Raw genomic sequence first — 57,671 nt, 5'->3', positions numbered from 1 at the left:
CATACAAAGAAACTGCCAGCAAGTAACCAAAACTCTTTGTAGGAAAAAGCATTAAATAATACGGATATTGCTAATCGAAACGGGTTTCTATCAATCTTATTATTTTCTGGTTCCGAAGAGTGAATGCTCTCTCCACCATATGGAGATATACCCATACTCTTTGGTGATTCTTTCATAAAAAATATCATTAATAGGATTGTAACAATACTTAAAATCAATATAAGGACAATAGAAGCACGCCAACTGCTTTTTTCTACAAGATAAGCAATAACTGGAAGTAGTACTAATTGTCCCGTTGCTGTACTTGCAGTGAGTACGCCTACGGCTAAACCTCTTCGTTTTACAAACCAACGATTAGCTATGATTGGACTAAGAACTGTTAAGAATAAGGAGGAGCCTCCACCAATCAGAATGCCCCAAATTATAACTAAATGCCACGTCTCTGTCATAAATAGGGAAGAAAATAAACCAACCATAAGCGTTCCCATAGATATTAAAATCATTTTCTTAAGACCAATAATTTGAACAAGTGCTCCCATAAAGGGCCCCGATAAACCATATATTAATAGACTCAGTCCAAATGCAAAAGATATCGTGCTTCGATTCCAACCAAAATCATTTTCGAAGGGAATAACAAAAACTCCGGCTGAAGAACGAATAATGCCAGCAACAATAATAGAAAAGAACATCAGACATAAAATAATCCAACTATAGTGAATTTTACGCATATAAGAAACTCCCTTCGAAAACGGGTATATACCCGTTTTATCGTTAAAAATGCTCACAGTGTTTTTAATAATTCTAATAAGCTATTAGCTTTTTCTTCTCCGCCTAATTTCTCTTCTATGTTTTTTTGTGCCTGTTTCCACATAATGTTTCCTTTTTCAAGAACATCAAGACCTTTAATGGACAAAGAGACTAACATTTCTCTTTTGTCTTTAGCAGAGCTGAATGTAACTAATTCCATTTTTTCCAAAACCTTCAGGTTACGTCCAGCTGTTGAGCGATCTAATTCGCACACTTCACCTACTTTAGTAATGGAGAGTTGATGATGTCGGTGAATCCTTCTCAACATACTAAATTGTGCAACATTAATGTTCAATGGTTTAAGAGCAGCATTATAATATCCACTCACTCTTCGAGCAGCAGTCCGTAAATTAACGCAATAGCATTCATTCATATTTGTCATTTTTAACCCTCTTTATAAAAGTGAATAATGCTAGTATATACCCGTAAATGGGAGTAAGCAATATTTTTCAAGGAGTCGCCGCGAACATAAAGGCTTGGCAAATCTACTTAAAAAATGTTTGCCAAGCCTATTTTAAGCACTAACTATGTGAATTTGGAATCATAAAGGATACAGTCGTTCCTTCATGGGGCTTGCTTATAATCGACAAGCCACTGCCGTATAATTGTGTTAGACGTCTGTTCGTATTGGAAAGTCCAATCCCACTAGTTCCCTTTATGGATGGGTTTAACAGTTGACTAACCTTTTCTTGTTCCATTCCTATGCCATCATCTTTTACTTCAATTAGCGTAAAATTTTCCTGACATCGAGCAATTCGAATATGGAGCGTTCCCCCTTGAATTTGGCTGAGGAGTCCATGTTTAACAGCATTTTCAATCAAAGGCTGTATGGAAAGGGGCGGAAGACGCAAGGTTATATCGGGCTCGACCTCCCATACAATAGACAATCTATTGCCGAAACGTTCCTTTTCAATATACAGATATGCTTCGGAAAGCTTTAATTCATGCTCAAGCTCAACCAATTCCCCTGTGTTGAGGAAGTTAAAACTAATCCGCAAATAGGATGCGAAGGCATCTCCAAGATCTCTCATCCTCTCTGGATCAATATCGCTGAGTGCCATAAGGGAATTAAGAGTGTTAAACAGAAAATGGGGGTGAATCTGGGCTTGTAAATAGGCAGCTTCCATCCGTAGCCGCTCATTTATGGATTGCTTTAGCGTAATTAAGTATCTGATTCGGAACCTTAGTTCCAGAGCGTCTACAGGCTTGGTAACATAGTCGTTTGCTCCTGAAGAAAATCCAGTATAGATATCGGTAACTTGACTTCTAGCAGTCAACAGTAAAATCGGAAGTTCGGATAAGGAGTATCGCTCCCTTATTCTATTTGTTAATTCGTATCCGGACATGTGCGGCATCATGACATCAGCAATCACCAGGTCCCACTGCTTTGTATCTAGTAACTCCAGTACTTCGTGGGGTGAGTGAACCGTGGTGATATGGTACGAATCTGTAGAAAGGATGCTTACAAGCACTTTCAAATTAATGGGATCATCATCCACTACAAGAATGTTCACTTTACTGTTAACTAATAATGGCGGTATAGCTTCAGTAACGGCTAGTTCATTGATGGCTGTGTCAGAGAAGAGGAACCCGGGAGACTCATCCTCAGGCCAATCTTCTATTGAATAAGGTTGCTTCGTTTGTTTTGATGACATAGTGTTCGATATGTCCGACACTTCCGCTAACGGAAGATCAAAACTGAAAACGGATCCTTTACCAAGTGTTGAGCTAACAGTTAAAGTACCGCCATGCAATTCTACCAATTGCTTGCTAATGCTTAAGCCCAGGCCAATCCCTCTACCATCATTAATGCCATATGCTCCTTGTTCATAAGGAAGAAATAACTTTTTCAAAGTCTCCTCATCCATGCCTACACCTGTATCAGAGATTTGTATCATTGCATGTCCATTTCTTATCTCGGCGGAAATAGAGATTGTTCCTTTTTCTGTAAACTTGAGGGCGTTATGCAATAAGTTATACAAAATTTGTACCAATCTTTTCTCATCTGCTAGAACTGCGGGCATTGAACCAGAAATATTTACATTTAGCTGGACTGACTTATCTTTAGCCATATATTCCAACATAGCTATAACACCAGGAACGATAGATTGAATTTGCAAAGGAGCTTGTTGCAGTACAATGCGATGTTCCCGAAGACGTGCAGCATCTAGAAGGTCATCCAGCATATAAGACATGCGGCTACTTACCGAAACAAGTAACTCCATATCCTTAACGCTACTTGTGTCCATCCTGCTTTTTTCCTTTGTAACAATGGTTTGTGCAATGTTCATAATACCATGCAGCGGCGTTCTCAGTTCATGCGATGTATTAGCAAGGAACTGGTCCTTTAGCTTGTTGGATCTCTGTAATTTTTCAGTCAGCTCAGCATTCTCATTTGCTTTGCGAAAGTATTGTTTGAACCAATACGATGAAAACCCTGTAATAGCCACAATAATATCAATTGGATAATAAACCGTGGTGATATTCATATGGTGATCCAATAGGCTCCAAATTAAGTTAGATAGGATGCCTGCTGCGGATAAGAGTAAAAATATAATATCCTTAGATGTTTGATTCTTAAAAATCATCGTTCCTATTGTATAAATAAACCAAGCAAGTGGAATTCCATAAAATATATTAAAAATGTTGTAATGGAATATTCCATTTACCCAAGAAGCAGGTGAGACGAATAAAAATCCTGTAAGTCCGATTAACGAATAGATGTATATCCTTATCCATCTATTTTGCTGCGAAACCGATGCAAACCTTCTGAAAATAAGAAGAGTTAAAAGGATCCCCCATAGAAGAGAGAGCAGTTTGATTTTAAGTGCCCACGAGTAATTTAAGGGCAGCCAGAGTAAAAGGATGTTGTCATGACCGACCATAATAGCTATTCCAGTTGTCAACATGAGTAGAAATACCATGAACAATGCTCGTTCATTCCGATTAAAAAAATAAAGAATACAAGCATATAAGCCGTGAAGCATTAGAATAAGAAATGTAGTGAGCTGAAAGCCGATGGAATACCAACGCACGTAATCAATCGAAGCCTGAGAGCCAAAACGGATGGAACTTAAGATACCCCCATTAAAAGGATTGTCGAAATTGGATACTTGGATCATCAGCTCGATTTCTTCTGTGCCTACCTGCGTATAAGTCGCAGTATAAGAGATATTACTTGGTATATATTCACTCACTTTCTTTGCAGGCTTGCCAATGTTGCTCTCAACTTGTCCGTTTAATTCGACTCGGGATGAGGCTTCTAATTGTTGAAACCAGAACCCAAGGGGGGCAACAACTGGATCAATTAGAATGCGCAAACGGTACGTCCCGTACCCGTATGAAGAATTGGAGTGACCATTCAACGTTTTTCCCCAGTCTCCAGGAACATGAATTTTACGGGAAGTATAATGTTTCGATTGGATATCCTCTCCAGAAATAAATGCTCCAGGGTAAAACTCCCATTCACCGTCCAAATAGAAGGAAGGGGAGTTTTCCAAATCAATGCCACGCAGGTCCATTACCCCATTAATGACTTGAGGCTGCTTCGATGTATAGAACAGATTGGACCATGCAAAACGCAAGGATAAGAGAATGATAAGAATCGATATAAAAATAAGTAAATATTGTAGTGAGCTTTTCTTTTTAATACGCATCATACCAAGAAATTTCGACATAACTTACAAAGATTCCTTTATTTAACAGTTTGAAATGAGGGTATAGACTCTCTAGCTATTCATTTAAAGACTTTGGAAAATTTAATTAATTTATGTGGATTATTAATGAAAAACGACTTAATTTTCATTAACAATAATACGAAAAACGTTATTATTAAGGTGTGGAAGTCCACTCTAAATTCTTAATTATAACGGATTTCTATCGTCTAATTTTAGCATAAAAAACTCATTCAGGAACACGTTCATCTATTAGATGCGAACGTCATTCAAAAATGGGCAATCATGGTTAATTGGCCCAGTTTTCGATACTATATAAGTTGAATTAAAGTTTCTCATGTAACTGTTACACAAGCTTAGATTCAGTTCCTTAATCAATCAAAGATTTTCCGTTCAAACTATATAGAATATGAAAATACCGTCCGAAGTTCGCAGGATACTGTCCAGAATAAACCGCAAATCTTTCGTTCACCTTATATAGACTCATGAAAATGTAATAGCTTCGATGAATATATTCACTTCATACATTTTATCACTCATTTAATCGCCTTTCTTTTTATCACCATTCTTTAAATAAACCATTTGTCTTCTATATATGTATTTAAACTGGCTACGTAATAATTTAGGAATAGTTGTTCTAAGTGTAACCATCAAGTAGCTTAGTATAGTAGTTACAATAGGAAAGCGTCTAGGAAAAGATAGCTTCCTTTTTCCCTAATACTCCACCAACTTCACCACCAAAAAAACTAGTTTAACTTCATTCAGCAGAAGTCTCCCACTTCAGTAAGTGGTGAGATGACTGCATATTGGTATTCATTCAGTGGAGGTTTAAACCCCGGCTGAATAAAGTTAAAGCTTCCGGCGGATGCCTCAGATTTTCAGAGGAAATTTATCGAGCAGAGCTCGAAAAAATCTGGGCGCAAATACGCCAAGGCGCATTTGATTTGGAAATGAAAGGGGGGATTCACCTTTAGAGTATAGAATGAAAAATCCGGTGGAAAGGGCTGTTACTCTCCACCAGATTTTAGGGAATTCTAGAAATCCAGAAAAAAGAGGTTCTTATTTAATTAGTAGTCTTCTATTTGATAGTTTGGCAAGGATCACTAAAATAATAAAAAGGCGATCGGAGTAATGATTAGTAATGTCAATACTACTCGTTCAAACCAAATAACTACTAATTTCGGTACGCTGATGGGTATATCCGTGGCCAAGATACATGGGATGATGGCTGAAAAAAATAAAATGGATGAAACAGATAAAACAGCAACAATAAATTTTGTGATCAATTGTGTTTCTACAACAAGCAGTGCAGGTAAAAAGATCTCCGAAATGGATATGGCGGCTGCTTTCGCTGTAATTAACGGTTCAGGGAGTTGCAAGCCCCATGTGATAGGATAGAAAATATAACCAACCCAATCAAATAAAGGTGTGTACGTAGCTAATACGAGACCGAGCAGACCAACAGACATAATATTAGGTAAGATGCTCATGGTCATCAAAAGACCATCTTTAAGATTAATAGAAATGTTTTTCAATAGTCCTGGAGTGGCGTCAGCCGTATTCATAGCATCTCTCCATGCATGTTTCAGACGATCCTTTTTTATAAGTTGTTCCGGCTGACCTTCTCCATTTATATACTCATTGCTCATTTTGTTTAAAGGCCAAATTCTGACCGTAATGGCAGTCACGGTAAACGTAACAATGAGGGAGATCCAAAAATATAAATTCCAGACAGGCATCAGGTCTAATGTATTGGCAATGACAACCATAAAAGTGACCGAAACGGTAGAAAATCCTGTCGCAGTGATAGCCGCTTCTCTAATTGTATACTTCCCTTCGTTGAATATTCTATTGGTTACTAACAGACCGATCGAGTAGCTACCGACAAACGAGGCTACTGCGTCGACGGCTGATCGTCCCGGTGTTTTGAAAATAGGTCTCATAACGGGCTGCATAAATACTCCGACAAATTCCAGGAGGCCGTAACTGACTAATAAAGCAAGAAAAACAGCACCGATGGGAACGAGGAGACTCACCGGTTTAATTAACTTTTCCATCAAGAATGGGCCCATGTCGGGGTCAAACAACCAAGCCGGGCCTATATTAAAAACTATCATGGAACCAAATACAAGACCCAATAACTTTAAAATAGAAAATATGATATTTGTGATATTTTGATTCCAAGACTTATTAATAAATGGATATAAAGCACCTGCAAGTAATATCAGCAGGGCATAAATCGTTACCATTTTGGAGCTTATACTTGAAATACTGGTAACGATATGGTCAAGCATAATAGATGATTTTCCGTTAATGGAGATTGGAATAAAGAACATAAAAATACCGATACTGCTATAACCGAAAAATTTAAATTTATTTGCTGGGGATGAAGCAGTTTTAATTGGATGAGCATCTTGTGGAACCTCTAACTCTCTTTTCATAGATGAATTTATCATATTTACAACTCCTTTTAAAAAAATTGACCGTGATCGAAGGGAAGACGAAGAAAAACCATTTTAAAGCGCTATCATTTTTGAATTTCCTCTTACTTGATGCCTATGTATTTTTAATATTCTAATTAAGTATAAAAATAGATATTGTGTAATGTAAGTTCATAAATTATCGAAATAAGTGAATATTCTACGTTTAGGACTTCGGTGTATTAAAGGTTCAGTTTCTTTTGTTTGAATCTTAAAAAAGTGCACTATTTCAAAGCAAATTAGCCTGTTTTTTCTGAAAGATTTCTTTTTATACTAGAGTTAGAGATTCCATCAAGTCGTTTTTTAGGTGGATGGTTGATTTTTTACATATCCAATCGAAGAATAATCCACTATTTCATAGAAAATACGACTGGTTCACAAATAATGCCCTTGCCATAATGTGGATACAGGGGAAAAGGAGGAGGAAACTCATTGAAACGGCCATTGGAAAATATAAAAGTATTAGATTTCAGCAGAGTACTGGCTGGCCCATACTGTACCATGTTATTTGCAGACCTGGGTGCTGATGTATTGAAGATTGAAAAACCCGGATCAGGGGATGATACAAGACATTTTGGCCCTTTTCAAAATGATGAAAGCGCTTATTTTGGTTTTTTGAATCGTGGGAAAAAAAGCATCGAGTTAAATTTGAAGGATGAAGTGGACAAAGAGCAACTACTTCAATTGGTCAAAGAGACAGATGTAATTGTGGAAAATTTTAGGCCTGGAGTAATGAAAAAGCTAGGCCTGGATTATGAGACATTAAAAGAGTTAAACCCTCAGTTGGTGTATACATCGATTTCTGGATTTGGCCAATTCGGTCCGTACAGTCAACGCCCGGCCTATGATCTGGTGGCTCAGGCTATGGGAGGAATGACTAGCATTACCGGTCATCCTGATAATCCACCGACCAGAACAGGATCCTCTTTAGGGGATATGAGTGCTGCGTTATATGCCGCGTTTGGAACCATGGTCGCTCTATATCACCGTGAGAGAACCGGAGAGGGTCAATTTTTGGATATAGCAATGATGGATAGCATCTTTGCTATGCTTGAAACAAATGTCCTAAGGTACACTGTGGACCGGATTGTTCCATCAAGAATTGGAAGTCGGCATCCAATTAGTACACCGTTTGATATTTATGGAGCAAAAGATGGCTATATAGTCATCGCCATTGCAAACGATCCACTCTTTGCTCGGCTTTGTCATGTAGTAGAGCGACCTGAACTGATTGATGATCCGAGATTCGTAACTGATAGCCTAAGAACTGAACATGAAAAAGAATTAAAAGAGATTATAGAAGAATGGCTCTCTTCTTACACGGTGGAAGAAGCAGAAAACTCAATGAACGAAGCAGGAGTTCCATGTTCACGAATCAACAGCATTAAAGACGTTGTGGAAGATGAGCATACAAAAATACGAGAAATGCTGGTAGAAGTAGATCATCCGATTGCAGGGCCAATGAAAGTTCCAGGAAATCCAGTGAAATTATCACTAACTCCTCCATCCATTGACAAAGCTCCCCCTCTGCTGGGTGAACACAATGATGAGATTAAAAAGAGATTGTTAAAAGTAGGAATAGATTAAAAAGCGAGGGATAAACATGGATTTTTGTTTAACAGAAGAAGAACAGAGCATAAGGAAAATGGTAAGCGATTTCAGTAGGGAAGTCTTAGCTCCAAAGGCAGCGGAACTGGATGAAAACAACCGTTTCCCTACTGAAACGATCAAACAATTAGCAGAACTAGGATTAATGGGGATTGCCTATCCAGAAGGATATGGAGGAGTTGGAGCTGGCTCTATTTCCGAAGCAATTGCGGTTGAAGAAATTACTGCTGCATGTGCTGCAACCGGTTCCATTTTAACCGCCCATTATTTAGGAACAGATAGTTTATATCTAGGTGCAAGTGAAGAGATGAAGCAAAAATATTTAGTTCCAGGATTTACGGGAGAGCACTTATTTGCCTTTTGCCTGACTGAGCCTGGCGGAGGAACAGATGTATCATCTATGAAAACTACGGCTCGCTTAGAGGGTGATGAGTATGTCCTCAATGGTACGAAAATATTTATAACAAACGCCGGGTATGCAGACACATACATTGTGTATGCCAAAACGGATACAGCTTTGGGAGCAAGGGGAATTAGCGCTTTTGTTGTTGAAAAAGATACACCCGGGTTAAGCTTTGGAGCCGGGGATAACAAGATGGGGATTCGAGGGGCCAGAACCGACGAGGTTATTTTTGATCAATGCCGGATCCCAAAAGAAAATATTGTCGGAGAAGAAGGTGACGGATTCAAGCTTGCGATGCAAGTAGTGGACCGCGGAAGAATCGGTATTGCCGCTATGGCTGTCGGTTTATCCCAAGCTGCATTGGATGAAGCCGTTTCCTATTCAAAAGAAAGGATTGCGTTTGATCAGCCTATTTCAAAATATCAGGGAATCCAATGGATGCTGGCTGAAATGGAAGCAGACATTGAAATAGGGCGTCTGTATACATACTATGCGGCCAGCCTGAAAGACAAGGAAGGATATCGTCTGTCGAAAGAAGCTTCAATTGCGAAATTATTTACCTCCGAGGCATCTAACCGTATTGTCCATAAAGCAGTTCAGATCCATGGAGGCTATGGGTACATGAAGGAATATACCATTGAGCGTCTCTACCGGGATCAGCGTATATTGGAAATTTTCGAAGGAACATCCCAAGTACAAAAAATGGTTGTTTCTCATCATTTGCTTGGAAAGTAACGCAAGAAAGTGTTGATAAACAAAAAAACATAATCAAAAAATAGAGGAGGAACTTTATCATGACAAACCAAACGAAGAGGGTTATCAGAGCAGCCCGCGGAAACGAGCTTATATGTAAAGGGTGGGAGCAGGAAGCAGCGCTTCGTATGCTAATGAACAATCTGGATCCGGAAGTGGCAGAAAAACCTGATGAGCTTGTTGTCTATGGTGGAATTGGAAAAGCGGCAAGGAATTGGGAGTGTTACGAGGCAATTGTTGAATCTCTAAAAAACCTTGAGAACGATGAAACACTGCTTGTACAATCCGGAAAGCCAGTAGGTGTATTTCGAACACATGAAACGGCTCCGAGAGTATTGATTGCCAACTCCAATCTGGTCCCTGCTTGGGCAAACTGGGATCACTTCTATGACTTGGAGGATAAAGGACTCATGATGTATGGACAGATGACAGCAGGCAGCTGGATTTATATTGGTGCCCAAGGAATCTTACAAGGAACCTATTTGAGTTTTGTAGAAGCAGCTAAAAAAGCATTTAGAACTCCTGATTTAACAGGAAGATTTATTCTAACTGGCGGTATGGGAGGAATGAGCGGTGCCCAGCCATTGGCAGGAAAAATGGCAAAAGGGGTTATTCTTGTCGTTGAAGTAGATCGCCTACGTATTGAAAGAAAGATTAGAGAAGGATACTGCGACTATTTTGCAGAAAATTTGGATGAGGCGCTTAAAATGGTTAAGAAGTTTACTGAAAAAGGTGAGCCGGCTTCCATCGGGCTAGTAGGGAACTGTGCGGATGTTTATCCAGAACTCCTTGAAAGAGGCATCATTCCGGATATTGTCACAGACCAGACGAGTGCCCATGACCCAATTAACGGTTACGTACCTCACGGCATGTCTTATGATGAAGCGCTTGAATTACGGACACGAGATTCAAAAGCATACGAGCAAAAATCCATGGAATCCATGGCAGTACATGTAGAAGCGATGCTTGGCTTCCAAAAAGCCGGAGCCGAAACATTTGATTATGGCAACAATATTCGGGCAAATGCTCAGAAGATGGGTGTTGAAAATGCATTTGATTTCCCCGGTTTTGTACCAGCATACATTCGCCCCTTGTTCTGTGAAGGGAAAGGACCTTTCCGATGGGCAGCCTTGTCCGGGGACCCTGAGGACATATATAAAACAGATGAATTGGCTAAACAGATGTTTAAAGAAGATGAATCTTTGGTCAACTGGATTGATATGGCCCAAAAAATGGTCAAGTGGCAAGGTTTACCGGCAAGAATATGCTGGCTTGGATATGGAGATCGTCACCGCTTTGCCCTAAAAGTAAACGAGATGGTGGCAAGCGGGGAATTAAAGGCACCGGTTGTGTTTGGAAGAGACCATCTTGATTGTGGATCCGTTGCATCTCCAAACCGTGAAACCGAAGCGATGAGAGACGGAAGTGATGCAGTTGCTGATTGGCCAATCCTAAACGCACTTATCAATACTTGCGGCGGAGCAAGCTGGGTAAGTGTCCACCATGGAGGTGGAGTTGGAATGGGGTACTCCATCCATGCCGGACAAGTTTTGGTGGCTGATGGAACAAAACAGGCAGCTGAAAGGATCGAAAGGGTTTTAGTATCAGATCCTGGAATGGGAGTTGTACGTCATGCAGATGCAGGATATGGTAAAGCCATTGAAGTAGCCAAGAAGAAAGGCGTTAAAATTCCTATGCTGAAATAGTTGAACACATTCAAAAAGTTTAAATAATCCTTTAGGGACAAACAGCAAAAAAGGGGAAAAGAAGGGGGCAATTCCGTTGATGGGAACGATTCATTCGCCTGTTGGAATAGATATTACATGTAAAACTTGGGAGACAGAGGCACTGTTGCGGTTATTACTTAATAGCCTTGACCCGAGAGTGGCTGAAAATACCCAAGAGTTTATTGTTTATGGCGGGACAGGCAAGGCCGTTCGGGACAGAAAATCCCTGGAGGCAATTATCCATGAACTTACCCATCTCGAGCCAGACCATACATTGCTTATCCAGTCTGGCAAGCCTGTTGCAACTTTTCGAACGTTCCCCTTTTTTCCAAGAGTACTGTCAGCTGCTGCGATGGTGGTTCCCCAATGGGCGACTTGGCAAGCTTTTAATGAACTTGAAAAGAAAGACTTAACGATGTATGGACAGGCAACAGCTGCATCTTGGGCTTATATAGGCGCTCAAGGGATCCTGCAGGCAACCTTTGAAACAATGGGAGAAGTGGCTGATCGCTATTTTAATGGTACACTAGCGGGCCGCATTGTCCTTACATCCGGTTTGGGAGGGATGGGTGCTGCCCAGCCCCTTTCTGTAACCATGCACGGCGGAGTATCGATTATTGTAGAGGTCAACGAAGAAAAAATAAAAAGGCGCCTACTAAATAATTATTGTGATGTAATGGTTTCATCGGTAGACGAAGCAATTTCGCTTGCAAGAGAAGCTGCGGCTAAAGGAAAGTCGTTTGCGATTGCCCTCCTGGGTAATGCATCGGATGTGTATTTTGAATGTTTGAAGAAGGGGTTTACTCCTGATATTGTAACAGATCAAACCGCAGCTCATGATCTGGTAAACGGTTATGTTCCCAGCGGCCTCAGCCTAGAGCAGGCTCACTTTCTAAGAAGAAAAAAACCTAAATCTTATTTGGAATTAGCTGCAGAATCAGTTGTTGGACATGTAAAATCGATGAACAACTTTCAACAGCGGGGTTCCATTGTTTTTGAGTACGGCAATAATATTCGGGGGCAAGCATTGGAACATGGATATTCAGATGCATTCTCCTTCCCAGGCTTTATCTCAGAATATATTAGGCCGTTGTATTGTGAAGGAAGAGGACCATGCCGCTGGATTGCTTTATCCGGGGATCCCAATGACATATACAAAATTGATGATATGATTCTAAACGAATTTTCCGCTGACAAAAGGACCGAAAGATGGATTAATTTTGTCCAAGAAAAGATTTATTTTTATGGATTGCCTGCTCGGACCTGCTGGCTGGATTATCAAGAAAGAAGTCAATTGGGAGAATTGCTAAATCATATGGTAGCTTCAGGCCAATTGTCCGCACCTGTAGCCATTACACGTGATCATTCTGAAGGCAGTACGATGTCGGCGCCTACAAGAGAAACTGAAAATATGCCGGATGGAAGTGATGCCGTCGCCGACTGGCCTATTTTAGCCGGATTACTAAATGCAAGTGGTGGTGCATCCATGGTCAGCATTCAGCATGGCGGAGGGGTTGGGATTGGGAACTCTATTCATTCCGGGATGACGGCGGTGGTCGATGGTAGTCTTGACTCTTATGAAAAGTTGAAACGACTACTTACAATAGACCCTGGTCTAAGTATTATCAGACATGCAGATGCAGGATATGAGACAGCCAAATCCATGGTAGATAAACTAGGGATCAAAAAACCGTTATAGAAATGAAAGGATGTCGTCCAGTGAACCATGGTCTATTGATTTACTCAAACGACGATACATTGATACAAATGGTTCAGGAACTAAATGATGAGTGTGATTTCCACTTTTCAATTTATACGTGTTCTTTAGCGAATGGCAAAGGTATGATAACCGCATTCAGCAATTATGACCTAGTAATCATAGATTTGGATTTAACCTTCCCAGATGAGGGTCTGGAAAGGGAGATACTGCATATTTTAAAAAATAATCGTGCTCATCGCACCCGATTTGTATTCATGAAGTCAAATCCCGGTGTAAATGAAGTGCGCGAGTTTTTAAAAGCCGGGGCAATTGACTATTTACAAAAACCACTGACAAATGACAATATCTACTATTTACTTCATGGATTTAAAAAAGAGATAATCTCGGATATTGATAGAAATGCTTTTTCATTAAACGGCAAGGTCACCTCTTATTTAAAAAGTAGTTTAGCGTATGATCTACTCTATGGGAGTATCAAGCATTCAAAAGAAATTTGGGATCGATGCATGTTCATTGGGTTGTCCGATGTCCCGAACACAGCAATGGTCATGCACATAGACGACTTCTATAAATTGTCTGAAAACAAAAGTAAACAATGGGAACAGTCAATCCGCCACGAGGTCATCGAAGGTATTCAACGATTTTTAACAGAGACGGTTAATGAAATGCTGGTGGCAGTAACAGATGCTGATAAAATTGCTGTCTTGTTGGCAAGCCATCTGAAAAGTAGCCAGAGAGAATACAAAATAAATGCAAAAACCTTGGCGGAACAAATGAAGGACTTTGTAAAATTACACACGGGTTACAGCATTACGATTGGGATTGGAAACTATTATGAAGATGCCAGAAATCTGCACGTGTCATATCAAGAAGCATATCGCGCTCAGGAAAATAAATTCTTCACAGGCAAAAATACGGTTATTCATATTGATGACGTAGCTCCTTTTGTGAATGAAGATAAGACCATTCTGAACTATGATGTTGTCCGATTGGCAACCAGAGTCACAATGGGAGATTTTGCAGGCGTTCAAAAAGAACTGACTGAGTTAAATGAGCTTCTCTTTTCTCAAGATCATTTGAATCCCCGAGTATTCCACCTGCAGATTATTGATATTTTGACCACTTTAGCTCGGGCAGCCATACATGGCGGTTCGAAACCGAAAGAGATTTTTTCTATGCATGCTGAATTTGACAGACAATTAAAGAAACTGGAAAACATTAAGGAAATAAAGGAATGGTTTGAAAAAGTCACAAACAATATGTTAGATCAAGTTTTAATCAACCACAATAAACAAATGTTAAAGTCAGTGCAAAAAGCGATTAATTATATTGATCAACATTTTGATCAGCAAATTACATTGGAAGAGGTCTCCAACCATGTAAGTTTAAGCGCAAACTATTTTAGCAACATGTTTAAAAAGACAACAGGCTGCGCTTTAGTCGAATATATTTCAAAATTGAGGGTCGAGAGAGCCAAAGTGATGTTAATGGATTTAAGTTACACCGTATATCAAATTGCCAATAAAGTTGGTTATAATGATTCGCGGTATTTCAGTCGGGTATTTAAGTCACTCGTCGGTAAAACACCTAGTCAATATCGTAATTCGTTATTAAGTCCCAGTTATAAGAAAGAAGAAACGAAGGTATGAAGCACATAGAACAATGGGGTGAAATCGGTGAATATATTTGTAATGATGAAGCGAACTTTTGATACAGAAGAAAAGCTTTCCATTCAAAATGGAGAAATTGTCGATACTGATGCCGAATATATTATCAACCCTTATGATGAATACGCTATTGAAGAAGCGGTTCAGCTAAGGGACGTACATGGCGGTCAGGTGACAGTCTTGACGGTTGGAGACGAGGAGGCGGAGAAAGAACTTCGTACCGCTTTGGCGATGGGATGTGATCAGGCCGTTCTAATCAATGATGAGGAACTAGAGGATGGGGACCAGATGACAACGGCATCCTTGATCGCGGCCTACCTTCAAGACAAGGAATTTGACCTTGTTCTCGGAGGAAATGTAGCCATTGATGGCGGTTCCGGGCAAGTGGGACCCCGTGTTGCTGAGCTTCTGGGCATCGTGCAGGTAGCTGCAATCACCGAGCTTTGTATTGAGAATGGAAAAGCGGAGATTGTGCGCGATGTCGAAGGCGATGAGGAACGTTTGAAATTGGATTTACCTTTATTGGCAACTGCTCAACAAGGATTGAATGAGCCAAGATACCCTTCATTACCAGGTATTATGAAGGCTAAGAAAAAGCCATTGTATACATTGGATTGGGACGAACTGGATATAGATGAAAACGAACTAGAAACGAAAACGGAAACGATTGAAGTCTTTGCAAAACCAGACAAGCAGGCTGGAAAGATGTTGGAAGGCGAACTGCGGACTCAAGTAAAAGAACTTCTTTCATTATTAACATCGGAAGCAAAAGTTATTTCATAAACGGAGGTATTCATGGTGGGGAAAGTTTTAGCATTTTGTGAGACCCGAAACGGGGAATTACGTCAAGTATCTTTTGAGGCAATTTCAGCAGCCAAAAAGCTGTCCAATGGTGGCGAAGTAGTCGCAGCCATACTCGGTACAAACGTATCAAACTTCATTGAAACACTTTACCACTATGGAGCCGATCGAGTGGTTACAGTGGAAAATGAAGTATTGAATCAATATACAACAGATGCTTATCAACAAGCTCTTTTACAAGTGATTGAGGCCGAGAAACCGGATGGTTTTATTATGGGCCATACTGCTATAGGCAAAGACGTTTCTCCGAGAATTGCAGCAAAGACCCAGGCAGGTCTCATATCCGATATTGTGAACATTGAATCAAATGGAGAAAAAGTGGTCTGTACACGGCCCATCTATTCAGGGAAGGCATTTGAAAAGAAAAAATTCACGGATGGATTTCAGTTCATCACGATTCGCCCCAACAACATAAAACAGTTGGAAAAGGACGAATCCAGAACAGGTACAGCTTCTTCATTGGACGTTGAAATAAAAAACATTCGTACGGTGATCAAAGAAGTCGTGCAAAAAACAGCAGGAAAAGTAGATTTATCTGAGGCAAAGATCATCGTAGCGGGTGGACGCGGGGTGAAGGGAGAAGAAGGATTTGAACTGCTTCAAAGCCTCGCGGATCTTCTTGGTGGAGCAGTAGGGGCGTCCAGAGGGGCATGTGACTCGGGTTATTGTGATTACTCATTGCAGATTGGACAGACAGGTAAGGTGGTAACACCTGATTTATATTTTGCTTTTGGAATATCCGGTGCGATCCAGCATATCGCAGGGATGTCCAACTCAAAAGTGATTGTAGCCGTAAACAAAGATCCGGAGGCACCAATATTCGATATAGCTGATTATGGTATCGTGGGTGATCTGTTTGAAGTAATCCCATTATTAAAAGAAGAGATTAAGCAAAATTTAGCAGTTGCTGGAGTTTAACAAATGGATTACCTAGTTTTACTCAACCGGTTTTTATTTTTAACCGTAACAGGATATGGGATTTACCTTTTTATTACACTGCTGAAAACTCGTTATGAATTTATTAAGCTAGGAAAAAAAGCAGAGTTTAACCATAAGCTGAAAGAACGTATCCAAGCAGTTATGGTAAATGTATTCGGTCAGAAAAAGATTTTAAAAGATAAAAAGAGCGGTATTATCCATGTCATGTTTTTTTATGGATTTCTGCTCGTTCAGTTCAGTGCTCTGGATGTTTTAATAAAAGGGCTTTCCACAGGAGCTCATCTTCCTTTTGGAGCCGCTTATCCCTACTTTACGTTCTTCCAGGAAATTGTTGTTGTCATGATTTTAATTGCCGTTGTGTGGGCCTTTTACCGGCGATATGTGGAAAGGCTCGTCCGCTTGCAGCGAGGATGGAAAGCGGGCCTTGTCCTTATTTTCATCGGTGGTTTAATGGTTTCCAAAATCGGTCTAAAAGGGATGGAAATAATTTGGCTGGATAAGCCTCTAACCGGATTTGAGCCGATTGCATCCGGCGTTGCTTACATATCGTCAGGTATCGGACCAACAACTGCATCCATTTTGTTCTTTGTATTTTGGTGGATGCATCTTTTCATATTGCTCACATTTTTGGTCTATATTCCGCAATCAAAACATTTCCATTTAATCGCAGGGCCTGTAAATGTATTTCTCGGTCGGACAAATCCAGTTGGCCAGCTTTCTTCTATTGACTTTGAAGATGAGACCCAGGAAGTGTTTGGTGTAGGGGCGATTGAAGATTTTAACCAAAAACAATTGCTCGATCTGTATGCATGTGTGGAATGCGGCCGCTGCACAAATATGTGTCCAGCAACTGGAACGGGAAAGTTGCTTTCGCCCATGGACTTAATCATTAAATTGCGGGACCACCTGATAGAGAAAGGAGCAGCTGTTACGTCGCTTTCTCCCTGGCTACCGGCTTATGCTTTCAGTCATACACAGGGGAATATGCTGGCAAAAAAATCTGCAGAAACAGGAAGTGATTCATTCTATGAAACTTCATTAATAGGTGATGTGATCACAGAAGAAGAAATTTGGGCGTGTACGACGTGCCGAAACTGCGAAGATCAATGTCCTGTGATGAACGAACATGTAGATAAAATCATCGATATGCGAAGACATCTTATCTTAATGGAGGGGAAGATGGATCCGGATGCCCAGCGAGCCATCCAAAACATCGAACGCCAGGGAAATCCGTGGGGATTAAACCGAAAGGACCGGGAAAAATGGCGCGAAGGCAGGGAGGATATTCATGCTCCGACTGTAAAAGAGCTGCAGAAATCGGGAGAAGAATTTGAGTATTTATTCTTTGTGGGCTCCATGGGTTCTTATGATCAAAGAAGCCAGAAAATTGCACAATCATTAGCGAAAATCTTGAATATAGCGGGTGTAAAATTCGCCATCATTGGCAACAAGGAAAAGAATTCGGGCGACACCCCGAGAAGGATGGGAAATGAATTCTTATTCCAAGAGCTGGCAAGGGCAAATATTGAGATGTTCCTAAAGTATGATGTCAAAAAAATCGTCACCATCGACCCGCATGCTTACAATACGTTTAAAAATGAATATCCTGAATTTGGTCTGACTGACATAGAAGTCTATCATCACACAGAACTATTATATGAGCTTTTAACGGAAGGAAAAATCACGCCCATCAGGGAAGTAAATGAAATCATCACTTTCCACGACTCCTGTTACCTTGGCAGGTATAACGACGTGTATGACCCTGCCCGCGAAGTTCTAAAGCGAATTCCTGGCGTCAAACTGGTTGAGATGGAGAGAAATCGGGAAACGGCGATGTGCTGCGGAGCAGGCGGCGGGTTGATGTGGATGGAAGAGAAGGTTGGAGAACGAATCAATGTTGTCCGTACGGAACAAGCACTGGAAACGAACCCGGGTGTGATTGGTAGTGGCTGCCCATATTGCTTAACGATGCTAAGTGATGGTGTAAAGGCAAAAGAGATGGAGGATATAGTGAAGACATTGGATGTGGCTGAGTTATTGGAACGCTCCATTGTAACAGTGGATGAAGAGATGAAAGAGAAAGAAGAAGACCTAGTACTTATTTAACTTCATTTAGCAGAAGTCTCCCACTTCTGTAGGTGGTGAGATGAATGCCTATTGGTATTCCATTCAGTGGGGGTTCAAACTCCGGCTGAATAAAGTTAAAGCCTCCGGCGGATGCCACAGATTTTCAGAGGAAATTTATCGAGCGGAGCTCGATAAAATCTGGGCGCAAATACGCCAAGGCGCATTTGATCTAAAAAAGCAGGGAAGGAGTAAGTTATATGACCAGGCCTATTTGGATTAAACATGCCTCGCAGCTCGCGACACTAGCTTTAAAAGGAAAGGGGCCGCGGGTAAAAGAGGCAATGTCGGAACTGGGATTAATTGAAGATGGGAGTCTATGGCTTGAGGACGGTGTCGTAAAGGCAGTGGGCACAACTGTAGAGCTTGAACAGCAATATGCTTCACGAGCTCAAGAAGCGGAAGTGGTAGATGCCTCGGGGCATCTTGTGACCCCGGGCCTTGTGGATCCCCACACTCACGTAGTTTACGGGGGCAGTCGTGAACGGGAATTTGAAATGCGGCTTGAAGGCTCCACATATATGGAAATTATGAACGCGGGTGGTGGGATTCATGCCACAACCCGCATGACAAGGGAAGCCTCAGAAAAAGAGTTGATTGAGCAGTCAGCAGAGCGTCTGAACTCCTTCCTTGCCCATGGGGTAACAACGGTTGAGGGGAAAAGTGGGTATGGAATGGACTTAGAGACGGAGTTAAAACAGCTTCGTGTCATGAAAAAACTGCAAAAGATCCATCCAATTGATCTTGTTCCAACATTCATGGGCGCTCATGCGGTTCCAACGGAATATAAAGGTCGCGAAGATGAATTTGTCGACGTTGTTATTGAAGAAATGCTTCCTGTCGTTGCAGAAGAGAAATTAGCAGAATTTAATGATGTATTCTGTGAAAAAGATGTGTATACTCCTGAACAGTCGGAACGGATTCTGGAAGCGGGCAAGCGTTATGGGCTGACTCCGAAAATCCACGCGGATGAAATTGAGCCATACGGCGGAGCTGAGTTGGCTGCTAAAGTCGGAGCCATCTCAGCTGAGCATTTGTTGAAAGCATCCAAAGAAGGCATTCGTGCGATGGCGAAATCTGGTACGATTGCCTGTCTTCTTCCTGCCACTGCGCTTTATTTGAGGGAGGAGGCCGCCGCTGGACGTTTTATGATTGATGAAGGTGTGGCCGTGGCGATTTCGACCGATGCCAATCCGGGTTCATCGCCGACAACATCCATGCCACTTGTTATGAATCTTGCCTGCATTTCCATGCAGATGACCCCGGCGGAAGCTTTGACAGCAGCGACATATAATGCCGCTTGTGCTATTAACCGTCAGGGACAGGTTGGATCACTGGAGGTTGGAAAGCTTGCAGATGTCGTTCTATGGGATGTGAAAAACTATCAGGAACTTCAATATTTATTTGGTGTGAATCACGTCAAGTCTGTGTGGAAAAAAGGTGTTCAGGTGGTGGTGTCTGATGGAGAAAAAGTGGTTTCAAACCCCGGAGTGGTCTTGGAACGCTCTTGAAAGCAGAAAAGAGTTTGTTCATCAATGGGTACAGCCATTAAAGGATGAGGGGGATTCACCGGATATGATCCTGTTTGGAGCCCCCCTCTCCCGGTCCTCCATTAGTGTATCGGGAGCCTCATTGTACCCAAATGAATTTCGGAAAATATGGAAAAATTTTGCAACATACAATCTTGATGAAGACATTGATTTATCGAAGTTTAATGTGGCAGATGCCGGGGATGTGGCCATGCATACGACCAATATTTTAGAATCGCACAGCCGTATTCAGGCGGCAGCAGCATATCTTTCCGAAAAATATCCTGAAAGGCCACTTTGTATTATTGGCGGAGATCACTCAATAACTGCCTGTGCTGTGCGCGGAATCAAAGATGCCAATCCGGAAGAAAAAATTGGCATCCTGCAGCTTGATACCCATTTGGACGTTCGCAATCCGGCCGATCTCGGCCCTGCAAACGGCACCCCTATTCGACAGCTCCTTGACGGTGGCATTGTCAAAGGAGACAATGTTTACAACATTGGGTTGCATGGCTATTTCAATGCGAGTCCGCTGGTCGACTATGCCAAAGAGCACAGGATTCAAATGGTGACATTAAAGAACGCCAGGAAAAAAGGTGTTCCCGTCGCAGTCAATGATGCACTAGATAGTCTATCGGAAAAAGTAGATCGGATTTACGTCACTGTGGATATGGATGTTTTGGATATCGGGCAAGCTCCGGGCGTTCCCGCCTCAACGCCAGGCGGTATGACGACGTTTGAACTGTTCGATTCGTTAATTGAAATCGGAAAGCGAGAGCAAGTGCGCTACATTGATTTTGTCTGTCTAGATCCGACAAAGGACTCGCCAGTTGCTGAAACGGTAAAAACCGGAGTGTATGCCTGGCTGCAATTTGTGACGGGGAGGGCAATGGCATTAGGAAAGTGAGCGAGCTTTATTCTCCTTTTCGGCAGAATGACGATGTGACGTGTGTATGTTTAAATTTATAAATTTTTAATAGGACCTACAATTCGTTTTGTATCAAGGATGAATTGTAGGTTTCTTTACATTGAACANGTGTGTATGTTTAAATTTATAAATTTTTAATAGGACCTACAATTCGTTTTGTATCAAGGATGAATTGTAGGTTTCTTTACATTGAACAAACATTTAACTTCATTCAGCAGAAGTCTCCCACTTCTGTAAGTGGTGAGATGAATACCTATTGGTATTCCATTCAGTGGGGGTTCAGACCCCTGCTGAATAAAGTCAAAGCCTCCTGCGGATGCCACAGATTTTCAGAGGAAATTTATCGAGCGGAGCTCGATAAAATCTGGGCGCAAATACGCCAAGGCGCATTTGATTTTAGGACAATTTTGGGCCCGCCTTTTTTAGGTCAACAACACTCTTTCAGTAGGTAGAAAACTTAATTGTTGTGATGTGTTAGTGACTTGTTTCTTTTGTTAAAAAGTAGTAAGCACAAGGTATACAGTAGGATTATCTATATATTAGCCTATCGTCTTCTTTTGGGCTCAACTAGCTAAATATGAAAGTAACGTGTTGGCTTATTTCATCCAAAGATACGTCATGACGTCATGAATGGGAATCCGAAAATCGCCAAAAAAGCATTCTTAAATGAGATACAGTCTCAATAGTGTGATAAGCCTCATCTCTTTTTACAATTGTAAGCTCAGCAAAACTGCCTAAAATAGCATGTATTTAAGCAGTGTTCACTGGAAAGAAGTAAACCAAAGCTCGAACTAGACGAAGGTCTTGGTTTTTTTGTGTTTCAATGCCTACTATGGACAAACTTCCCTCTTTTTTATTAGCTTTAAATAGGATATAATTATTATAGTACAGTAGAGGTTTTAATCGAAAAAAAGTTTAATAGACAAGGGTATGAGGTATAATTAAGATAGAAAAGGTGTGTTCCTATGGAGGCGCCTTGTTTTTTGTGACAACTACTCTTTTTAGGCAAATATAGGGATAAGGAAGGTTGTAATGGGCAAGATACATGAAAAAACAGACATTATCTTAATTGGCGCCGGAGCCATGAGTGCGACTTTGGGATCTCTGTTGAAAGAATTAGCACCAGAGTGGGAAATCAAAGTCTTTGAGAAACTCGGAAAGGCTGGAGAAGAAAGCTCCAACGAATGGAACAATGCGGGTACGGGCCATTCGGCTCTTTGTGAGCTTAATTACACGCCCCAGAAGCCGGACGGATCCGTAGACATCAGTAAAGCGATAAAGGTAAATGAACAGTTTCAGCTTTCAAGACAGTTTTGGTCTTATCTCGTTAAGAGCAATCTGATCAGCAATCCGGATGATTTCATCATGCCAATTCCCCATATGAGTTTAGTAGAAGGGGAAGAGAATGTAACGTATTTGAAAAAACGTTTTGAGGCATTGTCAAGCAATCCTTTATTCCAGGGAATGGAGTTTTCCGACGACCCGGAAAAGCTGAAGGAATGGATTCCGCTTATCATGAAAGATCGTACATCGAATGAACCAATAGCGGCCACAAAAGTCGACTCTGGTACGGATGTTAACTTTGGTGCTCTAACACGCATGCTGTTTGATCACTTAGAGGCTAAAAATGTCGAAGTCAATTATAGGCACAGTGTTGAAGATATTAAACGCACAAGCGATGGCTTGTGGGGAGTGAAAGTGCATAATATCGATAGCAATGTGTGTGAGTACCATGCTGCAAAATTCGTTTTTATCGGCGGTGGGGGCGGAAGCTTACCTTTACTGCAAAAAACTGGTATTCCTGAATCAAAACATATCGGAGGCTTTCCAGTAAGCGGACTATTTTTGGTCTGCAACAATCCAGAGGTTGTAGAAAAGCATCACGCAAAAGTTTACGGTAAAGCTAAGGTTGGTGCTCCTCCAATGTCTGTACCGCATCTTGATACTCGGTATATCGACAACAAAAAAACCTTGTTGTTTGGACCGTTTGCCGGCTTCTCACCGAAGTTCTTAAAAACAGGTTCAAACCTTGATTTGATTGGTTCTGTAAAGCCGAATAATGTTCTCACAATGTTAGCGGCAGGCGTAAAAGAGATGGCACTGACAAAATACCTTGTTCAACAGCTCATGCTATCAAACGAACAGCGCATGGAAGAATTGCGTGAGTTTATCCCAAGCGCCAAAAGCGAGGATTGGGAGGTCGTGACAGCTGGCCAGCGCGTGCAAGTCATTAAGGATACGAAGGCTGGTAAGGGTACCCTTCAATTTGGTACCGAAGTTGTCAGTGCGGCTGATGGCTCGATCGCTGCGTTACTCGGCGCTTCTCCAGGTGCTTCCACAGCGGTTCATGTTATGTTGGAAGTATTGGAAAAATGCTTCCCGCAGTATGTAAAAGAGTGGGAGTCTAAGATAAAAGAAATGATTCCTTCTTATGGCCAGTCACTAGTGGAAAATCCAGAGCTTTTCCAAGAAATTCTTACTTCTACATCGGAAACGCTCGGTCTGACTGAGAACGTATCGCTGCATAAAAGTCAAAGCGTATCATAATGAGAAAAAGACGGCTCTTGTACTTCCTATTAAGGAGTACAGGAGCCGTCCTTTTTTAATAGACAATAACCGGATCGTATGTGCTGAGATGTTCATACACGGTTTTCATCACATCCGGAGGCGTGTTAACACAGCCTGCCGAACCTTCTTTCAGATAGGCATTGCCAGCCCAGTTTTTCCGCCAATCGGCATCGTGGAATCCTTGTCCGTCATTGGTGAACGGTGCCCAGTATTTAACATCAACTGAGTAGTTAGGATTGCCTACAGCGCTGCCCCTAAGGGTGTATGGTGAGGCTTTATAGAGAATATACCAAACTCCGGGTGATGTTCCTTCATTGGTGGCCATTTTACCCGTCACTACATGCGTTGTGACAATCAATTTTCCATTCTTATAAATCCATATACGTTGGTCCGCAATGGATACTTCAGCGTATGTATCGCCGATACCGTTGTTTGCTGTTGTTTCATAGCCAATAGCATCATAGTCCCATCCATTTCCATAAATATTGGAAGCAGAAGTGGATTCCTTCCCTTTTTCAAAAGCCTTCTCGAGCATTGCCGTTTCTTTCTCAGCATCTATTGCCCAGCCATAACCCTGGCCTCTAACCGAGATGACTTTGCCTGAATGGGTCTTGAATTTAAAATCCTTGTTTAAGGTTGATTGAGACTTATTAATTTCGTCTACTTTTTTCTGAATGTCACTTTCAGTGATCGAAACCTTCCCGGCATTTGAAATGGAGGCTTTTTTAACCAATTCATTCGCTTGTAGGGTGTACACTTTGTCCTGTACCTTATAATCGATTGATCGCTGTATGAAATCCTGCATCTTTTTCTCATTTTCTTTTATAATTGGGTCATCCGATTTAATGGGCTGTATGAAAACAGGCTCTAAATGGACATCGCTGGTGTACACTTGTTTATCATAATCTTTTAATAAGGCATCGATGTCATATTGCTTTCCATCCTTACTTTCGGAGATGACAATTTTGCCTTGTTCCCATTTCACTTGAGCATCTACGGGTGCTTTTAAGCTCTTATTCATGAATTGGAGTTCTTTTTTTAGTTGTTTTTTTAGTGTCTCTGTTCGGAAGTGATCGGTTTTTTCAGGTGCTAATGCATAATCTTTTTCCTTCTTGGAAGGAAGAAACGTCCACTGCTTTTTCATTAGTTTCTTAACTTTAGGCAGGTCCTTATCTGTAAAAGCCATCTGTGTATCTTTTTTATCTAAAATCAATTGTTTTCCTATATAAACCCTGTTGGTCAACTTGGATGTTTTTAATTTATCCATCACCTGATCAGCAGTCAGCCCACCAACCTTGATGCCATTAATTGTAATGTTTGAATTGAATCGGGTTGCTTGATAATAGCTCATTCCTGCTAATATGAGAGCGATAATGATGATCGCTCCAATGATAATAAAATTACGTTTTGAAGGCTTTTTTGATTGGCCGCTCCTTTCTGTTTGAATAGGTTCATTGACAGAACTCATAAACATTTCCCCCCGTTACTGTGCGCCCCAGCATCTTATTACATTTTTCATAGCTGGTTATATTACAAATCTATTACAATTATACTACAATATGTTTGCTGAGGAATTTGTCACATTTTGTAATGTGTGAAATTTTTAAAAACAATTAGTACAGTTCTATGTATGGGGTTATCCATTTATTCCTTATCTGCAAAGGCAGAAGGAGAGGCAATGTTGAAAAACGAGCATGGACTATAGGAAAAGAAGAAAAGACGAAAGCATAAGAAATATATGGAGTTGAACTGTTGTAAAGGAATGGAAAACAAAACTTACTAGGAGGAGGTCAATATGAACCATCTTGGAAAGTATTCGGAAATGCCGCCGACATTTAATAAGTTAAAGAGTTTAGAGGCGGTTCTTGAAACAGAAGGCTTTTCTTTAGATAGGGATTTAGGTCTTATTTTGCAGTCCGATTATTGTGCTTATGATATTACGCCCTATGACGTGATTACATTTGCAAGTACAGGCAGTGATGGGATCCATTTCGGCTTGTTAACTGATTTTGGAACAGTATCTGATTTAGAGGATGCCTTTGTTGTATGTATTAGTCCAATGGATTTTGGTTCACAAATAAAGATTGTTGCCAGGAATATAAGGGAGTTTGTTGGCATGCTTTGTACGATGGGAGATGCCGGAGTTATCTCTAACTTTAACATGATTACAGAAGAGGAGCAGTATTTAAGCCTGCTTAACAAACTAAAACAAGAAGAAAATGAAAATGAGGAATATGTAAAAAGAGCTAACTATGTAGTAGACAAGATCATATCTACTATCGGCTGTGAAATTATTGAGGATGTATATCATTATGTGGAAAGAAAAGTGATGACAGAAAGAACTAAACAAACCATTTTACTAACTCTTAACGGTATAGGAATCATAGGCTCAGAAAAAGCACATAGCAGCCATACGATCTATCAGCTGGAAGAGGATATGCATATTGACTTAAATGAAATACAATCTTTTTTAAATCATGCAACTACAGAAAGCAAGCTGGCTTTCATACGAGATGCCCAATATACATTATTGATTTCAAATGAGGTAGAGCTGAAAGAATTAGTCATGAATCTAATGATTAATCTAGGTTTAAACGATGAGGTGGCTCGGTTAAGGAATATCGACGAGAGTGACTCTCTTGAAAGTGAGAGTTTTTCTACGAGTGCTTTTTTGGAATTAGACTAGGGTATTAATGTTCTTGTGGTAGTGTACGGTGAGCCGCACCATAAGTAACGGTATGAAGATGCTATTGATTGCGGTTTTTCCTGTTTAACTTCAACCCCGGCTGAATAAAGTTAAAGCCTCCGGCGTATGCCACAGATTTTTAGAGGAAATTTATCGAGCGGAGCTCGATAAAATCTGGGCGCAAATACGCCAAGGCGCATTTGATATTGTCTCTTTTTCTCGAATCAGATTTCCTTGGGATTTTTCGAAATGAATCATAAGGACAGAGTAGGCCCGAATATTTTATTCTGGGGGAAGTTCGGTAAAAAGGGGGTATTTTAAAATGGGGAGGAATCAGTGGGATGGGTATCTTGATGCCATAGATGCTGCCTTAGATATGGGAATGGCAGCAAAGGAAGTGGTTTGCTCCATTACGACTGGTTTTCGCCAGGTTCCTTCGTTGCGGAATGCACCGGGGCTGAATCCGTATCATGCTACTGTGGCTGATATTGGCTACGGCTTTGATGCAGTCAGAGGGACGATCGAAAGGCTTCGCAATGGCGAAATGATCCCGCTCGGAAAAGAAATGCTTGTTTTTGACCTGGATACATTGCGGATTAGCGAAAAACAAATGAGCCCTAATTTTGAGCTAGTAGCAAAGGAAGCGACACCGGACACCTATTATTTAATCGAGCAAAGTCGGCTTTTAAACCGGCAAATAGCTCAAAAAATTGATGAGGCCAATAAGTACGGAAAGGCTCTTTTGGGAACGGAATGGAATGAGATTCTGAAACGCATCCAAAAAGTTCAGGCTATTCCGCGCCTTTAACAGATTACTTAAAGGGAGAGAAGGGAATGCCAGATCAATCTTCCTTTCAAATGAGTGTAGAGGAAAAACATCATTTATTGGAGTGGTGGGAGGCGACTGAGCAAGGAACGACAGTGGTGAAGCGCTTAGTTTCTTATATTACGGAACTGAGGTTGAATCCTGAATCAAGTCACGCGGATGGGATGATTTTGTTTTATCGTGCTGCGTCAGAGGTTTCCTATGGCTACGCTGGGATGAGGGGTTGTATCCGCCGTGCTTTCACACCTGAATATTCTGAGTTTCTCCGGAATAATATTGTCAGGTGCCACAGTTTTGCGCGAAAATTTTCTGTTGATACGAAGGTGCTTCTGGAACGAGTCGCCAAACAGATCAAAGGGGCAAACGCGCTGCAAATTGTAGAGAGAATCCGGGAAACCCTTCGTGAAAATGACGCGGCTTTAACAGACATTGAGAACAAAGCGGATGCATTTTTTGGCAAGGAAACGTTTCAAAAATTGCAAACCAGCCTTAAGCAATCCATTACCTTGCCTCCTTCCCAATAAGGGTTGACTAGTATAATAGAGCCTAATTATGTTTGTGAAAAAATCAGCTATAAACCGTGTAAGGTTATAGCTGATTTTATATTCATTATTTAAAAGCAGGTATTTTCTTCAACACAATACATACGGGAATAGCGACACCGATACCGATAACACTTTGGACGATGTCCCCGGGAATGGAAGTTAAAGGTACAATCCAGTTGCCATATATGATGCTTTCCCAAAGATAATAGCCGGCAATCATAGGAGGTACCGAAAGGATGATTCCCAATAGGTTGTATGCAATGCTGTTTCCATTTCGGCCTCTAGACCAGGCAATTTTTCCAACGATATAGCCCTGTAATGCGCGTGTTAAAAAGGTGATAGGCGCCCACAAAGCCCAACCGGATACCAAGTCAAACAATCCCATGCCGACAGCTCCTGCAAATGCGCCTTTTTTAGGGCCGAATACAATGGCTGCGACGAAGAGCATGGCTGAGCCAAGGTGAACCAGACCACCATTTATCGAAATAGGAAGTTTTATATTTAAGAGCATGGTAGCCACGAAGACGAGTGCTGTTAACATGGCTGTCAGAATGAGATCAAAAGTTTTGGATCTGGAGCTTGAATAGCTCGCGGTTCTTTCCATCTTACAGACCTTCTTTCTTTGCTATTTAATAGGCAACAGGATGTTGTCTGTCTCTTTGTATTTACTGATAATTTAGCAAATCGTTGATCTCTTTGAAAGTGTCACTTTTGCAAAAAATGTAGGGGTCAGTTTGTGTTTGATGATAAGAAATATAGAAAGAGAAAATCACTACCCAGCCCTGAGCGAGCGGATAGTGATTTTTTAAAGGAGAATCTATATTAAATAAGCTTGGCGTACTTAGTAGGTTGTTTTTTATGACTCGGAGGGACTTCCGCTGGTACGCAGCATAAAATTATCGTTTAATTCCGGACGAGGTAATCAAATGCACCCAATGCAGCAGTAGCACCTGATCCCATCGAAATGATGATTTGCTTATAGGCACTGTCAGTACAGTCACCTGCTGCAAATACACCAGGAATGCTTGTGGCACCTTTTTTGTCTACTACAATTTCACCCATTCTTGAACGTTCAATTGTATCGTCCAGCCAATCAGTGTTTGGTACAAGGCCAATTTGAACAAACACGCCTTGTAAATCTATACGATGTTCTTCTCCGGTTTCGCGATTAATATAGGTAATGCCATCGACTTTATCTGTACCAGTAATTTCCTTAGTTTGGGCATTTTTGATCACTGTCACATTTGGAAGACTGTAAAGGCGGTCTTGTAAGACAGAGTCGGCCTTCAATTCTGGAGCAAACTCAAGAACTGTTACGTGCTTCACAATACCAGCAAGATCAATGGCCGCTTCAATACCAGAGTTGCCTCCACCAATAACAGCTACGTCTTTTCCTTCAAACAATGGGCCGTCACAGTGAGGACAGTAGGCAACACCTTTGTTTTTGAACTCTGCTTCGCCTGGAACGCCTACATTACGCCAGCGGGCGCCTGTTGAAAGGACCACGGTTTTACTTTTAAGAACAGCTCCGTTTTCCAGTTCAACTTCAATAAAATCTTTCTTCTGTAAGCCTTTTGCGTGCTGTGAGCTCATAATATCCACATCATATTCTTTCACATGCTCTTCCAGGCTTGCCGCAAGCTTAGGGCCTTCTGTATGTTTCACACTGATAAAGTTCTCAATGCCGACGGTATCCAAGATCTGACCGCCGAAGCGTTCAGCCACAATACCTGTCCGAATGCCTTTGCGTGCAGCATAGACCGCTGCGCTGGCGCCGGCAGGACCGCCGCCAACCACAAGAACATCAAACGGTTCTTTAGCGGAAAGCTCGGAAGGATCTACTGTGCTGCCCAACTTTGCAAGGATATCTTCAAGTGACATACGGCCGCCGCCAAACGACTCGCCATTCAAGAAAACAGTTGGCACGGCCATGATGCCCTTGCTTTCCATTTCCTCTTTAAAAGCTGCGCCATCAATCATCGTATGACTGATGCCAGGATGGAGAACGCTCATCACGTTCAATGCTTGGACAACATCAGGACAGTTGTTGCAGCTAAGGCTCACGTATGTTTCAAAGTGATACTCGCCTTGGAGGCTCTTCACTTGGTCGATAACGTTCTGTTCGACCTTTGGAGCTCGTCCGCTCACCTGAAGCAACGCCAGAACGAAAGAAGTAAATTCATGCCCGAGGGGGATACCGGCGAAAGTGATTCCGGTATCTTCCCCCATACGGTTGACACTGAAGCTGGGCGTTCTTTCCAAGGTTGCTTTCTCTACTTTTATTTTGGATGACATAGCTGTAAGCTCGTCCATCAAAGACAGCATGTCCTTTGATACATCATCAGTTCCTGCACTGACTTTTAACAGTACGTCGCCTTCCATTAATTGTAGATATTGTCTAAGTTGTTCCTTAATGTCTGCATCCAGTATCATTTATAGCACTCCTTAAATTTTACCTACTAGATCAAGGCTTGGCTTAAGAGTTTCTGAGCCTTCTTTCCATTTTGCAGGGCAAACTTCGCCAGGATTATTACGCACGTATTGTGCAGCTTTAATTTTATCAATGAGGACACTTGCATCACGGCCGATGCCGTCAGCATTGATTTCAACCGCTTTGACGACTCCGTCTGGGTCGATAATAAAAGTACCGCGGTCTGCACGGCCTTCTTCTTCTACAAACACATCGAACATTTGGGAAAGCTTATGTGCTGGATCCCCAATCATTGCGTAAGTAATTTTACCGATAGCTTCGGATGTATCGTGCCAAGCTTTATGTGTGAAATGAGAATCTCTTGAAACAGAGAAAACTTCTACTCCAAGTTCCTGAAGAGCAGGATATTGATCTTGCAAGTCTTCAAGTTCTGTTGGACAAACGAAAGTGAAGTCTGCTGGGTAGAAGCAAACGACGCTCCAATGGCCTTTCAAATTTGCATCTGTTACCTCGATGAAATCGCCGTTTTTGTACGCTTGTGCTGTAAATGGTTCTACTTCTTTTCCAATAAGAGACATAATATAAATTCCTCCTAAATGTATTTTTAGATAGCTGTTATTTAATTATCTATAACAGTTACTTAATTACAATTACTATTATATAGTACTAAATATTAAAGTCAAGGGTTTAATTATATTTATTCTAAATAGATATTAATTGTTAATAGATTCGTGAGGTATTTATACTAGTTGATATGTATGGATCAGCATGATTAAAGGGCATATGTCTAAAAACATTAAAGAGATATATTAATGAGATTTTTCTTCTTTAATTGAAAAAAACCTTTAAGGTTCTCTTCTTTGGGTCAATCTTGTTTTGTTATCAGCTTGGAGTTTCGCGTTATTATTAGGCGCCAATTATTATATGGATGCCTCCATTTTTTTCCCGCAATTAAAGGTTCCAACGGTTATATATGGTCCGAGCAATGAAAGGCTTGTCCATCAATCGGAATGAATATGTCGAAGAAAAAATACATTCAAGCTATAGAGTACTATGCGGAAGGCACCGCTTTAACTTCATTCAGCAGAAGTCTCCCACTTCTGTAAGTGGTGAGATGAATGCATATTGGTATCCCATTCAGTGGGGGTTCAAACCCAGCTGAATAAAGTTAAAGCCTCCGGCGGATGCCTCAGATTTTCAGAGGAAATTTATCGAGCGGAGCTCGATAAAATCTGGGCGCAAATACGCCAAGGCGCATTTGATAAGGAGGGATTGGAGAAGAAATCCTTAGAGAAGAAATGGATTTTGCTGTGTCCTTACGGCTTTAGTTGCTTCATTGATACTAACTGTACTTCAACAGGCTCAGCCAAATAAAAGCAGCAGACCATAGTTCAACCCTTCAAATCAACCGAACGGTTGATTTTATTTTTTTTCTTGTAAACTACAATGTTTACCAAGGAGGCTGAGTTTGCAATGAAGGAAATCATAAGTGTGAAAAATCTTGAAAAAAGCTATAAAGGGAACAAGGTGATCAAGGGGGTATCATTTGGAATTAATAAAGGGGAAATTCTTTGTTTTCTTGGACCAAATGGCGCAGGAAAAAGTACAACGATCAATATCCTGACCGGGGCTCTTGCCTATGAAGCAGGTGAAATCACTTACAATGGGAGAAAAATCAGGAAAGGCGATCGAGAGTTTAAACAAAAGTTAGGAGTTGTCCCACAGGATCTTGCGCTCTATGAGGATATTACGGCTGAGCAAAATCTTTGCTTTTTTGCTTCTCTTTATGGATTAAAAGGGAGAGAGCTTAATGAGAAAACCGCAATGGCCCTTGAATTTGCCGGATTGTCTGATCGAGCAAAAGATAAGGTAAAGACTTTTTCAGGAGGAATGAAAAGAAGGTTGAATATTGCGTGTGCCATCGCACATACTCCGGAAATATTGATCATGGATGAGCCAACCGTGGGGATTGATCCACAATCCAGAAATCATATTTTAAGCTCTGTCAAAAAAATGAAAGACCAAGGGATGACAATTATTTACACTACCCATTATATGGAGGAGGTTGAGGAAATCTCAACAAGGATCATTATTATGGATAAAGGACAGATCATCGCTTCAGGATCGAAAGAAACCTTACAAGAGAAGTTTGTCAATTCGAAGAAGATCATCATTGAAGTGGATGATGCAGAATTGGTTTATGTAAAGGATTTTTATAGTGTCGAAGGTGTTAAGAAGGCCTCAATGAAAGACAACAAATTAGAAATCACGGTTTTAACAGGAGTGGAAAACCTGGATAAACTGATTTCTATTTTGATGGACCGCTCCGTTAAGATCCATAATGTAACCTCTCAGGCTGCCAATCTAGAGACTATGTTTTTAAACCTTACCGGAAGAAACTTGAGAGATTAAAAGGGGGAGCTGACATGTATCCATTTAAGCAAATTTTTAAAAGAGATTTATTAAATCTATTTTTAAACCCGATGTGGTTTTTTTATGGCACCGTGTTTCCGTTTCTGCTTGTCCTTATTCTGGGTTTCTTAAGCAGCGGCAATTATGGAGATTCCATTACTTCTTATGATTATTACGGGATTACGATGATGATCTACATTGTTTTTAATACCTCCACGATTGCTGCTAACAGTTTTATGGAGGAGCGGATTAAAAAGGGAAACATGAGGATCATTTACTCGCCGGTGCCGAAGTCTTATATCTATTTATCAAAAATAACTGCAAGCTTTGTTTTTTCTTCTGTTTGCCACCTGTTTGTCATCATGCTGCTACATGTTTTGTTAAAAATTCATTTAGGAGGTTCCAATACTGGTTTCACTCTTTCCATACTCATTATGTTTGAGGCTTTTGCTTCGGTCCTTGGTGTATTATGCTGTTGTATTTTCAAAAGTGAAAACACGAGCAACCAGATTTTGAGTATGGTTATTAATATTTCTGCTTTATTGGGAGGTCTGTTTTTTAGGATGGATGGATTTGGAAGCAGCATCGAAAAAATAAGCTATCTTTCACCAGTAAAATGGATAGTGATCAACATGTTTAAGATTATTTATGACAATGATTTTTCTTACTATTTGCCAACTGCTCTGATCTTATTGTCCTTATCTGTGGCAGCCCTGCTATTGTGCGGAAAATTTTATCGAACGGAGGATTATATAGGATGAGTGTGCTTAAAAATAATTATTACCGAATGAAAAGCAAAAAATATTACTTGATGATTTCTATCGCCATGACGATGATTTCGATTTTTTCAGCCGTGTACTTTCATGCAAAGCTTGAGGTGAAGGGCAGCATTGCAGTTGTCACCACCAATAAAGATACGGTTTTCCAATCGGACTATTTTACCTTTACAACTCTGGACAAAGAGTTGCCGAGGTACCAGCTGATGCTTGGGAAATATGATGGGGAAATTATTGAAAAGGGTGATGGAGAATTTGAGATTGTCACCATAAAGAATCATGATGTTAGGAAAATCCTAGAGGAAATTGTAAAGAAACCTTATGGATACACCCCGCCCTTACCAGATGCTAGAGGAATTGGCACCAATATTCTTGGCTTTCTGATCCTGTTTATTTTGCTGCAATGTGTTCTGTTTATGTTTATGCTGGCTGAAGATATGGAACGGAAGCAAATTGAACGAATGGCTGTTGCACCGATTTCGTTTTTCTCCTATGTATTATCTCATTTCATTTTTACCTTTGCTCTCGTTTTTATTCCGGCATTTTCCATACTGGCCGTCATGAAAGGCTTTGGTTTTGCGATGGGCTTTAGTCTGTGGCAGTATGCGCTGTTATTAGCGCTGCTCTGTATGCTTGGCATTGCCTTTAGCATGTTTTTGATCTCACTCGTGAAAGTCTCCGATACCGCCAATATGATCGGTTCCTCCATTGTCACACTGACAACTATACTCTCCGGAAGCTTTTATTCATTTGAAAAAGGAAATAAAATGCTTGAGAAGATCATCTGGGTCCTGCCTCAAAAGGATTATCTGAGCTTTGTCCAAGGGTTGGAAAGCGGAAAGGCTGTATCAGCCATGCTTCCGCAGCTTTCCTATTGTCTTGTCATCTTACTGGTCTTTTTTACTTTTTCGGTTATCAAAATCAAAAACGACTATGTGCTTCGGAAGGATTAAAGTAAAATAAAGGTGATGACCTTAGGGAAGTACGGTGATTGAATGAGTGATCAATGGCCATTAATATCAACAAGGCTTAAAATGCCTCAGCCAAGGAAAAATTATATCCTTCGAAATGAACTTTTTTTGAGGCTGAATCAAATGGGGAATTACAGTGTCATTTTGGTAAAGGGTGGTCCAGGGACAGGAAAAACGACACTAATCACTTCCTTTGCCAAGGAAAAGGCAATGGCAAACATTAGATGGATCTCGCTTGATGAAAACTGTAATCATGTTTTCTCGTTTTGGAATTACTTTATCGAAGCCATTAGCGGCGATCTCGGAGCGACAAAGCAAGATTTCTTAACCCTTTATGATTCCAACTTCCAGAAAAGCAATTTTGAACGACTGCTTACCTTACTTATCAATGGACTAGATCATCAAGAAGAACTATTTATTGTTTTAGATGATTTTTATTATATGACGGATCGCTTTTTACTCGATACGATCGAGTTTTTTGTCAAAAATATGCCTGATCATGTTCATTTGATCCTGCTAACGAGGGAGGAACCGCCATTATATTTAGCTATGCTGAATATGGAGGGCAGGCTGCTTGTCATCGATGAAAATGACTTAAAACTTCCACCAGAACAGGGAATCCAATTCTTAAAAGAAACGTTGAAGCTGAACATGGAGCAGGAAATTCTTGATGATTTAAATGCTATTTCCGAGGGGTGGATTGGGGGACTTCAGCTTATTGCTGCAGCAACGGGCGGAAAAAAACAAGGGGACCTTATAAGGATCAATCTCCAAAACAAGCTTGTTGCCGATTATCTTACAAAGGAAATTTATGAGGCGTTAAATCCCGAAGAAAAGGAATTTCTTGTGATGACCTCAATGCTGTCCTATTTTCATCAGGAGATATGTATCAAAGTCATAGAACAGATTGATTTTAAAAAAATAATCGACAGTCTGTTCAAGAAGAACATATTGCTTACCTGTATTGATGAAGAAAAGGGAATTTATCGCTACCATACGATTTTTAAAGAATATTTAAATGAAAAGTTTAATGAATTAAATAAAGAGACAAGGATTCATTTTCATTTAAAGGCTGCCAATAGTTTGAAAGAATTGGGCGACTTTAATCAGTGCATTGACCATTTGCTGTATGCAGAGGATTATATTGCTGCCATGAAATTGATTTTAGAGCTACCTCAAAACACTGCATTATTTTCCTTTATGGAGCGGATTCCTGAAGAACTTTTATCAAAAAATCCAGATTTTGCTTTTCAGCGCTACTTTTATCATTATGTGAATATGGAATTTGAAAAATGCAGGGAAATTTATCAATTGTTAAAAGCTAGTATGGCCAAACATTCCACTTATGAAGCCTTTAAATATGCTAATTTCATTGTTGAAGATCGTGTTAACTACAATGATATTGACGTGATGTCAATATCAGAAATTGACCTTCTTCCCTTGAAAGAGACGACGAAAGCTTTTTTGCTTATCAAAGATGCCACTTTTTTATATGTGCAGAACAGGTATGAGAAGGCATTGCTTTATATAGATCAAGCAATAAACTACTCCGCAAGCAGGAGCAACTCGTATATTACCTTCTTTTCATTGTCGATTAAAGCTCAAGTGTTAGAGGACATGGGTGAATTAAACAAATGTGCGCACCTTTATAAGAAAATGGAGCGGATTTTAGAAAGCCATGAAAGTCTTTCCATGTTAAAGGCCAGCTTCTATATTGGCATTACTGGGGTTTATTTAAAGCAGATGGACCTTATAGGTGCAGAAAGCTGTTTGAAACAGGCAGCGGACTACAGTACAGATTCCGTGCTTCCCGTGGACAGGGGATATAGATACAACTTAACGGAATACAAATTTATCAGGGAAGAGTCAGAGGATGCGATGGACCTGGTGAATGAGCTAATGAACATGGAAAGCTATCACAGTCCTGTTTATCTGGCGCCACTTTTGGACTATGTTTTTCGGCTAAACAAGAATAAACTTCCCCATGAACTGCTTAAGGAGCAATTTAAGTTAGGTTATGAGAGGATGAAAAACCCCTTCAGAAGCTTAGAAAATAAGTTGTTATATTCAAAAATAATATTCCATGAAGGAAAAGGTCAAGCAGCGATGGAGCTGACGGACGAAATTCTAACGTATTCCCGTAAACATAAAATGAAATTAATGCTCATCGAAGCTTCTCTTTTTAAAATCCAGATGATGATTCATCATCCTGGAAAGAAGCGTGAGGTGATCAACCTGTTTCGTGAAGCGGTATTTTACAGCCACGAGGATCACATTCTCCTACCGTATTATAAGGAAAGGGAAGTGGTTGCCAAGTTAGTTCGACAATATGAACAAAATATATACTCCCATCTTAGTACTCATGAAAAAGCCCATTATAAGGCCATCTCGAAAGTTTGCAAGGTTCAAATGCAATCCATACTTAGTGAAAGAGAAATAGAGGTTTTAAGAGAAATAGCCGAAGGATCTACAAATAAGGAAATTGCTGATCATTTATGCATCTCTCTTGCTACGGTAAAATCTCACATTATTAATATATACACGAAGCTCCGGGTAAATAATCGAGTGGCTGCTATTCAAGCCTCCCAAAAAATGGGAATTTTACATGATTGAACTAATGCGTCTCATTTAGATTTACTATGGTAAGCTGCATCATAGATAAATGAGGTTTTTGTCTTTGAAATGAATGTCTGGCCAAACGATTATATTAACTTCATTCAGCAGAAGTCTCCCACTTCAGTAAGTGGTGAGATGAATGCATATTGTTATTCCATTCAGTGGGGGTTCAAACCCCGGCTGAATAAAGTCAAAGCCTCCGGCGGATGCCACAGATTTTCATAGGAAATTTATCGAGCGGAGCTCGATAAAATCTGGGCGCAAATACGCCAAGGCGCATTTGATTAAATGGATTTTTCAACAAAATATTGTTATAAAAAGGTGTGTCCAAGAGCGTAAAAACGACAAGCAGGACTCCCTTTTTATTGAAGGCATTAAAAAACTCACCTGGAACAAGGATTTCCTAATAAACCAAAACAACCAAGGAGTTGCACATTTAGATGAACAAAAAGGATATAGCCAACATTCGTAAACAGTTCAAACTTGATAATGATTTATTAACAGTCACCGATATTTTTAATGTCTATATAAGAAAGGAAAGCAGTGATATCTACCATCAGGAAAGCCACCCGTTTCCTATGTTAGACAGGGAGCAGCAAGAGTTATTCATGAATAACTTTAAGAAGGTGCTGACAGGCCAGCTTGATGTGAAGTTATTTGAAGTTAAGTTCCAAGAACAGGCGGAAGATCACACGCGTGTGATTCTTCATGAAGGTTTGCAGGCGGATGAAGTAGAAGAATGGAAGGAGCAGATGCTTCTTATCGTTGATAAAATGTTTAAGGATGTTCAGTACGAGAAGGACATGGTCGTTACTTTCATTCGCGGCGAATATTTTAAACCGACGAAAAGGAGCCGGGAAGAAGCGGAAGAGAGTGATCGGGATGAGGTGTATTCCCATCCTTTTATTCTCTGCAGCATCAATCAGACGGAGCAGCCAAAAAGATCGTTGGTGTTTGATTATGTTGAGAAGGAATTTAAGTCGAGTGTGGTAGTTGATTCCATTATCAATCTTGCATCACCAGTTGCAGGATTTTTATTTCCAAGCTTCACAGATAATGCTGCCGATGTAAATCGCGTACTGTACTCGGCGGGCAAAGCGAATAAACCTGATTATCACTTTATCGAGGATGTGCTGAATGGCGAAGAGATCATGACTGCCCAGGAAGACAAAGCTATATTTGAGTTTGTCGTAAATGAAGTGGTGGGAGGCGAGGTGGATACTCATACACTTTCGAATGTATATGAAGAAATAAACCGGATGATGGATGAAGACGAAGAGGAGGAGGAAGAAGTCACTCCTACACTTGATTATGAAGACGTTGAACGAGTTTTAAAAATGAGCGGAGTAGAAGACGTCAATGTGGACAAGGTTGAAATGGCCTTCCAAAAAGTCGTTGATGACGAAAAATATGAGCTTAAAGCAAGTAGCATTGTCCCGAAATATACATCGAAATCGATTAAAATCGAAACGAAGGTCGCCAATATTTCTATCAGCCCTAAAGACTTGAAGTATGTAAGGCAAGTCAACTTTAATGGTAAGCTCTGTTTAATGATCGAGGTTGATGAAGACACCATGATCGAGGGCTTTAAGTTGATACCGGAGGCTTCGTTGGGCTAAGAACTATCTAAATGGATGAATGTCATGAATCCAACCAACGATACAGTGAGTGGGAAGGAAGGCATAATGTCTGAAATTACATTCTTAGCGTCAACAAAACCGTTTAAGATTCCCGATGAGATTCAAGAATACAATAACCGCTCTGTCTTTGACAGCATAGAAGATTGTGTACAATTAATTGTTACAGAAGTAGATGAGTATGGGTGGGAGGATTTGGTAAAGGATCTTTTTACGCTTCCGTATATTTATGAAATCATAGGTGCAGATAGTCAACTATTTTTGTTATATCTTGAAAAACATATGGAAGTAGGAGAGGTGTTGGAGCTTTTACATTTTCCGGATCAGCATGCCTTTGAATTCTATGTAAAAAGATTGATGGAAAAGCCTGAACCAATTGAGATAAATGTTGGCAGGTTAACGTATCAAGATCAGTATGGAGCTTATCAGTTCAATCCTAAAAAATGGGTGGAAGAGTTAAGCCACAAAAATTTCTTGACGGAATATGGAGTTACAACAATTGTTAAGTACGACTAGAACATATAAATGAATCGGGAGCCTTTTGGATGGGGTTAATCTCCTCTCCGCTAGTAAATCCAGAGGAAAACACAACGAACACATCGATGTCATGAACCTATCTTTAGCCAGATTTCTAGCCTGCTGAACTTGATATAATGCTATAATTAAAGAACAATAGCATAACGGTTAACTCAAGGGTGACGGCATCATCCCCATTTTTTTACGAAAGGGGGTGGTGCTATGATGACGGTATATGAAAGCATATCTCTCATGATTGCGTTAGGAGTGTTAATTATAGCGCTGCTGTCATTTAACCAAAAAAAGTAATCCACCCTTGAGTTAGAGGCTCAGGTGGATTACTTTCCCTTGGTGCCAGTCCCCTTGATGGGAAGCAAGCTATTGTATAGGCTGAAGGTGCTGGTACACCTTCAGTCGTTTTTAATCTATGCATTTCTAATTACAGTATACCTGTTTTTTCTGAAAAAGAAAACACAAAGTGGTTATTGTATGAATTCATTATTGTACATGGGATTATAATTCTTTTGTGCCTTCCTCTGTTTTGCCTATTTTTCCAAAAGATTTTAGTTCCTCTAGACACTCAGATACGTCTCGCTCCTCGACCTTTCCTTATGTTGGGTCTTGGTTAGTATGACGCCCAAATCGGATACGCTCTTATATTTGGACGCGGTCGCGGAAGCTTTGTGCTTTGGATGGATCGATGGAGTCAAGAAGAAAATATCTGAAACGGGGCTGGCTCAGAGACTGTCCCCTCGAAGCAAAAAAAGCTCATGGACTGAATTGAATAAAGAACGTGTCCGTCGCCTCGAAAAGTTGGGTTTGATACAGACGAAGGAAGAAAGGTTCTTTCTGATATGGATTACGATTCTTTTCGAATCGATCCGGTTATAGAGAAAAGGCTGAAAGAGGAAAAGCAAGTATATGAGAATTTCAAGGCATTTCCGGATCTGTATAAAAGAGTTCGGATCGACACGATACAAAGCATAAAAAACCAACCAGAATTATTTGAGAGCAGATTAGACAAATTCATAGCAAACACGAGAGAAAACAAAATGTACGGCCAATGGAATGATAATGGACGTCTACTAGATATCCATCGGCCCCAATCCTTCGGTTCGATAGACTGAAGATGCAAGAACATGGCTTGTATCTGAGAGGGTTTAATGAATGCTGGCCAATACAACGAACCAAAAACTATCTAACTGGTCTTTCGGGAAAGTATACGCCTTTTTATCTTATAAACTGGAAGTGGAAGGCATCAAACTTTCTAAACATGATGAGAGCAATACAACACAACCATGTCCTTGTTGTGCGAAGAAATGAAAAGTATCTTCGAGAATATACAGTTGTACTTCCGGTTATACAAATCACCGTGATATTCACGGGGCATCGAATTTTTTCGCAAAAACGTTTTACGGGGAAATCAGGGAACTTGATTTTCTCCTAAACCATACAACGTATCTACGGATTGCCTAAGGGCAGGAAGTAGTAGATGGTCAGTTCCGACCCTGTTATCTAAGGATAGGCTGTTGCCTAATGTCGTTGGCAAAATGAATTCCTGCGGCTTACCGCAAAAGATGGGTGTCACCCGCCTGTCTTGTTGGAAGCTTTTTGTCGATTGGTTAGGAAACCCCCACTTCAAAAACGGGTGTTTTAAGTGGGGGAGGTTCATCGAACAGGCTGCAATTGTACATTTATCGCTCATAAAGAGAACTCTCAGAAGTGGAGGGTTCTTACAATTTTATCCATGTGTTGCGGGTAGTGTCAGCTACGCTGGTACTACCCTTGTTTTTGAGATATAAATAACAAATGGCATTAAGAAATCTAAACTTAGGCATCTCGTTTACGGTAAAATACAATAGCTACTGTAATAAAGATCAGTGTCCATAACATTAAAATACCTGTCCCTTGCATTGGTGTAAGGGCATTTATTTCATCAGAGGAAGGCGGCATATACATATAATATCCTGCCGTATCCGGAAAATAATTTTTAATACTAGATAGAAAATCTCTCGACAATGGACTGACAATGAAATAATAACCAAGCAGTATCACTAAAGCAGGAGTGGTTCGTCTTAGTAAAGCACCTATAGCTGCACTGAGAAGTGTGGTTAATGTTAGATAGCCTGTTGCACCTACTAATGTTTTTATCATTGTGTCTATTTCAATCACTACTGCTGTGTCTCTCATCATAATAAAAGCATATAGTACACCTGATGCAGCAATAATAAACGCCACAGGAATGGTTATAATTGCCAATGCCAAATACTTCGTGGATAATTGAAACCCACGCCAAGGTATCGTAGTTAAAGTAGTTCGAATCTGTCCACCAGTATACTCCGAACAAGTAGCTAAGATACCAAGAATAATGAACCCTGCCTGAAGATACCCCATAGAAGCAAGTCCTATATTCAGTATACTTTGCGTTCCTGCTGCCCCTTGTAGACCAGCAGAAGTAAAAGCTGCGGCTAAAACTAAATTAAGAATGAATGTACCAATAAGAGTGAGCCATATCAATGGCAATGTAACTAATTTATCTAGTTCAGCACCAAGGATTTGTGTTATCTTTCTACTAGAAGAGACACTCATGATGCGACGTCCCTCCTATGGAATACAATAGCTGCAACAATGAAAAGAACGACTACCCAGGCAAACATGACTAAACCGCCTGTGAACGGGGTGTGAAATTCGCCTGTGAACGGGGTCATAAACATTTCAATGCCAGCCATATCTGGTAAGTAAAATGCCAACTTTGTAACCCTAGAAAGCGGGATACTAAATGATACAACGGATGAATTTATCATGAGCACAGCAAGCGGGATAATGCCATTCTTAGTTAGAACAGTAATCCCAAATGCTAAAATAGCAGTGAATGTCCAGTAACAAACTGCACCGATAAGTCTAGACCATTCAAATGCAGGGGCATATTCACCAAGAATAAGATGCGTCGCTGACACTGTTGTCATCATAGCAACAATACAAAGCAGTATGCTGATCACTGTCACAGCGCCTACTTTTGCCAGCAAAAAGTGAAGTCGGGATGGAACAACAGTTAAACTTGTTGTAATCTGCTGCCCTCCGCCAGATTCACTGCTCTCTGTCAAATACTCACTGCTGACAGCAAGCACACCAAGAATAATGACACCTTGCACACCAAGACCTAATCCAATATAGCCAACTTCCGATAGCCGTGTGCTAACTCCAGCTATAATCTCCCCTTTTTCTGCTATACTGTCCAAGGCAGCAATGACCGCTGGGGCAAACGCTCCAATAAGAAAGGCAAGCCAAATGCCCGGCAGGGAGAACAATTTAGATAGTTCCGCGTTGAATGCCCTCATACAACATCACCTGCATTTTCAGATGTCAGGGCAAAAAAGGCTTTCTCCAGCGTGGAATGGTTACCTATTACTTCTTCCAATGTTCCATCTGCAACGATTTTTCCATACTTAATAATCACCACATCATCAACAGTCTCTGCAAGTTCTCCCATTAGATGACTGGATAGTAACACCGTGTTTCCAGACTCAGCACGTTCACGTAAAAATGTCCGAATCCAACGAATTCCTTCTGGGTCGAGCCCGTTTACGGGTTCATCTAAAACCAATATTTTTGGATCACCAAGTAGTGCAGCTGCCATTCCAAGTCTTCTCCCCATGCCAAGGGAATAATTTCCAACCCTTTTACCAGCTGCATTAGTAAGACCTACTATTTCCAGAACTTCCTCGACACGTGAGCGAGGCAATCCTGCGGCACGAGCAATCCAACGCAAGTGTGCCCGTCCTGTTCGCATACGATGAGCTCCAAATCCATCAAGTGCAGCACCTATTGTTGTTAGAGGATTATGTAATTCTGCGAATGGCTTTCCATTAATTAGTGCACTCCCTGAGGTGGCACGATCTAATCCAAGCAGGATGCGAAGTGTAGAACTTTTACCTGCCCCATTTGGACCTAAAAAACCAGTTACTCTACCTGGTCTAGCTTTAAAACTGATACCTGATAAGATTTCTTGAGTTCCGCGATATTTGACTAAGTTATTAATTGTAAGCAACCACAACACTTCCTTTCTGTTATGGTTCTCATTATAAAGAAGCAAAGTTACATCTCGGTTATCATGTTGTTTAATTCTGGGTTACCTTTAGGTTAAGCTCTACCAATAGCTACTCTTGTGCCATTTTCATTTGATGTAAAATCAGCTTTCAGCTTCATTTTTTTCAACATATAATTTGAAGTCGATAAACCAATTCCCGCCCCACGCTCATAGGAAGAGTTATCCATACCTGGACCTCTGTCTGCAACAATGATCTGTTCTTTTTCTACATCAACCACAATGTTTGCATATTTTCCCTCTGCTGCATGGCGAAGAATATTCTGAAATAAATTGTCCAGAACCCGTGTCATCCATTTAGGATCTGCTTCCCAATAAAAAGTCTCCTCTGTCGGTAAATCAACATCGAACTGAATTTCTTTTTCTTCAAATACAGGATACCACGCAGCAACAGATGCTCTTACTAAACGTCCAATATCTGTTGAAGTGGGTTGAAAAGGATGTTTCCCTGATGTAAGCAATGTATAGGAAAGTAAATCATCCATTAGATCTCCGACTCTTGTAATCGTATGGTTCATCTCTGTTAATGAGTTTTGTCCTTCTAAACTCATTGATTCTTTATTTAATCTGGTGACATGTCCTCTCAAAATGGTAAGTGGCGTTCGTAAGTCGTGAGATAAATTCGCAATGAGTCGATGTCGTAATAATTCCTCTTCATATTCTCGCTTACGACTGTCTTCAAGCTGCTGAATCATCCAATTAAAAGAACTTCCTAACTGGTCTATTTCATCCATACGATCCGTTTGAACAGATACTGGTTTAGGAAATGAGTTATTATTAGCTGAAAATGACATGACTTCCTGTAAGCGAGTAAGACGTTTACGAAGTCTCAAGAAGAAAAGCCAAGATATGACAACAAATGCGACAATAAGAAAACCAAACAAAAGTAGTATAACGTAAAATAGATTTAACGTATTCAGATTTTCTTCATTGATATCCGAAAAAGCAATGAACGCAAAGAAGAAAATAAGCACAATTGGAGGAAAAAAGATAAATAGAAAATGTCCTACTAGAAAACGACGAAATAATGATCTAGTCTGTTTCATAGTTTCACCCGATAGCCTATTCCCTTCAATGTTTCAATAATCTCTGGGGAATCTGGATTACGTTCCAACTTTTGACGCAGTCGACGGATATGCACCATTAATGTTCTATCACCAGTTATATAAGTTTCTTCCCAAATTGCTTCATAAATTTGTTCTTTTGGTAAAACTTGATTAGGGTGGCGTAAGAAATACATTAAAATTTGATGTTGTTTCCCAGTCAATATAATTTCTTCTCCTGTGCGTTTGTCATATACCATTTGGATTTCCGGATCTACTTCAATATGATCTCCTAATGAAATGCGTTCGGAATGTGTTCCACCACTTCGACGGATTAATACTTCTAATCTTGCAACCAATTCATCCGTATGGAATGGTTTCGTTAAATAGTCATCAGCAAATTGTAAACCATCTACCTTATCATCTATCGAAGTTCGAGCAGATAATAGCAAAATAGGAACAGCAGGAGCTGCCTTTTTTAATCGTTTTCCCACAGTAAATCCGTCTAAACCGGGTAACATGATATCCAAAATAACTATTTCATGCTGATGTACTTCTTTTTCGGCTCCTTCACCAGAAAGCATCCACTGAACTGAAAATCCTCGCTGTTCCAATTCTTCTTTTACCCAACTACCTATTTTCTCATTATCTTCAATATATAATACGTTTCTTTTCAAGTAACATCCCTCTCTCTGAATTGAGTTCACTATTAGACAGATTAACACAATCCATTTTATCGTTCGTTAATAGAGTTTCATAAAAGAGAGGCCCGTCTAACTGATTGCTCTTTCTGTTCCTAAATAAATAAAATTTATAGCATCAAAATAAGTAATCTTCATAAATGTCCACCTCGTTATAAACATTATCTCTCTTTCAAAATTCGCTGGGTTATATTTAAACCAAACTAAGACTCATGACAATCGGTACAAGTTCTTGTCTCAAGTAAAATTCTAGACTACCTTTCATTCGCCAGATATGATAATCAGTCGCTTCCTTCCTCTATAATGAGTAATTGCAGGTTCGTGGCTGAACCTCGATCCTTGACCATTCCTTATGAGAAATCCTTTTTATATTGGACGGCCATGTAAATTCCACCAGCTAAAAATGCCAGCGTATATTTGAACATGAAAAAGATGGTCCACATATAGTCTTTAGGAAAAATCATGTCACATAGAATAATTGCCCCTTTACTGGGTATAGCTTTCGGGGTTTATATCATGAAAAATAATAGCTCTAAGAACTTAATGAGCAGCATTCTGACTATAATTGTTATTTGCATATGTTTCTCCTCTTTAGGTCTCTATTCATTGTTCTTTTACTTAGGAAAAATAATGGGAGGATAAAATGAATTACAATTAATGGGTTTTTAATCAATGCTACCCATAAAAAAACTGAACTGCGAAGCAAGAGCTGTATGTCTCTCACTGGCACAGTTCAGCATTCCCAAAGAGCTCCCTAACGCACATCCTTCACCGCCGCAATAAATTTCTTCATCGCTGGTTTATCGGTTGTTTGCATCCAATGGGACAGTTCTTTATTTTCATTTTTAAAATACAGATCGAGTGCTTCTTTCAGTTCCTTTCGATAGTGGGGATCGGTTTTACTTTCCTCTTGAAGTGCCTGAACCATTTGAAACCAATCTCTTTTTTCATCACCAAAGAGGCGTTCTGGGTAGTCCTTGGCTATGGCGATGGCATGTTCAAATGTTTTTCCGTCATATAATTCGACCGCCAGCCAGCTTCCGACAAACTCATGGCTTTTATCCAGTTCCATTACTTGTTTAAAACGTTCACTCGCTTCCTTTATTTTGCCTTGCTTCATTAATGCACTGGCATAAATGGCCTGATCATATTCATCAAGGCGGTTACCAACTGCTGCCTCATACGTATTAAACCATTTGTTAAAGGAGTCCCATTGCTGTTTTTCATAATAATAGTCAACAAGACTGAATAGGGCCTGCGTGGAATTCGTCTTTTCTGCATATGTTTGTAAATAAGAAATACTTGTTTCATTCTCGGTTGCATTCGTATCAGATTCGGCACCTATCAATCGAGTAATCATACGTAAGCTGTGAATGTCATCTGGATTCTTTTCATAATTAGATTGATAGGCCGCCAGTGCTTTTTTTAATTTTTTACCGAGCAATAGGCGGTCTGCATTCGTCAAGTTGCGTTCTTTTAGGTAAAAGAATGGTAGATTCCCGATCGTATCTTCGTCCAACCGGTAACCGCTGCTGCTTGTGAGCCGCTTCCCATCTGCACGATAAGCGTCAACAGACCAATAAAATCGGTTATTCGTATTTGTAAATGCCAACAGTGATTTTGGGCTTACCGTAGACAGATCATCACCAGGAAATATTACTCCAAGCGGATGATTATATATATCTTCTATCGGTACATTAATTTGATTGTCTGTAATATACGATTTAAACACAGTACTGACTGAGCCGGAATCCATATCTGCTCCCAAGTTTAGCTGGTAGTAGTCTGCGCCCGCCACTTTCCCCCAGGAAAAGAGAATATGTTGATCAGTTATTTTTTGTTGATTGACCGGAGAGTTAAGTTTGATTAATTTTTGCAAGGTGATGTTATAAGTGATTGTTTTCTTTTCTCCGACATCAAGCCATTCATCCATATTAACCGGCCATGTCCATCCGTTGATTTGATCAAAGCCTAATCCTAAAGCGACTTGATAGCTTCCGGACAGCACCTTAGGAATATTGAAATATCCATCTTTATCTGTTGTGACTTGATAGGCTTCCCCTGGTCCAACACTTCTGGAGGCTTTTTCTTCTGACCGTAAAAAGACACCTGCGTTTGATACAGGGGTGCCATCACTGTATACAATTCTTCCTTTGACTGTATGAATCATATTCCCGCGCTTATCTAACGCGTTTTGTAAACTATTTTTCATGGATAAAAGCTGCTCATATACAACGGAAACTCCCTCTGATTCTCCGAACTCTTTTTCCTCGTCTATTTCCTTTGCTTTGTACTCTGTTAACGCATTTTTTACTTCCTTGTAAGCATTTTGCAAATGACCTTGGTGTATTTCCATTTCTATTTTCTTTTGGTCGATTTTTGCTTGAAGGTAGTAATCATCAGGATCAATTTTTTCATTTATTTTTTGTAAAAGCTGTTCTGCAGCTGAATAATCAGCCTGTTCAATCATCATTTGTACTTGTTCTAATTGAAGTTCTTCTCTAATCCATGAATCTTCCGTGCTGGTTCGCTCAATGGCTGATTGTAAAATATCATATGCCTGATCAAGTTGACCGATGCTTTTAAAATGGAAAGTGAGAAGTTTGGTCGCAGAAGCAAAATCATCATCAATCGGGCTCTTTTTGACATATCTGTTCAAATGTGGAAGCATTTCATCCCAAGTAAATACAGCATGGTCAGGAGGGTTAAATTGGGAAAACGAAGGCCCGACGTATACATCAAATTGGTTAGCTATGTGATTTTCAAGCATATAGTCTTGAATGATTTTCTGTTTTTGCGAGTCCAAAATCATTTTGCTGTCAAGAGACTTTAACAGTTTTACCTTGGCAGCGGGCTGCCCGTACTCCGCTTGCTTTTTCGCTATATATAGTTGAAGTTGAGGACTTATGACAAAAGCTATCAATGAGATACTTATCAAAATAAAGACTAAATGCTTCACTTTTATTTTAATTTTCATATCGCGTCACCATTTTTTCCAAATCACCTTTCCAATATCTATACTCATCAATCTCTACCAGTTCGTCCTTTGTCTTTGCTACGTGATCTGGAGTGACATCGTTATATTTTATTCCAAGTGATAAAATGACTACCACAATGGCAACCAATGGAAGGAGTGAGAGTTCAATTTCTTTATTCCAAATCAACAGGGCTTTTTGCTTGAAAGAGACTGGATGGAGACGGTCAATGACTTCCTGCTGTTTGGAAAACGTAATATGATTCATTTCTTTATCGAGCTGTTTTTTTAGGGTTTTCCGCTGATTCTTCATTGGAAATCTCTCCTTTCGTCAACAGACCTTTCAATAACAGCCGGCCTCGTTTGAGTCTTGATTTGACTGTGTTTTCATTCGTCTTTGTTTGTGAGGCGATTTCTGAGATTTTCATTTCATTAAAGTAATACAATGTTATCGCTTCGCGGTATTTATAGTTCAATTGTTGAATGGCTTCACTTAAATTGTGATCCAAGGCCATTGCAAGTAGTGATTCTTCAGGACCTCGAATGGTATCATCAGCTTTCATTTTTTCCACTTTATCAAAACGAAGAAAAATATTTTTCCAATGCCATTTCCGCATCCGGGAGTGGCATTGATTCAGGACAATGGCGGTAAGCCAGCTTTTCAGCTTTTCGGGATCCTCCAGTTGATGAATTTTTTCAAAAGCGGTAATAAATGTATCTTGAACAGCTTCTTCAGCTGTTTGGTAATCTTTCATTAGTAAATACGCGGTACGTAATAAGTAGTCCCCGTATTGATTCATCACTTCCATTAAGGCGTGTTCATCTCTTCCTTTTAATCGATCAACAAAATCCAACTCGACCGGCCCCCTTTCCAAATGAATTATAATACTTAGATGCCATTGGGGAGGAAAAGGTTGCATAAAAAGTGAAAAACTTTTTTGTAGAAAGCGGAAGAACGGCAGCGGTATTTCCACGTGGAAAAAAATGACTTGCTATGGAAACTTTGGTGTTGCTTTCCTTATCGCCTGTATGTTAGTATGATGAATGTACGAATGACCATAATGTTCAAACGGTCATTCCCTTCGTATAAGTTCATTTTAAGGGACATTCGATATATTTCAGGGAGCGACAGGCACCTCCCAAAAAGAAGGTGAAAACAATTGACTATTGACCGGAAGCAGCAAATTTTGGAAGCTGCCACAAATTCTTTCTCTTTATTTGGTTATAAGGCTACGACTATGGATCAGATCGCTAAATTAGCCAATGTTGGTAAGGGGACGATTTACACTTTTTACAAGAATAAGGAAGAATTATTTCATGAAATCATTTCTTCGTTAATTCTTGAAATGAAGTTGTCGGTTGAAAAAACGGTAAGTGAAGATTCATCTTTTTACGAGAAAGTGGACAGTGCACTTTTTGCGTTATTGGAGTTCCGAACGGATCATCAATTGATGATAAAGCTCATTCAGGAAGAAAAGGAAATGGGAACCCCGGCGGTTAAGGATGTGATCCAAAAGATAGAAAATGCGATTGTCCAATATGTGGGGAAAATCGTGCAAAAAGCGGTGGACAAAGGCGAAATCAAGCCATGCAACCCCGAGATTACAGCCTTTGTTATAATAAAGATTTATATCGCGCTCATCTTCGACTGGGAAAAAGCCCATAAACCGCTGGAGAAAGATGAAATATCAAGATTGTTTAAATTGTACTTATTAAATGGGTTATCCAATAGATAATCCTATATTTTTGGGCAGGATTGACCAAGTGAATGAAGTAGTCATAATGATTTTGTGCAAAATGACAAAATGAAATACGGGTTAGTTGTATTGAAAGGAGAATACAATCTTTATGGAGAAATCAAGCTTTATATCGGAATGGAAGCAAATTCTGACGAATAAAAAGGTGCTTATTCCCATTATTGCTGTCGCCTTTGTTCCGTTATTATATGCAGGGATGTTTCTTTGGGCATTTTGGGATCCCTATAACTATTTGAGTGATTTACCTGTTGCAGTGGTGAATGAAGATGCCGGGGCTGACTATGAGGGAGAGCATTTGGAATTAGGAAAGGAACTTGTTGATAAGTTAAAGGATAATGATGAATTTCAGTTTCAGTTTGTTCCCAAACAAGAAGGTTACCGGGATTTAGAAAACCGAAAATATTATATGTTGATCGAAATTCCGAAGAATTTTTCGGAAAATGCAACTACTCTAATGGATGAAAAGCCGAAGAAATTGGAACTGAAATATGTACCTAATGAGGCTTATAACTTCCTTTCTTCTCAGATTGGGGAAACTGCGGCAAAAGAGATCAAAGCGGAGGTTTCCAAAGCGGTCACATCCACGTACGCCGAAACGATGTTTGATAAGGTTGAAGATGTCGCAGAGGGACTTGAAAAAGCAAGTGATGGCAGTAAGAAATTGGATGATGGAGCAAAAGAACTTGCGGATGGATCTAAAGAGCTTAAGGATAACTTGGAGGTTTTAGCATCCAGTTCCATTGAATTTGAAAACGGGGTGACAAAAGCACGGTCCGGTTCTGGTGAACTAGCCGATGGATCCCATGATCTAGCCGATGGGATGAATCAATTGACAGACGCCAGCGGAAAGCTAGCCGGTGCATCAAAAGATGTTCAAAAAGGTTCCCATGCACTCAATTCAGGTATTTCGCAGGTGAACAATGGCTTGCAAGAGCTTAATGGAAAAGTACCGGATTTAGTAGCAGGTACAGGCAAGGTGCAGGATGGTTTAAACCAGCTTCAAACCCAATTGCCGAAGCAGATGGCCGATTCCATTGGTGCAAAAATCAAGGCAAGCAGCGGAGAGATGGATGCCGGCTTGGATCAATTGAACCAGGGGATTAATAATAGTTTAAAAAACGAACTAGCCCCTAAGTTATCTTCGGGAGTATCGTCTGCGGTTTCTTCACAAATTTCATCCGAGGTAGGAGCAGCGGTAGACCAGTTGGAAGGCACCATCGCTGAAATGCAGAAACAACAAATGGAAACACTCTATGCTTCTTTGTTAAAAAATGGTGTTCCTAAAGAAACAGTGGATGGGGTCTTTTCGCAAATGGCGCAAGAGTCTCCGTCAACAGAAGCGATTAAGGGACAGCTGCAGACAAAGCTGGGCAATATGGAGGGACAGATCAAAGCAGGTGTAGAAGCAGGTGTCCAGCAAGGAATTGATCAAGCCACTGCCGGAATAAATGAAGGTTTCAACCAATATAAGAGTGAAGTAAATAAAAAACTCGGAGGCGCCACTGCCGGACTGGATAAAGAAATCCAACAAGCGATTGATCCGGTATTTGATCAATTGTCAAATGGTCTTGGAACCATCCAATCTGGTCAGGTTGCACTTCAGGAAGGCGTCCAAAAATTATCAAATGGAGCGAAAGAGCTGCAAGACGGATCTTCGAAATTAAGCAGCGGCCAAAAAGAATATGTTAATAACATGGAAGTATTTAACCAAAAAATAAAAGAGGCAAATTCCGGTGCCCATCAACTCTCAGACGGTGCCAATGAGTTAAGTAATGGAATGGGGCAGTTGGCGGACGGCTCATCCAAAATCAAAGACGGGTCGCAAAAATTAGCCGAAGGTTCCGGCAAGCTTTCTGACGGTACAACCGAGTTGCAAGACGGAACGACGGAATTACATGAGAAGCTAAGTGAGGCAGCAGATGAAGCAGGATCTGTCGACGCTAATGATGATACGTATGATATGATGGGAAGCCCTGTCGATGTGAATAAGGAAGAAGTGAACCCGGTTCCGAACTACGGTACAGGTTTTGCACCATATTTTATTTCATTGGGATTATTTGTAGGTGCATTGTTGATGACAATCGTCTTTAATTTAAGGGATCCTGCAGTAAATCCGCGCAATGGTATTACCTGGTTCCTTGGCAAATTCGGGGTTGTGGCTATCACAGGGGTGATCCAGGCATTATTGGTAGATGCTATCCTATTATTTGGATTGGGTATTGAAGTGAAGAGTGTACCATTGTTCATTTTTGTATCGATCATTACGAGTCTTTCCTTTATGACTCTGATACAACTTCTGGTCACAACTTTGGGAGATCCAGGTCGCTTCATAGCGATTATTATTCTCATTTTACAGCTGACAACAAGTGCAGGGACATTCCCGCTGGAGTTAATTCCAAGATTCATCCAGCCGCTCAATAGCTTATTGCCGATGACATACTCTGTTCAGGCATTCAAGGCGGTCATTTCAAGCGGAGATTATTCATTCATGTGGCAGAATGTGGGAATTCTAGGACTATATATGCTGGGCTGTGCAGCATTAACAATGGCTTTCTTTATTGTCAAAAATAATGTCAATAATAAAAAGGAACTGCACCAGAATGCAGATGCTTCTATATAAGAATGAAGAGCAGGTATTACAAAGTAGTAATACCTGCTCTTTTGAATGGAAATTAGAATCCAATAAGGGCCTATCTCATTTTTTCCAGAACATCATAAAGGTCGCTTAATTTACGGATCTCATAAACAGGCTCTACCTCGTTCCGCTCTTTTTCCTCTCTGTTAATCCAGACAGATTTGATACCAGCACGATTGGCTCCCAGGATATCCGTATTTAAGTTATCGCCTACCATAATCGCTTCGTCTTTTTCTAACGACATCAGTGACAGGGCATGTTCAAATATTCCCTTATCAGGCTTTCCTTTCCCATAGCCGCCGGAAATGACAATATGGTCAAAGTATGGCACGAGCTCTGAAGTAATGGTCAGCTTTGTATTTTGCAAATCTGGTGATCCGTTTGTAATGAGCACCAGGCGGTAATCCTTTTTCAATGTGTCGAGCACTTGGAATGTGTCCTCATAAACAAATGGGACTTTTCGACGGTTCTTTGGAAAAAGTTCGCTCAACTCAGCGCCAAAATCCGGGTCGTCTACGCCCAATTGCTTCAATCCCAATGTCCAAGCGTTTTTGCGATATTCAGGAACAATTTTGCTCAGTTTTTCAAAATCCTCTGTTTCATCAAGGAATTCTCCCCACAGGCCTTCAAAAGGATTGATGCCGATCATTTGGGTAAAGGGATAAGTTTCATAGGAAGAATAGAGCTCTCTAGCATTCTCCCGAACGGCTTCTTCCAATTCATCCGGATTTAATCCGCAGCGTTGCTCAGCCGCTCTGCATGTCGCGACAAATGCTTCTTTTACACTTTTTTTATCCCATAAAAGTGTATCGTCTAAATCGAAAAAAATTGCTTTGATCATTATTTTCCCCACTTTGAATTATTAATTAAATCTACTATCCATTTTACCCATAGAAAAGCCTAAATTCTAGCCCTCCATTATATTAAATGATTACAGTAGTCAGAGGACCGTTAATAAATTTGTGTAAATAAAGAACTTCTTTTCTTAATGAAAATCTTATAATTTCTTTTAAACATTGCGGCCAGTTCTGAACGTGCTTGATTGAATCCATGATGGCAACGCGTAGTAAATCGCTTATTAAAGCTTTAAAACTGTGAGTGGTTCTCAGGTAATGGTGCTGGGATTCGGAAGAACAGGTGTAACCTTGGCCAGACTATTCTCTGCTGTAGGTGCAAAAGTCAGCGTGGCTGCCAGAAAAGACTCCGATTTTGCACGAATCAGTGAAATAGGACTGCACCCGATTCATTTGGATCATCTTGCTGACTATATTTCCGGAATTGATATTTGTATTAATACAGTTCCTCACATGATTTTGGATGCTGCTATTCTTTCAAAAATGGTGAACTCTTCTCTGGTTATTGATATTGCCTCAAAGCCCGGGGGAACAGACTTTGCGTTTGCTCAGGAAAAAGGTTTAAAGGCTATCCATGCTTTGGGACTGCCTGGAAAAACTGCGCCGAAGACAGCAGGGGAAATTGTGAGCGGGGTCTTATACAAGTTATTGTGTTCCCAATAGATTTTTAAGTAAATTGTGCCTGCTACTGCATGAAATGTGTGCAGGCACTTTGTTTTTAAATAGCTCAGATCTCCCAATGCCGCCGAAGCAAATAAGAGATCCATTTACAGTGAGAATGGTTTCGAATATTTTCCAGTAAACCTTTCACGATAGCGGGGCCGAGGGACGGCTCCAACAGGTGTTCTTTTAGCAAGCCCAATGATTCCTTTTCAATCGAATCTTCCATTTCTTTCATTTTTTCGTCAATCACTTCAAGAATCCGTTCCTTCGACATCTCTTCGTTTACCGGGGACATCTGAACGATCTCTTTTGTAATAAAGGGAATAGTCGTATGCCTTGCCAGTATATTTGTTTTCTCGACAAGCGATTGGGATAGCAAATCTAAATCAACCGGTGCTTCACTGAATAAAAGAATCTGTGAATAAGAATCCAAAAACCCTTTGATGCAATAGGTCAAATCATATTTGGTCTCATCGACTTCATCGCCATACAGCCTATCCACTATGGTTAAAATCATTTCCTCGATTGATTTCTCATAGGAATGTAATTTATTTACAAACTTTTCATCAAGTGTATGCATCTGTTCCTTAAGAAAAATTTTTGCGAAATCCGAATGCTTTTGAAAAGAATCAAACATTGCTTGATAAAAATCATATAATAGTGTCTCATTTTTTGTGTTTCTGACCAGGTAGTCAATCTCTGATAAATCCTCCATTGAAAAATGATCAAGCAGCTCTAATATCAATTCATCCTTTGACTTGAAGGATAGGTAGAATGCCCCTTTGGAAATGCCGCAATGTTCTGTTATTTGTTGAACGGAAGTAGCTTCAAATCCTTGTATTGCAAAAAGCTCCAAAGCTTTTTCCATGATTAATTGTTTTTTTGCCATTTTTATCGATCGCTCCCAAGTTATTCATTGACAAATGACCAATCAGTCATTATTATAAGGAACTGTAATGAAAAAGTCAATTAGGGGCAGGTGTAATTGTGAAGGGGTTAGTCAATTTTGTTTTAAAGAATAAACTTGCGGTATGGCTACTTACCATAATCATTACGGTTTCTGGTATTTATTCAGGGACACGAATGAAAACGGAGACGATCCCGGATATTTCCATTCCTTTTTTAACGGTGACGGGTGTATATCCAGGAGCGACTCCTGAACAGGTAATGGAAGATGTCTCCATGCCAATAGAAAAAGCGGCAGAAGGCCTTGACCATGTTAAAGCAGTTTACTCGAATTCGTATTCGAATATGGCGAGTATTCAAGTGGAATATGAATACGGAATCGATATGGATGAGGCGAAAAGGGAATTAAAGTCAGCATTGGATAATGTTGAATTGCCGGAAGGGGCAGAGGAGCCGACAACATCCGCCATCAGCATGAACATGATGCCGGTTATTGCCCTAAGTGTAAGCAGTTCAAAAGAAGACATTGTTGAATTAACGTCAACAGTAGGGGAAAGTTTGCTTCCGAAAATCGAAAAGCTAGATGGTGTGGCCTCAGCCACGACCACCGGTCAGCATATCGAAGAAGTGGACCTCACGTACGACAAAGCGAAATTGGATAAAATGGATTTGACAGAGGATAAAGTCAAAGAAATCATCCAAGCCAGCAACATGGACGTTTCATTAGGGCTTTATGAGTTTAAAGAAGGCGAGCAGGCTGTATCAATTGATGGGAAATTCATGACTGCTAAGGAATTAAAGGATATGTTAATCCCAGTCACCCCGTCAGAAGCCAATCCATCACCATTTGTGAAGCTTGGGGATATCGCTAAGATCAAGACGGTCGGAAAAGTTGAATCGGTTTCCCGCACAAACGGAAAAGATGCGATTGCGATTCAGATTGTCAAAGATCAGCAGGCGAACACAGTTGATGTTGTGAATAATGTGAAGAAATTAATCAAGGAAGAAAAGGCTAAGTATGGTGACCTTTCCATTGATGTAACGCTTGACCAAGGAAAGCCAATTGAGGATTCCGTGGCAACGATGATTGAAAAAGCGTTATTTGGAGGATTGATTGCTGTATTGATCATTCTTCTTTTCCTCCGGGATTTCAAATCAACGCTCATTTCGATCATATCGATCCCAGTGTCTATATTTATGGCATTGATGCTGTTGAACTGGATGGATATTACGTTGAATATTATGACGCTCGGTGCGGTTACAGTTGCGATCGGCCGGGTTATCGATGATTCGATTGTCGTGGTTGAAAATATATACCGGCGCTTGCATTTAAAAGAGGAAAAATTAACCGGTCGTGAGCTTATACGTGAAGCCACCATTGAAATGTTCAAGCCGATTATGTCCTCCACATTAGTGACGGTTGCTGTATTTGCCCCGATGATTTTTGTCGGCGGTATGGTCGGTGAATTGTTCATGCCATTTGCTTTGACAATGGCGTTTGCACTCGGCGCTTCGTTGCTTGTAGCGATCACTATTGTGCCTGCCCTTTCGCATTTCCTGTTTAAAAAGAAGTTATATGGTGAGAAAACGAAGAAAAGCCATAAAGGGCCTGGCAAACTGGCAAATGGGTATAAAAGTTTCCTTAACAAGGTGCTTAACCATAAGATCATTGCGTCAGTGCTTGCGATTGCCTTATTAGTGGGCAGCTTGATGTTAACACCGCTCATCGGTTTCAGCTTTTTGGGCAGCGAGGAAGACAAGGTGATGTATTTAACGTATACGCCAAAAGCAGGGGAATTACGTGAGGACACCCTGGAAAATGTCAAAGTTGTTGAAGATAAAATGCTGAAACGTGATGATATTGACATCGTTCAAGTGTCTGTGACTGAAGCGGGGGATCCTTCGGCTGCCATGATGGGCGGCGGCGGAGGCGGTGCCTTAATGTATTTGATTTTTGATCCGGACATGGAGAACTTCCCGGAAGCAAGGGAAAAAATAGAAAAATATGTAACTACGCTTGATCAATCAGGCACATGGAAAAGCCAGGACTTCTCTTCAATGTCTGGCTCCACCAATGAAGTGAGTTACACCCTCTACAGCGAAAATTTAGATAAACTAAACGAATCGGTTAAGAAGGTAGAAGACGTCATGAAGAAAAATGACGGGCTCAAAGATGTTTCTTCCAGCGCCGAGGAGGCTTTTGTCAAATATACATTCCGGGTTGAGCAGGCTGAAATGCTGAAAAAATATGGATTGACAACGGGTCAGCTCGTGATGATGTTAAATCCGCAAAAAACAAAAGATGTATTAACGACGGTAGAAAAAGATGGAAACTCTTTAGATGTCATTGTTCAACAAGAACAATCGTCCCAGCCGGAAACTGTAGATGAACTTTTGGATAAAAAGATTCCAACAGCGGTTGGAGATAAAGTACCGCTTTCAGATCTTGTCAAAGTGAAAAAAGGAACTACTTACAATACACTTGACCGTAGCAAAGGTGAATACTATGCAACGGTTTCAGGGACAGTTAAAGGCGATGATATTTCCAAAATAACTTCCCAGATTGGTAAAAAAGTAGATCAGTTGGATCTGCCAAAAGGCGTGACAGTCGATATTGCCGGCGTGCAGGCGGATATGGATGAAACATTTACACAGCTTGGCATGGCCATGTTAGCAGCGATTGCCATCGTATATTTCATCCTTGTTGTCACCTTCCATGAAGGTGTGGCGCCATTTGCGATCTTGTTCTCACTGCCATTCACTGTTATTGGTGCTTTTGCCGGCTTGTACATAGCCGGTGAGACAATCTCTGTCTCCGTTATGATGGGG

General features: G+C 40.5%; 51 protein-coding genes and 2 pseudogenes (2 of these 53 cut by a window edge). 33 read left to right on the top strand and 20 right to left on the bottom strand.

The annotated features are described in order from the left end of the window. The 3 genes from D5F11_RS10465 to D5F11_RS10455 form a co-directional block, all read right to left on the bottom strand. Positions 1-728, bottom strand: the 5' portion of a protein-coding gene (locus D5F11_RS10465; protein ID WP_120115850.1) for an MFS transporter. The gene continues 538 nt to the left of window position 1, outside the view; only the first 728 of its 1,266 coding nucleotides appear in the window; the start codon lies at positions 726-728; its stop codon lies off the left edge, out of view. 53 nt (positions 729-781) lie between these two features. Continuing rightward, positions 782-1,189, bottom strand: a complete 408-nt coding sequence (locus D5F11_RS10460) for a MarR family winged helix-turn-helix transcriptional regulator (protein ID WP_212950731.1) — start codon at positions 1,187-1,189, stop codon at positions 782-784. A 139-nt stretch (positions 1,190-1,328) separates the two neighbouring features. Continuing rightward, positions 1,329-4,484, bottom strand: coding sequence for an ATP-binding protein (locus D5F11_RS10455; RefSeq protein ID WP_120115851.1), 3,156 nt, complete (start codon positions 4,482-4,484; stop codon positions 1,329-1,331). 803 nt (positions 4,485-5,287) lie between these two features. Here D5F11_RS10455 and D5F11_RS26320 point away from each other — a divergent pair. Then, positions 5,288-5,455 (top strand): hypothetical protein, encoded by a 168-nt coding sequence (locus tag D5F11_RS26320; protein WP_185830626.1) that lies wholly within the window; start codon positions 5,288-5,290, stop codon positions 5,453-5,455. Positions 5,456-5,584: 129 nt separating this feature from the next. On the opposite strand, the gene D5F11_RS10450 is transcribed toward D5F11_RS26320, so the two are convergent. Continuing rightward, complete coding sequence (locus tag D5F11_RS10450; protein WP_244862018.1) at positions 5,585-6,937, bottom strand: YjiH family protein; 1,353 nt, start codon at positions 6,935-6,937, stop codon at positions 5,585-5,587. A gap of 456 nt (positions 6,938-7,393) precedes the next feature. Between D5F11_RS10450 and D5F11_RS10445 the strand changes: the two genes are divergently transcribed. The 13 genes from D5F11_RS10445 (at position 7,394) to D5F11_RS10385 (ending at position 23,767) form a co-directional block, all read left to right on the top strand. Then, positions 7,394-8,548 carry a CaiB/BaiF CoA transferase family protein gene (locus D5F11_RS10445; RefSeq protein WP_120115852.1) on the top strand — a complete coding sequence of 385 codons (1,155 nt, stop codon included), beginning with the start codon at positions 7,394-7,396 and terminating at the stop codon, positions 8,546-8,548. Between the two features lie 16 nt (positions 8,549-8,564). Next, positions 8,565-9,707, top strand: coding sequence for an acyl-CoA dehydrogenase family protein (locus D5F11_RS10440; protein ID WP_120115853.1), 1,143 nt, complete (start codon positions 8,565-8,567; stop codon positions 9,705-9,707). Positions 9,708-9,766: 59 nt separating this feature from the next. After that, positions 9,767-11,431, top strand: a complete 1,665-nt coding sequence (gene hutU / locus D5F11_RS10435) for a urocanate hydratase (RefSeq protein ID WP_120115854.1) — start codon at positions 9,767-9,769, stop codon at positions 11,429-11,431. Positions 11,432-11,510: 79 nt separating this feature from the next. Further along, positions 11,511-13,151 carry a urocanate hydratase gene (gene hutU / locus D5F11_RS10430; RefSeq protein ID WP_120115855.1) on the top strand — a complete coding sequence of 547 codons (1,641 nt, stop codon included), beginning with the start codon at positions 11,511-11,513 and terminating at the stop codon, positions 13,149-13,151. 20 nt (positions 13,152-13,171) lie between these two features. Further along, the gene (locus D5F11_RS10425) at positions 13,172-14,821 is read left to right on the top strand and encodes an AraC family transcriptional regulator (RefSeq protein ID WP_185830625.1); all 1,650 of its coding nucleotides are present in this window, start codon (positions 13,172-13,174) and stop codon (positions 14,819-14,821) included. A gap of 27 nt (positions 14,822-14,848) precedes the next feature. Further along, on the top strand, positions 14,849-15,622 hold the full coding sequence (locus D5F11_RS10420) for an electron transfer flavoprotein subunit beta/FixA family protein (RefSeq protein ID WP_120115857.1): 774 nt from the start codon (positions 14,849-14,851) through the stop codon (positions 15,620-15,622). A 12-nt stretch (positions 15,623-15,634) separates the two neighbouring features. Beyond that, on the top strand, positions 15,635-16,618 hold the full coding sequence (locus D5F11_RS10415; protein ID WP_120115858.1) for an electron transfer flavoprotein subunit alpha/FixB family protein: 984 nt from the start codon (positions 15,635-15,637) through the stop codon (positions 16,616-16,618). Positions 16,619-16,621: 3 nt separating this feature from the next. Beyond that, the gene (locus tag D5F11_RS10410) at positions 16,622-18,745 is read left to right on the top strand and encodes a heterodisulfide reductase-related iron-sulfur binding cluster (protein ID WP_120115859.1); all 2,124 of its coding nucleotides are present in this window, start codon (positions 16,622-16,624) and stop codon (positions 18,743-18,745) included. Between the two features lie 40 nt (positions 18,746-18,785). Further along, positions 18,786-18,986, top strand: coding sequence for a hypothetical protein (locus D5F11_RS10405; protein WP_120115860.1), 201 nt, complete (start codon positions 18,786-18,788; stop codon positions 18,984-18,986). After that, positions 18,964-20,274 (top strand): imidazolonepropionase, encoded by a 1,311-nt coding sequence (hutI, locus tag D5F11_RS10400; protein ID WP_120115861.1) that lies wholly within the window; start codon positions 18,964-18,966, stop codon positions 20,272-20,274. Before D5F11_RS10405 ends, hutI begins: the two co-directional genes overlap by 23 nt. Continuing rightward, positions 20,225-21,199 carry an agmatinase family protein gene (locus D5F11_RS10395; protein WP_120115862.1) on the top strand — a complete coding sequence of 325 codons (975 nt, stop codon included), beginning with the start codon at positions 20,225-20,227 and terminating at the stop codon, positions 21,197-21,199. The genes hutI and D5F11_RS10395 overlap by 50 nt, the downstream gene beginning before the upstream one ends. 266 nt (positions 21,200-21,465) lie before the next feature. Beyond that, positions 21,466-21,672, top strand: a complete 207-nt coding sequence (locus tag D5F11_RS10390; protein ID WP_126646554.1) for a hypothetical protein — start codon at positions 21,466-21,468, stop codon at positions 21,670-21,672. Between the two features lie 580 nt (positions 21,673-22,252). Beyond that, complete coding sequence (locus D5F11_RS10385; protein WP_120115863.1) at positions 22,253-23,767, top strand: malate:quinone oxidoreductase; 1,515 nt, start codon at positions 22,253-22,255, stop codon at positions 23,765-23,767. 55 nt (positions 23,768-23,822) lie between these two features. Here the strand turns inward: D5F11_RS10385 and D5F11_RS10380 are convergent, their stop codons facing one another. Next, positions 23,823-25,256, bottom strand: a complete 1,434-nt coding sequence (locus tag D5F11_RS10380) for a L,D-transpeptidase family protein (RefSeq protein ID WP_425470780.1) — start codon at positions 25,254-25,256, stop codon at positions 23,823-23,825. Between the two features lie 327 nt (positions 25,257-25,583). On the opposite strand from D5F11_RS10380, the gene D5F11_RS10375 reads away from it, so the two are divergent. The 3 genes from D5F11_RS10375 (at position 25,584) to D5F11_RS10365 (ending at position 27,824) form a co-directional block, all read left to right on the top strand. Further along, the gene (locus D5F11_RS10375) at positions 25,584-26,474 is read left to right on the top strand and encodes a hypothetical protein (protein ID WP_120115865.1); all 891 of its coding nucleotides are present in this window, start codon (positions 25,584-25,586) and stop codon (positions 26,472-26,474) included. Positions 26,475-26,796: 322 nt separating this feature from the next. Next, complete coding sequence (locus D5F11_RS10370) at positions 26,797-27,282, top strand: hypothetical protein (RefSeq protein ID WP_120115866.1); 486 nt, start codon at positions 26,797-26,799, stop codon at positions 27,280-27,282. Positions 27,283-27,308: 26 nt separating this feature from the next. Continuing rightward, on the top strand, positions 27,309-27,824 hold the full coding sequence (locus D5F11_RS10365) for a hypothetical protein (RefSeq protein ID WP_120115867.1): 516 nt from the start codon (positions 27,309-27,311) through the stop codon (positions 27,822-27,824). An 85-nt stretch (positions 27,825-27,909) separates the two neighbouring features. Here D5F11_RS10365 and D5F11_RS10360 read toward each other — a convergent pair whose 3' ends face one another. From D5F11_RS10360 to ahpC, 3 genes are all read right to left on the bottom strand, one after another. Further along, on the bottom strand, positions 27,910-28,449 hold the full coding sequence (locus tag D5F11_RS10360; RefSeq protein WP_120115868.1) for an ECF transporter S component: 540 nt from the start codon (positions 28,447-28,449) through the stop codon (positions 27,910-27,912). Between the two features lie 299 nt (positions 28,450-28,748). Beyond that, the gene (ahpF, locus tag D5F11_RS10355) at positions 28,749-30,278 is read right to left on the bottom strand and encodes an alkyl hydroperoxide reductase subunit F (RefSeq protein WP_120115869.1); all 1,530 of its coding nucleotides are present in this window, start codon (positions 30,276-30,278) and stop codon (positions 28,749-28,751) included. Positions 30,279-30,290: 12 nt separating this feature from the next. Further along, entirely contained in the window at positions 30,291-30,854 is a 564-nt protein-coding gene (gene ahpC, locus D5F11_RS10350; protein WP_120115870.1) for an alkyl hydroperoxide reductase subunit C, read from the bottom strand. A gap of 395 nt (positions 30,855-31,249) precedes the next feature. On the opposite strand from ahpC, the gene D5F11_RS26315 reads away from it, so the two are divergent. From D5F11_RS26315 to D5F11_RS10305, 12 genes and pseudogenes are all read left to right on the top strand, one after another. After that, positions 31,250-31,438 carry a hypothetical protein gene (locus tag D5F11_RS26315; RefSeq protein ID WP_185830624.1) on the top strand — a complete coding sequence of 63 codons (189 nt, stop codon included), beginning with the start codon at positions 31,250-31,252 and terminating at the stop codon, positions 31,436-31,438. Then, on the top strand, positions 31,402-31,650 hold the full coding sequence (locus D5F11_RS10345; protein ID WP_120115871.1) for a hypothetical protein: 249 nt from the start codon (positions 31,402-31,404) through the stop codon (positions 31,648-31,650). The genes D5F11_RS26315 and D5F11_RS10345 overlap by 37 nt, the downstream gene beginning before the upstream one ends. Before the next feature lie 99 nt (positions 31,651-31,749). Continuing rightward, complete coding sequence (locus D5F11_RS10340; protein ID WP_120115872.1) at positions 31,750-32,688, top strand: ABC transporter ATP-binding protein; 939 nt, start codon at positions 31,750-31,752, stop codon at positions 32,686-32,688. 14 nt (positions 32,689-32,702) lie between these two features. After that, positions 32,703-33,449 (top strand): ABC transporter permease, encoded by a 747-nt coding sequence (locus D5F11_RS10335; protein ID WP_120115873.1) that lies wholly within the window; start codon positions 32,703-32,705, stop codon positions 33,447-33,449. Next, positions 33,446-34,417 (top strand): ABC transporter permease, encoded by a 972-nt coding sequence (locus tag D5F11_RS10330; RefSeq protein WP_120115874.1) that lies wholly within the window; start codon positions 33,446-33,448, stop codon positions 34,415-34,417. The genes D5F11_RS10335 and D5F11_RS10330 overlap by 4 nt, the downstream gene beginning before the upstream one ends. Positions 34,418-34,459: 42 nt before the next feature. Beyond that, positions 34,460-37,048, top strand: a complete 2,589-nt coding sequence (locus D5F11_RS10325) for a LuxR C-terminal-related transcriptional regulator (protein ID WP_120115875.1) — start codon at positions 34,460-34,462, stop codon at positions 37,046-37,048. A gap of 69 nt (positions 37,049-37,117) precedes the next feature. After that, positions 37,118-37,276, top strand: coding sequence for a hypothetical protein (locus D5F11_RS26310; protein WP_185830623.1), 159 nt, complete (start codon positions 37,118-37,120; stop codon positions 37,274-37,276). Positions 37,277-37,491: 215 nt separating this feature from the next. After that, complete coding sequence (locus D5F11_RS10320) at positions 37,492-38,670, top strand: DUF4317 domain-containing protein (RefSeq protein ID WP_120115876.1); 1,179 nt, start codon at positions 37,492-37,494, stop codon at positions 38,668-38,670. A 66-nt stretch (positions 38,671-38,736) separates the two neighbouring features. After that, the gene (locus D5F11_RS10315; RefSeq protein ID WP_126646553.1) at positions 38,737-39,204 is read left to right on the top strand and encodes a hypothetical protein; all 468 of its coding nucleotides are present in this window, start codon (positions 38,737-38,739) and stop codon (positions 39,202-39,204) included. Positions 39,205-39,426: 222 nt separating this feature from the next. Further along, positions 39,427-39,513 (top strand): putative holin-like toxin, encoded by an 87-nt coding sequence (locus D5F11_RS28100; protein ID WP_221768449.1) that lies wholly within the window; start codon positions 39,427-39,429, stop codon positions 39,511-39,513. Between the two features lie 303 nt (positions 39,514-39,816). Further along, a pseudogene (locus D5F11_RS10310) lies at positions 39,817-40,331 on the top strand (YdeI/OmpD-associated family protein); the annotation flags it as partial. Positions 40,332-40,371: 40 nt separating this feature from the next. Next, complete coding sequence (locus tag D5F11_RS10305) at positions 40,372-40,527, top strand: zinc ribbon domain-containing protein (protein ID WP_120115878.1); 156 nt, start codon at positions 40,372-40,374, stop codon at positions 40,525-40,527. A gap of 100 nt (positions 40,528-40,627) precedes the next feature. Here the strand turns inward: D5F11_RS10305 and D5F11_RS10300 are convergent, their stop codons facing one another. The 10 genes and pseudogenes from D5F11_RS10300 to D5F11_RS10255 form a co-directional block, all read right to left on the bottom strand. After that, positions 40,628-40,909 carry a hypothetical protein gene (locus D5F11_RS10300; protein ID WP_126646552.1) on the bottom strand — a complete coding sequence of 94 codons (282 nt, stop codon included), beginning with the start codon at positions 40,907-40,909 and terminating at the stop codon, positions 40,628-40,630. Between the two features lie 125 nt (positions 40,910-41,034). Then, entirely contained in the window at positions 41,035-41,793 is a 759-nt protein-coding gene (locus tag D5F11_RS10295; RefSeq protein WP_120115879.1) for an ABC transporter permease, read from the bottom strand. Continuing rightward, positions 41,790-42,542: an ABC transporter permease gene (locus tag D5F11_RS10290; RefSeq protein WP_120115880.1), complete on the bottom strand. Its 753-nt coding sequence runs from the start codon at positions 42,540-42,542 to the stop codon at positions 41,790-41,792. Before D5F11_RS10290 ends, D5F11_RS10295 begins: the two co-directional genes overlap by 4 nt. Next, positions 42,539-43,261, bottom strand: a complete 723-nt coding sequence (locus D5F11_RS10285) for an ABC transporter ATP-binding protein (RefSeq protein WP_342776024.1) — start codon at positions 43,259-43,261, stop codon at positions 42,539-42,541. The genes D5F11_RS10290 and D5F11_RS10285 overlap by 4 nt, the downstream gene beginning before the upstream one ends. 83 nt (positions 43,262-43,344) lie before the next feature. Further along, the gene (locus tag D5F11_RS10280; protein ID WP_120115882.1) at positions 43,345-44,355 is read right to left on the bottom strand and encodes a sensor histidine kinase; all 1,011 of its coding nucleotides are present in this window, start codon (positions 44,353-44,355) and stop codon (positions 43,345-43,347) included. Beyond that, complete coding sequence (locus tag D5F11_RS10275) at positions 44,352-45,029, bottom strand: response regulator transcription factor (protein WP_120115883.1); 678 nt, start codon at positions 45,027-45,029, stop codon at positions 44,352-44,354. Before D5F11_RS10275 ends, D5F11_RS10280 begins: the two co-directional genes overlap by 4 nt. Positions 45,030-45,403: 374 nt before the next feature. Then, a pseudogene (locus D5F11_RS27395) lies at positions 45,404-45,532 on the bottom strand (DUF2178 domain-containing protein); the annotation flags it as partial. A gap of 275 nt (positions 45,533-45,807) precedes the next feature. Then, complete coding sequence (locus D5F11_RS10265) at positions 45,808-48,030, bottom strand: carboxypeptidase regulatory-like domain-containing protein (protein WP_120115884.1); 2,223 nt, start codon at positions 48,028-48,030, stop codon at positions 45,808-45,810. Then, positions 48,020-48,340: a hypothetical protein gene (locus D5F11_RS10260; RefSeq protein WP_120115885.1), complete on the bottom strand. Its 321-nt coding sequence runs from the start codon at positions 48,338-48,340 to the stop codon at positions 48,020-48,022. Before D5F11_RS10260 ends, D5F11_RS10265 begins: the two co-directional genes overlap by 11 nt. Continuing rightward, complete coding sequence (locus tag D5F11_RS10255) at positions 48,300-48,881, bottom strand: RNA polymerase sigma factor (RefSeq protein ID WP_120115886.1); 582 nt, start codon at positions 48,879-48,881, stop codon at positions 48,300-48,302. The genes D5F11_RS10260 and D5F11_RS10255 overlap by 41 nt, the downstream gene beginning before the upstream one ends. 306 nt (positions 48,882-49,187) lie before the next feature. Between D5F11_RS10255 and D5F11_RS10250 the strand changes: the two genes are divergently transcribed. Together D5F11_RS10250 and D5F11_RS10245 are read left to right on the top strand one after the other, a co-directional pair. Then, entirely contained in the window at positions 49,188-49,763 is a 576-nt protein-coding gene (locus tag D5F11_RS10250; RefSeq protein WP_120115887.1) for a TetR/AcrR family transcriptional regulator, read from the top strand. Between the two features lie 112 nt (positions 49,764-49,875). Beyond that, a complete protein-coding gene (locus D5F11_RS10245) occupies positions 49,876-52,404 on the top strand; it encodes a YhgE/Pip domain-containing protein (RefSeq protein ID WP_120115888.1) in 2,529 nt (842 codons plus the stop codon). Between the two features lie 70 nt (positions 52,405-52,474). Here D5F11_RS10245 and D5F11_RS10240 read toward each other — a convergent pair whose 3' ends face one another. Continuing rightward, the gene (locus D5F11_RS10240) at positions 52,475-53,260 is read right to left on the bottom strand and encodes an HAD family hydrolase (protein WP_120115889.1); all 786 of its coding nucleotides are present in this window, start codon (positions 53,258-53,260) and stop codon (positions 52,475-52,477) included. Positions 53,261-53,513: 253 nt separating this feature from the next. Between D5F11_RS10240 and D5F11_RS10235 the strand changes: the two genes are divergently transcribed. After that, complete coding sequence (locus D5F11_RS10235) at positions 53,514-53,936, top strand: NAD(P)-dependent oxidoreductase (RefSeq protein ID WP_373316403.1); 423 nt, start codon at positions 53,514-53,516, stop codon at positions 53,934-53,936. 64 nt (positions 53,937-54,000) lie between these two features. Here D5F11_RS10235 and D5F11_RS10230 read toward each other — a convergent pair whose 3' ends face one another. Next, positions 54,001-54,825 (bottom strand): TetR/AcrR family transcriptional regulator, encoded by an 825-nt coding sequence (locus tag D5F11_RS10230; protein WP_120115890.1) that lies wholly within the window; start codon positions 54,823-54,825, stop codon positions 54,001-54,003. 98 nt (positions 54,826-54,923) lie between these two features. Between D5F11_RS10230 and D5F11_RS10225 the strand changes: the two genes are divergently transcribed. Then, positions 54,924-57,671, top strand: the 5' portion of a protein-coding gene (locus tag D5F11_RS10225) for an efflux RND transporter permease subunit (protein WP_120115891.1). The gene runs 339 nt beyond the window's last position; the window shows 2,748 of its 3,087 coding nt (coding positions 1-2,748); the start codon lies at positions 54,924-54,926; its stop codon lies beyond the right edge, outside the window.

This window comes from Siminovitchia terrae (assembly GCF_003605405.2).
GTDB classification, from domain to species: Bacteria; Bacillota; Bacilli; order Bacillales; family Bacillaceae_C; genus Siminovitchia; species Siminovitchia terrae.
This window is presented reverse-complemented; position numbering and strand designations above follow the sequence as displayed.

Bases quoted from the DNA above. Each gene is read 5' to 3' on its own strand.
- D5F11_RS10460 (WP_212950731.1), bottom strand. From the start codon at position 1,189: ATGACAAATATGAATGAATGCTATTGCGTTAATTTACGGACTGCTGCT.
- D5F11_RS10455 (WP_120115851.1), bottom strand. From the start codon at position 4,484: ATGTCGAAATTTCTTGGTATGATGCGTATTAAAAAGAAAAGCTCACTA.
- D5F11_RS10450 (WP_244862018.1), bottom strand. From the start codon at position 6,937: ATGATAAATTCATCTATGAAAAGAGAGTTAGAGGTTCCACAAGATGCT.
- D5F11_RS10440 (WP_120115853.1), top strand. From the start codon at position 8,565: ATGGATTTTTGTTTAACAGAAGAAGAACAGAGCATAAGGAAAATGGTA.
- hutU (WP_120115854.1), top strand. From the start codon at position 9,767: ATGACAAACCAAACGAAGAGGGTTATCAGAGCAGCCCGCGGAAACGAG.
- hutU (WP_120115855.1), top strand. From the start codon at position 11,511: ATGGGAACGATTCATTCGCCTGTTGGAATAGATATTACATGTAAAACT.
- D5F11_RS10415 (WP_120115858.1), top strand. From the start codon at position 15,635: ATGGTGGGGAAAGTTTTAGCATTTTGTGAGACCCGAAACGGGGAATTA.
- D5F11_RS10410 (WP_120115859.1), top strand. From the start codon at position 16,622: ATGGATTACCTAGTTTTACTCAACCGGTTTTTATTTTTAACCGTAACA.
- D5F11_RS10405 (WP_120115860.1), top strand. From the start codon at position 18,786: ATGAATGCCTATTGGTATTCCATTCAGTGGGGGTTCAAACTCCGGCTG.
- hutI (WP_120115861.1), top strand. From the start codon at position 18,964: ATGACCAGGCCTATTTGGATTAAACATGCCTCGCAGCTCGCGACACTA.
- D5F11_RS10395 (WP_120115862.1), top strand. From the start codon at position 20,225: ATGGAGAAAAAGTGGTTTCAAACCCCGGAGTGGTCTTGGAACGCTCTT.
- D5F11_RS10390 (WP_126646554.1), top strand. From the start codon at position 21,466: ATGAATACCTATTGGTATTCCATTCAGTGGGGGTTCAGACCCCTGCTG.
- D5F11_RS10385 (WP_120115863.1), top strand. From the start codon at position 22,253: ATGGGCAAGATACATGAAAAAACAGACATTATCTTAATTGGCGCCGGA.
- D5F11_RS10380 (WP_425470780.1), bottom strand. From the start codon at position 25,256: ATGAGTTCTGTCAATGAACCTATTCAAACAGAAAGGAGCGGCCAATCA.
- D5F11_RS10375 (WP_120115865.1), top strand. From the start codon at position 25,584: ATGAACCATCTTGGAAAGTATTCGGAAATGCCGCCGACATTTAATAAG.
- D5F11_RS10370 (WP_120115866.1), top strand. From the start codon at position 26,797: ATGGGGAGGAATCAGTGGGATGGGTATCTTGATGCCATAGATGCTGCC.
- D5F11_RS10365 (WP_120115867.1), top strand. From the start codon at position 27,309: ATGCCAGATCAATCTTCCTTTCAAATGAGTGTAGAGGAAAAACATCAT.
- D5F11_RS10360 (WP_120115868.1), bottom strand. From the start codon at position 28,449: ATGGAAAGAACCGCGAGCTATTCAAGCTCCAGATCCAAAACTTTTGAT.
- ahpF (WP_120115869.1), bottom strand. From the start codon at position 30,278: ATGATACTGGATGCAGACATTAAGGAACAACTTAGACAATATCTACAA.
- ahpC (WP_120115870.1), bottom strand. From the start codon at position 30,854: ATGTCTCTTATTGGAAAAGAAGTAGAACCATTTACAGCACAAGCGTAC.
- D5F11_RS26315 (WP_185830624.1), top strand. From the start codon at position 31,250: ATGGTCCGAGCAATGAAAGGCTTGTCCATCAATCGGAATGAATATGTC.
- D5F11_RS10340 (WP_120115872.1), top strand. From the start codon at position 31,750: ATGAAGGAAATCATAAGTGTGAAAAATCTTGAAAAAAGCTATAAAGGG.
- D5F11_RS10335 (WP_120115873.1), top strand. From the start codon at position 32,703: ATGTATCCATTTAAGCAAATTTTTAAAAGAGATTTATTAAATCTATTT.
- D5F11_RS10330 (WP_120115874.1), top strand. From the start codon at position 33,446: ATGAGTGTGCTTAAAAATAATTATTACCGAATGAAAAGCAAAAAATAT.
- D5F11_RS10325 (WP_120115875.1), top strand. From the start codon at position 34,460: ATGAGTGATCAATGGCCATTAATATCAACAAGGCTTAAAATGCCTCAG.
- D5F11_RS26310 (WP_185830623.1), top strand. From the start codon at position 37,118: ATGAATGTCTGGCCAAACGATTATATTAACTTCATTCAGCAGAAGTCT.
- D5F11_RS10320 (WP_120115876.1), top strand. From the start codon at position 37,492: ATGAACAAAAAGGATATAGCCAACATTCGTAAACAGTTCAAACTTGAT.
- D5F11_RS10315 (WP_126646553.1), top strand. From the start codon at position 38,737: ATGTCTGAAATTACATTCTTAGCGTCAACAAAACCGTTTAAGATTCCC.
- D5F11_RS28100 (WP_221768449.1), top strand. From the start codon at position 39,427: ATGATGACGGTATATGAAAGCATATCTCTCATGATTGCGTTAGGAGTG.
- D5F11_RS10305 (WP_120115878.1), top strand. From the start codon at position 40,372: ATGCTGGCCAATACAACGAACCAAAAACTATCTAACTGGTCTTTCGGG.
- D5F11_RS10300 (WP_126646552.1), bottom strand. From the start codon at position 40,909: ATGAGCGATAAATGTACAATTGCAGCCTGTTCGATGAACCTCCCCCAC.
- D5F11_RS10295 (WP_120115879.1), bottom strand. From the start codon at position 41,793: ATGAGTGTCTCTTCTAGTAGAAAGATAACACAAATCCTTGGTGCTGAA.
- D5F11_RS10290 (WP_120115880.1), bottom strand. From the start codon at position 42,542: ATGAGGGCATTCAACGCGGAACTATCTAAATTGTTCTCCCTGCCGGGC.
- D5F11_RS10280 (WP_120115882.1), bottom strand. From the start codon at position 44,355: ATGAAACAGACTAGATCATTATTTCGTCGTTTTCTAGTAGGACATTTT.
- D5F11_RS10265 (WP_120115884.1), bottom strand. From the start codon at position 48,030: ATGAAAATTAAAATAAAAGTGAAGCATTTAGTCTTTATTTTGATAAGT.
- D5F11_RS10260 (WP_120115885.1), bottom strand. From the start codon at position 48,340: ATGAAGAATCAGCGGAAAACCCTAAAAAAACAGCTCGATAAAGAAATG.
- D5F11_RS10245 (WP_120115888.1), top strand. From the start codon at position 49,876: ATGGAGAAATCAAGCTTTATATCGGAATGGAAGCAAATTCTGACGAAT.
- D5F11_RS10240 (WP_120115889.1), bottom strand. From the start codon at position 53,260: ATGATCAAAGCAATTTTTTTCGATTTAGACGATACACTTTTATGGGAT.
- D5F11_RS10230 (WP_120115890.1), bottom strand. From the start codon at position 54,825: ATGGCAAAAAAACAATTAATCATGGAAAAAGCTTTGGAGCTTTTTGCA.